56 protein-coding genes (1 of these 56 cut by a window edge) are annotated in these 56638 nt (G+C 48.1%); 34 read left to right on the forward strand and 22 right to left on the reverse strand.

Annotated elements, in window-relative coordinates:
- The 6 genes from ACH2BK_RS04110 to ACH2BK_RS04135 all read right to left on the reverse strand — a co-directional run.
- A partial coding sequence (locus ACH2BK_RS04110; protein WP_395002193.1) for an ATP-grasp fold amidoligase family protein occupies positions 1-916 on the reverse strand: 916 nt, incomplete at its 3' end.
- Between the two features lie 61 nt (positions 917-977).
- Positions 978-2327 carry an RNA polymerase factor sigma-54 gene (locus ACH2BK_RS04115; RefSeq protein WP_395002194.1) on the reverse strand — a complete coding sequence of 450 codons (1350 nt, stop codon included), beginning with the start codon at positions 2325-2327 and terminating at the stop codon, positions 978-980.
- The gene (lptB, locus tag ACH2BK_RS04120; protein ID WP_394996970.1) at positions 2324-3046 is read right to left on the reverse strand and encodes an LPS export ABC transporter ATP-binding protein; all 723 of its coding nucleotides are present in this window, start codon (positions 3044-3046) and stop codon (positions 2324-2326) included. Before lptB ends, ACH2BK_RS04115 begins: the two co-directional genes overlap by 4 nt.
- Positions 3039-3455 (reverse strand): tRNA (adenosine(37)-N6)-threonylcarbamoyltransferase complex ATPase subunit type 1 TsaE, encoded by a 417-nt coding sequence (gene tsaE, locus ACH2BK_RS04125; protein WP_395002195.1) that lies wholly within the window; start codon positions 3453-3455, stop codon positions 3039-3041. Before tsaE ends, lptB begins: the two co-directional genes overlap by 8 nt.
- A gap of 21 nt (positions 3456-3476) precedes the next feature.
- Positions 3477-5423 (reverse strand): DNA polymerase III subunit gamma/tau, encoded by a 1947-nt coding sequence (locus tag ACH2BK_RS04130; protein WP_395002196.1) that lies wholly within the window; start codon positions 5421-5423, stop codon positions 3477-3479.
- A gap of 11 nt (positions 5424-5434) precedes the next feature.
- A complete protein-coding gene (locus ACH2BK_RS04135) occupies positions 5435-6082 on the reverse strand; it encodes a trimeric intracellular cation channel family protein (RefSeq protein WP_395002197.1) in 648 nt (215 codons plus the stop codon).
- Between the two features lie 130 nt (positions 6083-6212).
- Between ACH2BK_RS04135 and flgG the strand changes: the two genes are divergently transcribed.
- The 4 genes from flgG to ACH2BK_RS04155 all read left to right on the forward strand — a co-directional run bounded on the left by flgG (position 6213) and on the right by ACH2BK_RS04155 (position 10458).
- Complete coding sequence (flgG, locus tag ACH2BK_RS04140; RefSeq protein ID WP_394996963.1) at positions 6213-7001, forward strand: flagellar basal-body rod protein FlgG; 789 nt, start codon at positions 6213-6215, stop codon at positions 6999-7001.
- Positions 7002-7077: 76 nt separating this feature from the next.
- A complete protein-coding gene (locus ACH2BK_RS04145; protein WP_395002198.1) occupies positions 7078-9471 on the forward strand; it encodes a molybdopterin-dependent oxidoreductase in 2394 nt (797 codons plus the stop codon).
- 3 nt (positions 9472-9474) lie between these two features.
- Positions 9475-10146 (forward strand): hypothetical protein, encoded by a 672-nt coding sequence (locus ACH2BK_RS04150; protein ID WP_395002199.1) that lies wholly within the window; start codon positions 9475-9477, stop codon positions 10144-10146.
- Between the two features lie 168 nt (positions 10147-10314).
- Positions 10315-10458, forward strand: coding sequence for a hypothetical protein (locus ACH2BK_RS04155; RefSeq protein WP_395002200.1), 144 nt, complete (start codon positions 10315-10317; stop codon positions 10456-10458).
- A gap of 336 nt (positions 10459-10794) precedes the next feature.
- Here ACH2BK_RS04155 and ACH2BK_RS04160 read toward each other — a convergent pair whose 3' ends face one another.
- Positions 10795-11073 (reverse strand): hypothetical protein, encoded by a 279-nt coding sequence (locus tag ACH2BK_RS04160; RefSeq protein WP_395002201.1) that lies wholly within the window; start codon positions 11071-11073, stop codon positions 10795-10797.
- 57 nt (positions 11074-11130) lie between these two features.
- Here ACH2BK_RS04160 and ACH2BK_RS04165 point away from each other — a divergent pair, with 57 nt between their 5' ends.
- On the forward strand, positions 11131-13386 hold the full coding sequence (locus ACH2BK_RS04165; protein WP_395002202.1) for a TonB-dependent receptor: 2256 nt from the start codon (positions 11131-11133) through the stop codon (positions 13384-13386).
- 478 nt (positions 13387-13864) lie between these two features.
- Here the strand turns inward: ACH2BK_RS04165 and ACH2BK_RS04170 are convergent, their stop codons facing one another.
- Complete coding sequence (locus tag ACH2BK_RS04170) at positions 13865-14239, reverse strand: hypothetical protein (protein ID WP_395002203.1); 375 nt, start codon at positions 14237-14239, stop codon at positions 13865-13867.
- 173 nt (positions 14240-14412) lie between these two features.
- On the opposite strand from ACH2BK_RS04170, the gene ACH2BK_RS04175 reads away from it, so the two are divergent.
- The 3 genes from ACH2BK_RS04175 to ACH2BK_RS04185 are packed head-to-tail and all read left to right on the forward strand — an operon-like array spanning position 14413 to position 17511.
- Positions 14413-15477, forward strand: coding sequence for an ABC transporter substrate-binding protein (locus ACH2BK_RS04175; RefSeq protein WP_395002204.1), 1065 nt, complete (start codon positions 14413-14415; stop codon positions 15475-15477).
- Positions 15474-16703 carry a FecCD family ABC transporter permease gene (locus tag ACH2BK_RS04180; RefSeq protein WP_395002205.1) on the forward strand — a complete coding sequence of 410 codons (1230 nt, stop codon included), beginning with the start codon at positions 15474-15476 and terminating at the stop codon, positions 16701-16703. The genes ACH2BK_RS04175 and ACH2BK_RS04180 overlap by 4 nt, the downstream gene beginning before the upstream one ends.
- Positions 16690-17511, forward strand: a complete 822-nt coding sequence (locus tag ACH2BK_RS04185; RefSeq protein WP_395002206.1) for an ABC transporter ATP-binding protein — start codon at positions 16690-16692, stop codon at positions 17509-17511. The genes ACH2BK_RS04180 and ACH2BK_RS04185 overlap by 14 nt, the downstream gene beginning before the upstream one ends.
- Positions 17512-17523: 12 nt before the next feature.
- Here the strand turns inward: ACH2BK_RS04185 and ACH2BK_RS04190 are convergent, their stop codons facing one another.
- Genes ACH2BK_RS04190 through ACH2BK_RS04200 form a run of 3 tightly spaced genes read right to left on the reverse strand, consistent with a single transcriptional unit; the run spans position 17524 to position 20001 of the window.
- Positions 17524-17961, reverse strand: a complete 438-nt coding sequence (locus tag ACH2BK_RS04190) for a hotdog domain-containing protein (protein WP_395002207.1) — start codon at positions 17959-17961, stop codon at positions 17524-17526.
- Between the two features lie 10 nt (positions 17962-17971).
- A complete protein-coding gene (gene cmoB / locus ACH2BK_RS04195) occupies positions 17972-18931 on the reverse strand; it encodes a tRNA 5-methoxyuridine(34)/uridine 5-oxyacetic acid(34) synthase CmoB (protein ID WP_394996945.1) in 960 nt (319 codons plus the stop codon).
- Positions 18928-20001 (reverse strand): hypothetical protein, encoded by a 1074-nt coding sequence (locus tag ACH2BK_RS04200; protein ID WP_395002208.1) that lies wholly within the window; start codon positions 19999-20001, stop codon positions 18928-18930. Before ACH2BK_RS04200 ends, cmoB begins: the two co-directional genes overlap by 4 nt.
- A 142-nt stretch (positions 20002-20143) precedes the next feature.
- Here ACH2BK_RS04200 and rnc point away from each other — a divergent pair, with 142 nt between their 5' ends.
- Genes rnc through ACH2BK_RS04245 form a run of 9 tightly spaced genes read left to right on the forward strand, consistent with a single transcriptional unit; the run spans position 20144 to position 28002 of the window.
- Positions 20144-20836 carry a ribonuclease III gene (gene rnc, locus ACH2BK_RS04205; protein ID WP_395002209.1) on the forward strand — a complete coding sequence of 231 codons (693 nt, stop codon included), beginning with the start codon at positions 20144-20146 and terminating at the stop codon, positions 20834-20836.
- Positions 20833-21927: a chorismate synthase gene (gene aroC, locus ACH2BK_RS04210; RefSeq protein WP_395002210.1), complete on the forward strand. Its 1095-nt coding sequence runs from the start codon at positions 20833-20835 to the stop codon at positions 21925-21927. The genes rnc and aroC overlap by 4 nt, the downstream gene beginning before the upstream one ends.
- A 15-nt stretch (positions 21928-21942) precedes the next feature.
- Positions 21943-23367 (forward strand): glutamate--tRNA ligase, encoded by a 1425-nt coding sequence (gene gltX / locus ACH2BK_RS04215; protein ID WP_395002211.1) that lies wholly within the window; start codon positions 21943-21945, stop codon positions 23365-23367.
- Positions 23358-23594, forward strand: a complete 237-nt coding sequence (locus ACH2BK_RS04220; protein WP_395002212.1) for a hypothetical protein — start codon at positions 23358-23360, stop codon at positions 23592-23594. Before gltX ends, ACH2BK_RS04220 begins: the two co-directional genes overlap by 10 nt.
- Positions 23595-23597: 3 nt before the next feature.
- Positions 23598-23960 (forward strand): 30S ribosome-binding factor RbfA, encoded by a 363-nt coding sequence (gene rbfA, locus ACH2BK_RS04225; protein WP_394996935.1) that lies wholly within the window; start codon positions 23598-23600, stop codon positions 23958-23960.
- A complete protein-coding gene (gene rimP, locus ACH2BK_RS04230; protein WP_395002213.1) occupies positions 23953-24432 on the forward strand; it encodes a ribosome maturation factor RimP in 480 nt (159 codons plus the stop codon). The genes rbfA and rimP overlap by 8 nt, the downstream gene beginning before the upstream one ends.
- Positions 24425-25582, forward strand: a complete 1158-nt coding sequence (ribD, locus tag ACH2BK_RS04235) for a bifunctional diaminohydroxyphosphoribosylaminopyrimidine deaminase/5-amino-6-(5-phosphoribosylamino)uracil reductase RibD (protein WP_395002214.1) — start codon at positions 24425-24427, stop codon at positions 25580-25582. Before rimP ends, ribD begins: the two co-directional genes overlap by 8 nt.
- Positions 25564-26304, forward strand: coding sequence for a tRNA1(Val) (adenine(37)-N6)-methyltransferase (locus ACH2BK_RS04240; RefSeq protein WP_395002215.1), 741 nt, complete (start codon positions 25564-25566; stop codon positions 26302-26304). Before ribD ends, ACH2BK_RS04240 begins: the two co-directional genes overlap by 19 nt.
- 9 nt (positions 26305-26313) lie before the next feature.
- Complete coding sequence (locus ACH2BK_RS04245; RefSeq protein WP_395002216.1) at positions 26314-28002, forward strand: cation:proton antiporter; 1689 nt, start codon at positions 26314-26316, stop codon at positions 28000-28002.
- Between the two features lie 21 nt (positions 28003-28023).
- On the opposite strand, the gene ACH2BK_RS04250 is transcribed toward ACH2BK_RS04245, so the two are convergent.
- A complete protein-coding gene (locus ACH2BK_RS04250; protein WP_395002217.1) occupies positions 28024-28245 on the reverse strand; it encodes a hypothetical protein in 222 nt (73 codons plus the stop codon).
- A gap of 237 nt (positions 28246-28482) precedes the next feature.
- Here ACH2BK_RS04250 and ACH2BK_RS04255 point away from each other — a divergent pair, with 237 nt between their 5' ends.
- On the forward strand, positions 28483-29451 hold the full coding sequence (locus tag ACH2BK_RS04255; protein WP_395002255.1) for a glycosyltransferase family 4 protein: 969 nt from the start codon (positions 28483-28485) through the stop codon (positions 29449-29451).
- A gap of 13 nt (positions 29452-29464) precedes the next feature.
- Positions 29465-29611, forward strand: a complete 147-nt coding sequence (locus ACH2BK_RS04260; RefSeq protein WP_395002218.1) for a hypothetical protein — start codon at positions 29465-29467, stop codon at positions 29609-29611.
- Here ACH2BK_RS04260 and ACH2BK_RS04265 read toward each other — a convergent pair.
- A complete protein-coding gene (locus ACH2BK_RS04265) occupies positions 29604-30446 on the reverse strand; it encodes a prephenate dehydrogenase (RefSeq protein WP_395002219.1) in 843 nt (280 codons plus the stop codon). The genes ACH2BK_RS04260 and ACH2BK_RS04265 overlap by 8 nt on opposite strands.
- Positions 30447-30524: 78 nt before the next feature.
- On the opposite strand from ACH2BK_RS04265, the gene ACH2BK_RS04270 reads away from it, so the two are divergent.
- From ACH2BK_RS04270 to ACH2BK_RS04290, 5 genes are all read left to right on the forward strand, one after another.
- Positions 30525-31205, forward strand: a complete 681-nt coding sequence (locus ACH2BK_RS04270; protein ID WP_395002220.1) for a class II aldolase and adducin N-terminal domain-containing protein — start codon at positions 30525-30527, stop codon at positions 31203-31205.
- 73 nt (positions 31206-31278) lie between these two features.
- A complete protein-coding gene (locus tag ACH2BK_RS04275; RefSeq protein WP_394980253.1) occupies positions 31279-31677 on the forward strand; it encodes a DoxX family protein in 399 nt (132 codons plus the stop codon).
- Positions 31678-31686: 9 nt separating this feature from the next.
- Positions 31687-32772, forward strand: a complete 1086-nt coding sequence (locus ACH2BK_RS04280) for a P-loop NTPase (RefSeq protein WP_395002221.1) — start codon at positions 31687-31689, stop codon at positions 32770-32772.
- A gap of 300 nt (positions 32773-33072) precedes the next feature.
- A complete protein-coding gene (locus tag ACH2BK_RS04285; RefSeq protein WP_395002222.1) occupies positions 33073-33387 on the forward strand; it encodes a YbjQ family protein in 315 nt (104 codons plus the stop codon).
- A 53-nt stretch (positions 33388-33440) separates the two neighbouring features.
- Entirely contained in the window at positions 33441-34301 is an 861-nt protein-coding gene (locus tag ACH2BK_RS04290) for an HDOD domain-containing protein (RefSeq protein WP_395002223.1), read from the forward strand.
- On the opposite strand, the gene ACH2BK_RS04295 is transcribed toward ACH2BK_RS04290, so the two are convergent.
- From ACH2BK_RS04295 to ACH2BK_RS04305, 3 genes are all read right to left on the reverse strand, one after another.
- Positions 34298-34612, reverse strand: a complete 315-nt coding sequence (locus ACH2BK_RS04295; RefSeq protein ID WP_395002224.1) for a hypothetical protein — start codon at positions 34610-34612, stop codon at positions 34298-34300. The genes ACH2BK_RS04290 and ACH2BK_RS04295 overlap by 4 nt on opposite strands.
- Before the next feature lie 61 nt (positions 34613-34673).
- Complete coding sequence (locus ACH2BK_RS04300; RefSeq protein ID WP_395002225.1) at positions 34674-37799, reverse strand: efflux RND transporter permease subunit; 3126 nt, start codon at positions 37797-37799, stop codon at positions 34674-34676.
- A gap of 10 nt (positions 37800-37809) precedes the next feature.
- Complete coding sequence (locus ACH2BK_RS04305; RefSeq protein ID WP_395002226.1) at positions 37810-38934, reverse strand: efflux RND transporter periplasmic adaptor subunit; 1125 nt, start codon at positions 38932-38934, stop codon at positions 37810-37812.
- Between the two features lie 306 nt (positions 38935-39240).
- On the opposite strand from ACH2BK_RS04305, the gene ACH2BK_RS04310 reads away from it, so the two are divergent.
- Together ACH2BK_RS04310 and ACH2BK_RS04315 are read left to right on the forward strand one after the other, a co-directional pair.
- Complete coding sequence (locus ACH2BK_RS04310) at positions 39241-40173, forward strand: transaldolase (RefSeq protein WP_395002227.1); 933 nt, start codon at positions 39241-39243, stop codon at positions 40171-40173.
- A gap of 3 nt (positions 40174-40176) precedes the next feature.
- Positions 40177-41352, forward strand: a complete 1176-nt coding sequence (locus ACH2BK_RS04315; protein ID WP_395002228.1) for a patatin-like phospholipase family protein — start codon at positions 40177-40179, stop codon at positions 41350-41352.
- Between the two features lie 6 nt (positions 41353-41358).
- Here the strand turns inward: ACH2BK_RS04315 and ACH2BK_RS04320 are convergent, their stop codons facing one another.
- From ACH2BK_RS04320 to ACH2BK_RS04330, 3 genes are all read right to left on the reverse strand, one after another.
- Positions 41359-43425, reverse strand: coding sequence for an ATP-dependent helicase (locus tag ACH2BK_RS04320; protein ID WP_395002229.1), 2067 nt, complete (start codon positions 43423-43425; stop codon positions 41359-41361).
- The gene (locus tag ACH2BK_RS04325; protein WP_395002230.1) at positions 43426-44661 is read right to left on the reverse strand and encodes an aspartate aminotransferase family protein; all 1236 of its coding nucleotides are present in this window, start codon (positions 44659-44661) and stop codon (positions 43426-43428) included. It lies immediately after the preceding gene.
- A 116-nt stretch (positions 44662-44777) separates the two neighbouring features.
- Entirely contained in the window at positions 44778-45995 is a 1218-nt protein-coding gene (locus tag ACH2BK_RS04330; protein WP_395002231.1) for an argininosuccinate synthase, read from the reverse strand.
- 122 nt (positions 45996-46117) lie between these two features.
- Here ACH2BK_RS04330 and ACH2BK_RS04335 point away from each other — a divergent pair, with 122 nt between their 5' ends.
- The 6 genes from ACH2BK_RS04335 to ACH2BK_RS04360 all read left to right on the forward strand — a co-directional run bounded on the left by ACH2BK_RS04335 (position 46118) and on the right by ACH2BK_RS04360 (position 53307).
- Positions 46118-46822, forward strand: coding sequence for a hypothetical protein (locus ACH2BK_RS04335; RefSeq protein WP_395002232.1), 705 nt, complete (start codon positions 46118-46120; stop codon positions 46820-46822).
- A 17-nt stretch (positions 46823-46839) separates the two neighbouring features.
- A complete protein-coding gene (locus ACH2BK_RS04340; RefSeq protein ID WP_395002233.1) occupies positions 46840-48273 on the forward strand; it encodes an aminotransferase class V-fold PLP-dependent enzyme in 1434 nt (477 codons plus the stop codon).
- A gap of 71 nt (positions 48274-48344) precedes the next feature.
- Complete coding sequence (locus ACH2BK_RS04345) at positions 48345-49391, forward strand: glycosyltransferase family 2 protein (protein ID WP_395002234.1); 1047 nt, start codon at positions 48345-48347, stop codon at positions 49389-49391.
- Positions 49391-51190 carry a glucosyltransferase domain-containing protein gene (locus ACH2BK_RS04350; RefSeq protein WP_395002235.1) on the forward strand — a complete coding sequence of 600 codons (1800 nt, stop codon included), beginning with the start codon at positions 49391-49393 and terminating at the stop codon, positions 51188-51190. The genes ACH2BK_RS04345 and ACH2BK_RS04350 overlap by 1 nt, the downstream gene beginning before the upstream one ends.
- A 9-nt stretch (positions 51191-51199) precedes the next feature.
- Entirely contained in the window at positions 51200-51601 is a 402-nt protein-coding gene (locus tag ACH2BK_RS04355) for a GtrA family protein (protein ID WP_395002236.1), read from the forward strand.
- Positions 51598-53307 (forward strand): hydrogenase small subunit, encoded by a 1710-nt coding sequence (locus tag ACH2BK_RS04360; protein ID WP_395002237.1) that lies wholly within the window; start codon positions 51598-51600, stop codon positions 53305-53307. Before ACH2BK_RS04355 ends, ACH2BK_RS04360 begins: the two co-directional genes overlap by 4 nt.
- 6 nt (positions 53308-53313) lie before the next feature.
- Here the strand turns inward: ACH2BK_RS04360 and ACH2BK_RS04365 are convergent, their stop codons facing one another.
- From ACH2BK_RS04365 to dcd, 3 genes are read right to left on the reverse strand one after another with little or no spacing between them, the layout of a single operon-like run.
- Complete coding sequence (locus ACH2BK_RS04365) at positions 53314-54234, reverse strand: glycosyltransferase family 2 protein (protein ID WP_395002238.1); 921 nt, start codon at positions 54232-54234, stop codon at positions 53314-53316.
- A 16-nt stretch (positions 54235-54250) separates the two neighbouring features.
- Positions 54251-54421: a hypothetical protein gene (locus ACH2BK_RS04370; RefSeq protein ID WP_395002239.1), complete on the reverse strand. Its 171-nt coding sequence runs from the start codon at positions 54419-54421 to the stop codon at positions 54251-54253.
- Positions 54422-54425: 4 nt separating this feature from the next.
- A complete protein-coding gene (dcd, locus tag ACH2BK_RS04375) occupies positions 54426-54992 on the reverse strand; it encodes a dCTP deaminase (RefSeq protein ID WP_394997578.1) in 567 nt (188 codons plus the stop codon).
- Between the two features lie 121 nt (positions 54993-55113).
- Here dcd and accB point away from each other — a divergent pair, with 121 nt between their 5' ends.
- Together accB and ACH2BK_RS04385 are read left to right on the forward strand one after the other, a co-directional pair.
- Positions 55114-55578 (forward strand): acetyl-CoA carboxylase biotin carboxyl carrier protein, encoded by a 465-nt coding sequence (accB, locus tag ACH2BK_RS04380; RefSeq protein ID WP_394997577.1) that lies wholly within the window; start codon positions 55114-55116, stop codon positions 55576-55578.
- Between the two features lie 9 nt (positions 55579-55587).
- Positions 55588-56638, forward strand: the 5' portion of a protein-coding gene (locus ACH2BK_RS04385; RefSeq protein WP_395002240.1) for an acetyl-CoA carboxylase biotin carboxylase subunit. 302 nt of this gene lie beyond the right edge of the window; only the first 1051 of its 1353 coding nucleotides appear in the window; its start codon is at positions 55588-55590; the stop codon falls past the right edge of the window.

A 56638-nucleotide genomic window follows, 5' to 3' on the forward strand; every position in this document is an offset into this window, starting at 1 on the left:
AATTTTGGGGGAGATTTGGGCTTAGATTCTGTGATAAAGCTTGTGAGTCATTTGGGCCTAGATTGCGTGGCAAAGATTTATGAAAATCGCTCTTTTCAATCTTTTTAGAATCTAAGCTTGGGTGTTGCGGGGTTTGTGTCCTCTCGCCTAGCAGCTCTTCGGCAAAGATTCTAGGCTCGATATCTTTGTAGTGGTATTCCCTATAAAGCGTGTAAAAATTGGTATTAAGGTGCTTTGTGAGCTTCGCCATAGCCTCGCCAAACTTCTTAGAATCTCCCAAAAACGCCTCCTTGTCCGGCACGATGACTACGCCACCACAATCGTGGTTAGTCTTTAGCACAAAGGATTGTGGTAGCGCGTCAAAGTCAATCTCCTCCACGCTTTTATAGATCCCATAGAGCTTGGGCAAAAAGGGGCAGATATTGGTCTCAAAGAGAAGTTTAGTCACGCTATCAATGGGCGCAAAAAGTGGCGAAGAGGACGCACTAGAATCTAAAAATGTCGGATCTTGTGCGAGGGCTTGGAATTTTTGGGCTAGTTTGTCTTGAGAATTTTGAGAGGACGCGGAGTCTCCTAGAGGCGCAGAATCTAAATGAGAGTCTTCTAAAGAGCTAAATTCCCCCCCCCCGAGAGCTAGATTCTGAAGTTTTGCCGTGATGTAGATTCTGGCTTTGAGCTTATCGGCAAGTGCGGTGTAAAGGGGGTTTCTATCATAGAGGATTCTATGCACGATTTTTTCGTTAAACGTTTGAGGATTTTTAAAGTCCGGCGTGTAGCCAAAGATTTTCTTATGCCTGCGCGTGAAATACGCCTCATCATCAAGTTTAGATTCTATATAAGCATTGTATTTTTGGCGCAGGGGCAGGATATAGTGCTGATACACGGGATTATTGCGGATAAGGGATTTAAGAGACATTATCACTCCTTTGGTGGGGCTTAATGCGCACAATTATGGCGCATATTGACTAAGTTTTGGCTTACACACTCATCTCATAGAGCTTCTTGCGCTCGCTTGAGCTGGCTATGTTTAGCTGCTGGCGGTATTTGGTTATCGTGCGGCGCACCATCTTAATCCCAAACTTCTCCTCCACGCTTTTTAGAATCTTTACATCGCTTAGGGGCTTTTTCTTGTTTTCGCTCTTTACAAGCTCGAGGATGAAGTCCTTAATCGAGGCGTTAGAAGTCTCGCCATCAATGGCAGCTGTAAAGAAACTTTTGATGGGGAAAATCCCCCTATCGCACTCTAGGTATTTGTTGGCAATAGCGCGTGAGATTGTGCTAGGCGCATAGCCTAGATCTTGGGCTATGTCCTTTAGCTTCATCGGGCGTATCTCCCCACCCATAAAAAAATCATACTGATTCTCACGCAGCGCAATGGCGATTTTTAAAATCGTAGCCTTGCGCATATCGAGCGCATCGATGAGATCCTTTGCTTCTTTAAGCTTAAGTTTGACAAAGTCTTGGGCTTGTTTTTGCGCTTCTTTTTGTGCCTCGCTTTGGGGCTTAGCATTTTTGCTCGCTAGCTCTTGGTGCTCGATGATAATTTTTGGATAATACATATCATTGACGCGCACTTCAAGCTCATAAGTGTGCTGGAGTGAATCCTCCTTGAGCCGCTCAAAAATAAAAATATCTGGAATCACCTCTGGGATCTTCACGCCAAAGTCGCACGCAGGAGGGTTTCTAAATCGCTTAATCGTGCGCATCACTTCTTCATAAAGCGGATTAGATTTGTGCGCGGCGTGGTTTTGGAGGTTTTGGATAATCTCTAGCCCTAGCTCAAAGGCTGCATTATCCAAATCACTCTCTTGGAGTTGGAAAAGCAAAGACTCTCGCATATCGCGCGCCCCTATGCCACAGGGCTCGAGATACACAAACCTTGAGCGCACGCGCTCAAACTCCTCCACGCTCACGCCCACTTCCGCCGCAAGCTCGGCTACTTCGCCATCCAAATACCCCTCGTCATTGAGGTTTTCTATAATGCTATGGGCGATGCGCTGGGAACTCTGACTAGGGAAAAGGCGCGGGGAGAGCTGGCTAAGCAAACTCTCATAGAGATCTTGGGTGCTAGTGCTTAGGGATTCTATCTTGTCGGTTATGGAGTTTTTTTGGATTTTGGGGCTAGGAGTGCTGGGTTTATGCGCTAGATTCTGTGTGCGTTGGCTCTCTATCTGCACATAGGGATTTTCTTGGGCAAACTCTTGCACGATCTCCTCGATACTATCTGCCCCGCTTTGCAGGATAGGCAGCCAGTTTTTGAGTGTCGCTGAAAGCTTTGGCTTAATCGCGATGTTGGCGCGTAGCCTCCCTCCTACTTTTGCGCTCATACTTTGAAATGCTCTCCTAAGTAGTATTTGCGCACAAGCGCGTTTTGGTAGATCTCTTCGGCATTGCCGCTAGCTAGCAGCGCGCCGCTTTTTATCACATAGCTTCTGTGGCACACAGATAGGGTTTCACGCACATTATGATCGGTGATGAGCACGCCGATGTCAAGCTCGATAAGCTTTAAGATGATGTTTTGTATATCCACCACCGCCTTGGGATCCACTCCCGCAAACGGCTCATCAAGCAGCACAAACTTGGGATTTTTGACTAACGCCCGTGCGATTTCTACTCGTCTGCGCTCCCCGCCGCTTAGGCTCACGCCCTTTCTAGCGCGGATTGGCTCGATGTTAAATTCCTCTAGCATTTTTTCTATGCGGATTTTGCGCTCCTTAGCACTTTTGATACTCGCCTCGGCGGCAAGTATGAGGTTTTGCTCCACGCTCAAATCCTTAAAAATACTCGATTCTTGTGGGAGGTAGCCTATGCCCATATTGGAGCGCGCGTGCAGGGGGAGCTTGGTAATGTCGTGTCCATTGAGATACACCGCGCCAGAGCTTGGGTGCAAAAGCCCGCATATCATATAAAAAGTCGTGGTTTTGCCCGCACCATTTGGTCCTAATAATCCCACGACTTCCTTGCTGCTGACTTCTAGCGAGATGTCATTGACGATTTTTGTTTTTTTGATTTGTTTGCTTAGGTTGCGCGCTTGTAGCTTATTCATCGCTGATTTGATACTCCCTTTGTGCAGAATCTAGCGGCGTGATATCCACGCGCACTATTGCAAATTGGCATTTTTTCAAAAGCTCCTTGATACCCACGCTTGCCCACTCGATAAAATGCACGCCCTCACGCTCAAAAAGCTCGATAAACCCGAGTTCTAGGAGGTGGTTGTATTCTTTTTGATAAAAATCGTAGTGAAAAATACCATCATAATCCTGTGAGAGGCTAAAGGTGGGCGAGCTCACCTCATCTCTGCCGCCCCTATAGCGCACAAACTCCCTCACAAGCGTGGTTTTGCCACTCCCCAAATCGCCATTTAGCAAAAAAAATATCCTCTCCTTCCCCTGCGTGAGCGAATGCAGATACTCACAAAGTGGCTCTAGCTGCTCTTGTGTTAGCGTAAATGTCATTTTGTCTCCTTTATATAGATTCTATGATTTGAAATAATCTTTAATCCCCAAATGCGCCTCAAGGCTTGCGACAATCTCTTTGTTGTGCTCCATAAACTCCCTATCTTGCTCCTTTTGGCTTTTTGGCAGACTTTGGGAATCTTGGGGCTCTTGAGAATCTTTGGCGTCGTGGGATTCTTTAGATTCTTGCAATGCTTGAGGATCTTTGGCACTCTCACGCCCTGTTTCACTCTCTGCTTCTTGTTCTACCGCCTGTGGGGCTTGTGCTTCTGATTGCCCTTTTGCTTGCGCCTCTTGTGGCGTTGGCTGTGGGGCTTGTGGTTTTTGCGCCTCCTGTGGTGGCGTGGCTTGTGAATCTAGCGCGCTAGATTCTGTAGATTCTGGGCTTGTCTGTGTGTTTTGTGAATCTAGAGAATCCGCCCGCGCCCCCATATCTCGCGCCATATCGTGCGTGGTTTCAATCTGCGCTCCCTGCGTGGCTTGCTCCTGTGCCATTTGCCCCTGTGCTGCCATATCCTGCGCCATTTGGGAGGATTGGAGCTGTGGCGTGGGCGGGAGCTTTTGAGCGCTGATTTTAGTCTGCGCGCCAAAGACTTGCGCCACAAAGACTTTGATAATCTCAAAATGCTTAGCTAGCCGCTCCCTATCCTCGCCCACCGCGCTTGAATGCCAAGTGAGTGTGTCGCCCTCAAAGCTCACAAAGCTCACGCACCGCGCAAAGCACTCGCCTAGCTCAAAATTCCTATCATAGAGCTTTTGGGTGAGAATCTCAAAAGGACTTTGAATCTTGGGGGCTTGCAAAGAGCTTTGAATGGGGGCTTGACTAGGAGTTTGGCTCGTGGCTTGTGCGGGAGATGGCGCGCTCGTGTGCGTGCTAGGAGTGCCCTGCTGTGGCTTTGGCGTGGCAAAAATCTGGGCTTCCAAATCCGCAATCATCGCATCGACTTCTTTTATCTTTAGGGCTTCTTGCATTTTTAGCAAAGTGAGCAAAAGCACGAAACTCCCATCGGTATTGTGTGTGAGCAGGATTTTAGAATCCACTAAGATTCTAAAAAACCTATCCAAAATAAGCGGGGGGAATGCCTTGTCGTTAGCCAAAAGACGATCTTTTAAAAAAAGCATCATCTCATCTAAAATCATCTCGCTTTCATACTCTTGCAACGCCCCCATACTCTCTTTGACGCGCTCAAAATTCTGCGCTAAAAGATCGCCAAAAAGCGTGCTAAAAATCTGGGGATCGACAATGCCTAGCATATCGGTTACGCCGCTTGTATCGATGTTGTTTTTGCAAAAAATAATCGCCTGATCGAGCAGTGTGAGTGTATCGCGCAAGCTCCCAGAGCCGCTGCGCGCGATGATCTCGAGAGCTTTTGTCTCATAGCGCACCTGCTCTTTGTCCAAAATATGCGCGATGTGCTCGACTACGAGGCGTTGGGGGATTTGCTTAAAGCGAAAATGCTGCGTGCGGCTCAAAATCGTGGGCGGGAGCTTGAGCGGATCGGTTGTAGCGAGGATAAATTTCACATACCCGGGCGGCTCCTCAAGCGTCTTTAGGAGCGCGTTAAACGCCTCGCGCGTGAGCATATGCACCTCATCGATGATAAAAATCTTATACCGCCCAAAGGCAGGGCGGTATTTTGTCTGCTCGATTAAGTCACGGATATCATCAATCTTGCGGCTAGAGGCAGCGTCCATCTCGATGATGTCTAAATGCCTGCCCTCCAGCGCGGCTTTGCAGTTTTGGCACTCGCCACAGGGCTTTGAAGTGGGTCCATTATCACACTGCAGAGAGCGCGAGAAAATCCGCGCCGAGCTTGTCTTGCCACTACCGCGCAAACCACTAAAAAGATAGGCGTGTGAGATATGTTTAGAATCTAGTGCGAGGGAGAGGGTTTGGGAGACGGCGTGCTGCCCGATTAAGTCTTCAAAAGTCGTGGGGCGGTATTTTAGAGCAAGGGCTAAGGACATAAATCACTCCATTATTGTTTGTGCGTATCATCATACGAGAATGTGGGGAGATTGAGCTTGTAGCGGATAGCAAAGAGGCGCAAAAGCGTGCCAAACACGAGCGTGATGAGCACGGCGATTAGTGAATCTACCCCCAATCCCACCACAAGCGTGTAATACAAAGTCGCTGCGATCATACTCACGCCCGCATAGAGTTCCTTTTGAAACACCAGCGGGATACGATTGCAAAATATATCGCGCAAAATCCCGCCAAAAATCCCCGTGATACACGCCGCGCTCACTGCGATGATAAGCCCGTGATCGTGCTTCATCGCCACCTGCGCCCCGATGATACTAAACACCACCAAACCAAGCGCATCAAGACTCAAAAAGAGCTTTTCAAAACGCACGAGTTTTTTGGGGATGAGAGTAGTGAGGATCGCACACACACAGATGATGATCACATACATCGGGTTTTCTACCCAAGTGAGCGGATAAGTCCCAAGTAGCACATCGCGGATAGATCCCCCGCCAATAGCGGTAACTAGCGCGATAAACATCACGCCAAAGAGATCCATTTTGTGCCTGCCTGCTGCGAGCGCACCTGTAACCGCCTCGACACTGATACCAATAACAAAAAGTGTGTGCAACAACGCAGTATCGCTGATAGGATAGGACATCTCACGCCTTTGGGAATTGTTAGGCGGGGATTATAATACATTTTCTCTTATGGGATATTAAAGGAATTACTTTTGCTTTTTAGATTCTGTATTTTGGGCACAATGCCATCACGCCTTATAAGGATTACCTATGATGAGATCTCTCTACACCGCCACCACGGGTATGCTAGGACAGCAGTTACAAATCGACACCACCTCAAACAACATCGCCAATGTCAATACCATAGGCTACAAAAAGCAGCGCGCGGAATTTGCGGATTTGTTTTATCAAGTGCTGCAATACGCTGGGACTTCCACAAGCGAGACGACTATCTCGCCAACGGGCATAGAAGTGGGGATTGGGGTGCGTCCCATCTCGGTGCAAAAACTCTTCTCACAAGGGCACCCAAAAGAGACAGAAAACAACCTAGATATTGCCATTACGGGCAATGGGTTTTTTCAGATTCAGCTCCCCGATGGCAATATCGCCTACACGCGCGCGGGGAGCTTCAAGCTCGATAGCGAGGGCAATGTCGTAACGCCCGATGGCTACCCGCTTATCCCAAATATCACAATCCCCGAGAACACCACACAGATTAACATAGGCACCGATGGCACGGTGAGCGTGATTGAGGGCAACCAAACAGAGATAAATGTGCTAGGGCAAATTGAGATTGTAAATTTTGTCAATCCCGCAGGCTTGCACGCACTAGGCGATAATCTGCTCATCAACACCAACGCTTCGGGCGAGCCAATCGCAGGCGTGCCGGGCTTAGATGGGTTTGGGCAGCTCCGACAGGGCTTTATCGAGCTAAGCAATGTCAAACTCGTAGAAGAGATGACGGACTTAATCACGGGACAGAGAGCCTATGAGGCAAATTCTAAGACGATACAAACTGCAGATTCTATGCTCCAAGTCGTCAATGGACTAAAACGCTAAATTTTTATATACCTTTACTTTTTTGCTAGACGCATTATAATGCCCCCCTTTACTTTCAAAAACAGGAGGGGTTAATATGACAAGACGCGATATGCTCAAAAACTCGGCGATGGTTTCTCTCGCTCTCTCGAGCTCTCTGTCTTCTCTCAAAGCAGCTGGTGCGATAAATGATATTCAGCTTATCCCGCACGCCACGCACTTTGGTCCATTTATCGCAAAGGTAAAAGATGGGAAGTTTGTCGAGGTGCTCAAAAGCCCACAGGACAAAAATCCAAGCGTGATGATAGAATCTATGATCGATAGAGTTTATACAGATTCACGCGTGAAGTATCCGTGCGTGCGCAAAGGATTTCTAGAGGGCAAAAACAATCCGCATATGCGCGGCAGGGAGCCCTTTGTGCGCGTGGATTGGGATACTGCCCTAGAGCTTGTGGCACAAAAGATAAAAGCCACGCCACGGGAGAATATCTACAACGCCGCCTATGGTGGCTGGGGGCACGTGGGGCGATTGCATAATGCTAATAGTGTGGCGGGGAGGTTTTTTAATATCGCGCTTGGTGGCGCGGTGGGCACGGATGGAGAGTATAGCAATGGTGCGGCAGGGCGCGTCAATAGCGATATCATCGGCGATATGGAAGTGTATTCGCAGCAAACCACCCACGAGCAAATCATCAAGCACACCAAAGTGTATGTGATGTGGGGCGCGGATCTCTTTAAATGCAATCGTATCGATTATGTCGTGCCAAACCATCTCAACGATACCTATTATCCGCAATACAAGCAAGCGGGGATTAGATTTATCTGTATCGATCCATACTACAATGAAAGCGCACAGATGTTTGATGCGCAGTGGATAAAAATCCGCCCAAATACCGATGTCGCGCTTATGCTTGGGTTGATGCACTATCTCTACACAAGCGGCAAATACGACAAGGCGTTTATAGAGACCTACACCGATGGGTTTGATAAATTCCTCCCTTATCTCCTAGGGCAGAGCGATGGCGTGGCAAAAGACATAGCGTGGGCGTCAAAGATCACCGAGCTTTCAGAATCTAGCATTAAAGATCTCGCGGATTTGTTTGTCTCACAACGCACCTTTATCGCGGGCAATTGGGCAATGCAGCGCGCACAATACGGCGAGCAGGCGGATTGGGGGCTTATCGCGCTTGCGAGTATGATAGGACAGATTGGCTTGCCCGGCGGGGGCGTTGGATTTTCTATGCATTATGCAGGGGGCGGGCAGGCAAATAGCGGCTACACGACGACTCCCGGACTTTCTCAAGGGCGCAATCGCGTGGGCTTCTCTATCCCTGCAAGTCGCATTAGCGAGTGTATCCTCAATCCGGGCAAGTCGATCAACTTCAAAGGGCGCGTGATCACATTCCCTGAGATTAAGATGATTTATTGCTGCGGCGCGACGCTACTTGGGCACCATCCTAATACCAACGAGCTTATCCGCGCCATTAGGAGTGTGGATACCGTAGTCGTGCATGAGCCGTGGTGGACACCGATGGCAAAGATGGCAGATGTCGTATTTCCTAGCACCTGCACGCTAGAGCGCGATGATATCACAAGCGGGGGGACTTACTCGCGCAATGTGATTTATGCGATGCGCAAGGTTATCGAGCCCACTTATGAGCATAGGGACGATTTTGAGATTTTTGCGGATTTGAGCAAAAAACTCGGTGGCGAGGAGCTCTACAATCGCTACACGGGCGGTATGAGCTATATGGAATGGATAGAAAAATTTTATAATAGCTCTAGCGGTGTAAATTTCAAGGATTTTGAAACTTTTTGGCGTGATGGTTTCGTGGAGTTTGATATCGATAAAGAGGCGTATGAATATGTGCGCCACGCGGACTTCAGAGCCGATCCTATAGCCAATAAACTCGCCACCCAAAGCGGCAAGATTCAGTTCTTTGTGGATAAATTCCAAAAGGCAGATTTGGTGGATTTCAAGGGGCATTTGATGTGGTTTGAACCAGAGGAATACCTAGGCAGCGCAGAATCTAAAGACTATCCCTTCCACCTGCTCACGCCCCACCCGCGCTATCGCGTGCATAGTCAGCTTGACAACACTTGGGTGCGCGGTATGTATAAAATCCAAGGGCGCGAGCCAGTAGTGATCAACACGCAAGATGCGGCAAGGCTTGGGATCAAGCACGGGGAAGTCGTGGAGGTGTATAACAAGCGCGGAGCGGTGCTTGCGGGGGCGTTTGTGACGGACTTTATCCGCGAGGGTGTCGTGCAGATTCAAGAGGGCGCGTGGTATGATCCACAAAATCCAGACGATGCACTACCCCGCTGCAACGCAGGATCGTGCAATGTGCTCACAAGCTCGCGTCCGACAAGTCGCTGGGCACAAGCCACATCGGTAAATACCTGCCTAGTGGGTATCAGAAAGCTTGGCAAAGACGAGGTGCTAGAGCCCTACAAGTCTTCATCAGCACCCCAAATCATAGGAGCGTAAGTTATGAAAAAAGGAGTAATTTTTGGGATTGTGGTGGTTGGAGTTGCGTGCGTGGCTGCGTTTGTGGCTCAATCCAAAAGTGGCGCGGGCGCGTTTGGTGGCAGTGCGTTTGCGGGCGTGGAAGATTCGTGCCATACTTGCTTTAGCCTAAAAGACACAGAGGCGCAAGCAGTGGCAAAGAAAGGTGATAATCACTTTTTTGCCAAAGAAGATGGCGTGAGGGTGTTTGATAGTGAAGGCAAAAACGCCATTGGCAGCACGATCAAGGGCTTTGGTGGCGAGGAGGTGCGACAAATGGGCGAGTATGTCGTGCTCAAAGTCAAGGGGTATAAAAAAGAGGGCGATTCCCAAGTGCTCTATGGGGATTTGGAGTTTATGCGCCCAGCGATCACATTCACTAGCGGCGGGGTGGATTCAGATACGCTAGAGGTGGCGCTGCTAAAGCAAGATGTGCTGCAAGATTCTAGTGCGCTTTGGAGTGAAAATGAGTTTGTGTATTACGACAATTGCTCGATGTGCCACGCAGCGCACGCCCCTAGCGAGCACACTATCCGAGAGTGGGAGGGGATCTATAGCACGATGCGCGCCTTTGCAATGCCCACAGAGGCTAATGATAAGCTGATTTGGGAGTATTTGCAGGCGCACGCGAAGGGGAGTTTTGCGGTGGAGGAGTGAGATATTTATAGATTCTAGTTTCTGTGTTTGTAGGCATTGCGCTTTTCTAAAGAAACTTCGTTTTGGCGATAAATGCGGGAGCGACACAAAAGTGCTTTGGTTACATACGCCTAGGTAGCTCCCTCCCACTTTTGCTTGCAACCCACATTTTTCATCGGAAATTTTAGAATGCCCAGCAAGCCAAGCGCGGAATGTAAGGAAAATACAGAATCTAACGCAGATTTAGAATCTAATCCAACAGAATCTAAAACAATCACACAATCCAAGTCCCAAAGAATCCACAACACAGAATCCAAGCGGTATAGAATCTAAAGTAGATTCACAATCTAGCCTAGTAATTTAGATTCAAACTTAGAATCTAGCCTCTTAGATTCACGCTCTCACGGATATTTTCTAGATTCTCAAAGTCGCTTGTTTGCGCAAAAAGAAAAGGGGTTTCCCCTCTCCCCGCTCTCCCCAGCCCCGAAAAAGATAAAGCGCCGCTTTTTTGCTGCGCTTCGCTTGCAACCCGTTGGGTCTTTTTGCGCAATCCGCAATCGGGGAGAGAGCCTCGCTGTATCCGCTTCTAGCGCGGTTGGTGCTATCGCACCTACACATTGATTTGATTTTTGCAGAGCAAAAATGGCAGAATCTAAAGATGTAGAATCTTTAGATTCTGCTTCGGCTTGCGCTACCGCGCACACTATTGATATTTGGCAAATCCTCGCACAAGTTTTTTGAAGTGGTGGATTCTGTAAGTCGCTTAGATTCTAAATCTGAATTGTTGAATCTAGAATCTAAATCCGCACTAGATTCTGAATTTGCCTTAGATTCCGCGCTTGGCTTGCCGGAAATTCTAGTATCTTGCGTAAGATTTGAATGTTGTGCAAGGCGAGACGAGGAAGCTACCTTAGGCGGTAGTGCCCGAAGTCGAGCCACCGCACTCATTCAAAGATTGCGTAAGAGACGAATTTCCAAAATTTTAGAATCTAAAAAGGAACACCTATGAACCATCATCTCCCTCTCCCCCTCCTCCTCCCCATCTACCTCCTAGCCGACACACTCCCCAACGCCCGCCCGCACTACCACAAGCTAGAATCTAGCATCGTTACCGCCACGCGTGTGGAAACCACGCTCGATGAGGCAGCGGGGAATGTGAGCGTGGTGAGCAAAAAGGACATTGAGCTGCGTCCCAATGCCAAGTTTAGCGACACGCTACGCGGGATAGAGGGCATAAGACAGAGCAAATCGCGCGGGCTAGATACCTTTGATACGCTCACTATCCGCGGGATTGCCAATGGCGCGGCGATAATGCTCGATGGCGTTATCCTCAATGATATGAACAACAACACCAAGATGATTGTCGCGATGAATCCCGCGGATTTGGAGCAAGTAGAAGTCATACGCGGTCCCTTTTCTAACCTCTATGGCTCGGGGGCTATCGGCGGGGCGATACACTTCGTAACCTCAATGCCAAAGGCATTTAGCGCAAATGGCTTTTTAGGCTATGGCAATGGCTTTGATAACGACACCGCCCCGCGCAACACCCTGCGTGGCTATCTCTCGGTGGGCGATGCGCTTTTACATAAGCGATTGCGCCTTAAGGCTAGCTATGGTTTTGCACGCTCTGGGGGCTATGCTGCCGATAGCGCGTGGGTGTATCCCGATGATACGCTCCTAAATGGCGTGAGCGGGGGCATTCCCTCAAGCACCACGAGCGGCGCGCCCATCACGCTAATCGGCGATATGGGGGCGCAGAGCTACCACACGCACGATGTGCGAGTGAGGGCAGAATACGACTTCACGCCCAATGCGACGCTAGATCTAGGCGGGAGTTTTAATAACTACACCTACGACCATCTAAACCAACGCAGTTTTTTGCGCGATAGCAGCGGCAATGTCGTGTGGGGCGATAACACAAACACAAGCAATACTGGCAACCGCCCTATGCCTATGTATGCCCTGCGCGGCATAGGCAAGGAGTTTTATAACCAAAGTATCGCCTATATCGGCTACAGGCAGTATTTTGACGAGACTCTGCTAAGCCTCAAATACTCGAGGATTGATGGCTTTGATACCTTTCATAATCCCGATGGCGGGGCGGATTCTAACAATGAATCTAGTGCCAACACAAGCGTATTTGGCGGGCAGGGCACGCGCACCTTTACGCGCAGTGGCATTGACAATCTCGATATTTTCACAAGCCTCCCCTTTGAGATTCCCCATACGCTAGAACAGAGCGTGCTAGTGGGGATACAGACGCGCCATATCGCCACAAGCATTAGTGAGAGCAATATCACAAATTGGCGCGACTTCTCTAGCCCCTCCCTAGGCACCAAGGCGCAAAGAAGCGCGAACTCGCTTAGCCTTGGGGGCTTTGTGGAATGGCGCAGCGTGTGGCTTAAGGGGCTTAGCACCTCGCTTGGCTTGCGCTATGATTATTGGCTAGGCTATGGCTATGAGAGCCTCTCTACTAGCGTGCCGCTGAGTGCCCCCACGGATTCTAACCACAAATCCAAGCTTAGCCCAAAGGCTAGCCTAAACTACCAATTCACCCCCACAAGCCTGCTTAAACTCTCCTTTGGGCAGGGCTTTCGCGCGCCTAATATGTCCCAACTCATCGCAAACTACAAATACTCCGATGGCACGCAGGTGCTGGGCAATCCCACCTTGCGCCCTGAAAGCGTAACGAGCTTTGATATAGGCATAGAGCAGAAAATCCCCGCGCATTATGAAGGGCTTATCAAAGCCTATTATTTCCACACCTACCTAGAGGATATCATCTATCGCGACAGCGCAAACCAATCCTATCTCAACGGCGGACTAGCCCTCATCAACGGCTTAGAGCTCTCTTATAGGCAAAATCTCCCGCTTTCTTTTGGGGTGCTATTTACCTACACTTTTACCAACTCACAAATGCTACAAAACCCCGCAAATCCCGCCACCATAGGCAAAAAACTCACAGGCATACCCACCCACCTTGCTTATGGGCAGATTTATTATGACGATAGCCGCTTTTTTGGGAGCTTTGGGGTGGAGTGTATGAGCAAGCCCTTTAGCAGGGAGGATAATAGCGACACCATAAGCGGCGTGTATGGGGCGATAGATTCTTATATTTTAGCTGATGTGCGGCTTGGCGTGCGCTTTGGTGGGCATTATGAAGTGAGCCTCAATGCTACCAATATCTTTAACCACAAATATTATAGCTACTATCGCGCGCCCGGCGCGGCGTTTTATGTGCAGATTGGGGGGAGGTTGTGAGGTTTTTAGATTCTATACATTGAGCTTGCACTCGGAAAAAGGGCTTTTGCTTGCTCTACGCTCTTAAGTCAGAGCGGGCAAGCCAAGCACGGAATGTAAGGAAAATACAGAATCTAAGGAAAGCTTAGAATCTAGTCTAACAGAATCTAATTTGACAGATTTGGAATCTAAAACACACACAGATTCTAAGATTTAATACTTCAGATTCAAATACAGAATCTAACTCCGCAGATTCTAAAGATTCACAAAAGCAAAATGTAGAATCTAGCCTCTTAGATTCTTTTTCTCACGGATATTTTCTAGCTTCTCATCATCACTTGTTTGCGCAAAAGAAAAAGGGGTGTTATCCCCTCCCCGCTCGTTAAAGCCCCGAAAAAGATAAAGCGCCGCTTTTTTGCTGTGGCTTGGCTTGCAACCCGTTGGCTCTTTTTGCGCAATCGGGGAGAGTGCCTCGCTGTATCCTTGTCTAGGCAAAAAATCAGCGGTGGCACTGCTGCCACCTTTTTCCTGATTTTTCTAAAGAAACTTCGTTTTGCCACACACGACAAGGGCGAGAGATGGTATGTGCTGCCGCGCTACATATTTTATTTGGCAAAGCCTTGTTAAGGTTTTTTGGTGTTGTGGATTCTGTAAGCTGTTTAGATTCTGAATCTGCTTGAGATTCTGTTAGGCTAGATTCTAAGCTTTCCTTAGATTCTGTATTTTCCTTACACTCCGTGCTTGGCTCTGCCTCGCTTGGTGTGGATTCTGTAGGGTTGCTATTGCAAGCAACAAAATTAGTATTTGCGGTGTGGCTGTGTAAGTTTTGAAAAATTTGGGGAAGGTTAGCGGACTTGGCGTCCGTGCCTTTCACAAAACAAAATTTCTTTAGAAATTTTTCAACCTTATCACATTGCATACCCGCTCTGCTGATGTGAGCGTAGCGAAACGAAAAAGAGCCATTTTCCCCCGAACACAAACCTAATACCTTAACACCCCCCAACACAACCTTATGCTATAATAACCACTTTTTCAAAGGATCCCATCGTGAAAGCACTCATACCAGCCCTTCTTAGCCTATGCTTTGCCTATGCCCTAGATTCTGCGCAATCTCCCCTCCCCCATAGCGCGCCACCTGCGCAATCCGCGCAATCCCCATCTTTCACGCGACTTCAAGCCGCGCTCACTTCCCCACACTTCCCCCTCACACTTAAAGACTTTTGGTTTGAAACCTCCTTTAGCAAGCCCGCTAAGAGCCATATTTTCCTAAGCTTTTGTGAGCAAATCGCTCTGCTTAATCTCTGGCAGGACGCATTGGGGCTCAGTCAGCACGTCTTTAGCGAGCCACTTTTGCGCCTAAGCAATCCGCGTATAGATTCTCTGCCTGCTGTGGGCGGGGGCAGTGGGAGCAGTATCAATCCCGAAACGCTAAAAACCCTCAATCCCGATGTAATCATCGTGTGGGCGGGGGATAAAAGGCTCGTGGAGTTTTCACGCAAGTTTGGAGTCCAAATCCTCGCCTTCTACCCACAAAGCATCGATGAGCTCTTTGTCAATATGGGGCAAATCGCGCAGGTTTTTGACAAGCAAGAGCTCTTTTTGCAAAAGGCAAAATACGCCCTCTCTCTGCTAGATTCACTCCCAAAGCCCCCAAAGGATTCTCAAAAAAGAGTAGTGTATGTCTGGGATAAACTCACGCGTATCGCGGGCAGCACGGGAATGGTGGGCGATATGCTAGCGCGCGTGGGCGTGCGGAGTATGGGCTCTAGTGTCGCGCTAGATTCTTATGAAGTGAGCTTAGAATCCCTGCTAGCGTTCAATCCCGAGGTAATTTTTATCTGGGGTGGCTCGCCGCTCACGCAACAATCCCTCTATGCCAATCCCCAACTACAAAACCTCGCAGCCATCAAGCAAAGGCAAGTCTATAAGCTCCCCAAATGGGATAATTGGGGCGTGCGCATCACCCAAACCGCCCTGCTCGTCTCCGCCCTAAGCTACCCGCAAATGTATGATTACAACGAGGTAAAGACACGGATTCAGAATCTAAACGCCACGCTCTTTGGCTTACAAGACTTCCCCACACATATTGAGCTCCTAGAGCGCGCGCAATGAGTGTCAAAAATCCCCCGCACCAAACAAGCGCGCATACGCTAAGCACGCCAAAGCCCTGCGCGCACGACACAAACGCACACAACAAGCGCGAGGCGCAGCAAACACAATCCACACAATCCACGCAAAGCGCGCCTACCAAATCCCCCGCGCACTCCTCCCTAAACCAACCCTCTACTAAGACAAAGCCCGCCTACACGCAATCCCCAAACAAAGACAACACAGATAGCACAAACACCACAGATACCGCAGGCACTGCACAATCCCCCGCTAAAAGCGCGCATTCTAAGCCCCACTCCCCCCACAAAGCCCTGCTCCTGTGCCTAGCTCTGCTCTTAGCTTGCGCTAGCATAAGCGCGCTTGTGGGCAATGGGAGCTTTGGCATTCCAAATACTAGCATTTTATTTGATATTCGCCTGCCGCGCATTCTTTTGGCTATCCTTGTGGGCTGCGTGCTGGCAGGGAGCGGGGCGGTTATGCAGGGTATGTTTAAAAACGCGCTTATCGATCCCTTTTTGCTTGGGATTTCATCGGGTGCTGCCTTTGGCTGTGCGCTGTGCATATGGCTACACGATAGCTCGCTGCTGCAAGTCTTTGCCTTTGGCTTTGGCTATCTCACGATTTTGGGCGTGGTGGGCGTATCCTATCTGTGCCAAAACTCGAGTATGTCGCTTATCCTCGCTGGCGTGGTTCTCTCGGCGTTTTTGGGAGCGATGAGTGGGTTTATCAAGTTTTTTGTCGAGCCTCAAAAGGCGCAGACTATCGTCGTGTGGCTACTAGGCAGTCTCAATACCGCGCAATGGGGCGATGTGTGGGTAGCACTGCTTGGCTTTTGTGTGGGGTTTCTCCCGCTTTTTTGTATGCGCTGGCGGCTAAATACCCTCTTACTAAGCGATGAGCAGGCTATTAGCTTTGGCGTGCCTATTGTGAGGCTACGCATTGCCACGCTTTTTTGCGTGAGCTTTGCAGTCGCGCTGTGTGTGAGCGTGAGCGGCGTGATTGGGTGGATTGGGCTTGTGATACCGCATATCGCGCGCTTTTTGTTTGGGGCAGATATGCGCTTTTTGCTCCCCGCAAGCCTGCTGCTTGGGGGGATTGGGCTCACTCTAGCCGATGGTATCGCGCGCAATGTGGCGTATTTTGATATACCTGTGGGGATTGTTACAAGCCTTTTGGGCGCGCCGTTTTTTCTCTTTTTGCTCGTGAGGTTTGGCTATGTCAGAGGCTAAAGCCCCCACAAGGCTTGTGGTGAGTAACCTCTGCTTTGCCTACAAGCACGCAAAAACAAAAATCTTTGAGAATCTAGCCCTTAGCGCGCAAGCTGGGGAAGTGTGTGCGATACTCGCTCCAAATGGTGCGGGCAAAAGCACGCTATTTAGAATCCTCCTAGGCATTATCGGTGAGCGTTGCGCGAGCATTGTGCTGCAAAACTACCGCCCCAAAGCCCACGACAAGACAAATCCCAAAAGCGCGCCAAAAGACACACTAAAGGACGCGCAAGAGATTTGCCTGCATACGCTAAGTGCGCACAAAAGGGCGCGCTATATCAGCTATATGCCCCAATTTGTGGAAAGCCCCTTTGGGTATTTGGTGCTCGATATGGTGCTGCTTGGGGCGCAAGTGCCTTTGTTTGGGCTGCCAGATTCTGCTATGAGAGATAAGGCTATGGGGCTTTTAGAAGAGCTTGGTATCGCACACCTTGCCTCTATGCCTATCACGCACCTAAGTGGCGGGCAGAGGCAGCTCGTGCTTCTCGCTCAAAGTCTTATGCAAGAGAGCCCAATCCTCCTGCTTGATGAGCCAAGCGCGCATTTAGATATCAAAAACAAATTTCTTTTGTTTGAAAAAATCACGGAGCAAACGCGCCAAAAGGGGCTTATCACGCTTGTAAATCTCCACGACATAGAGCTTATCGCGCGCTATGCAAACAAAGTCTATCTCATCGACAAAGGGTGCGTGTATGCGACAGGAAGCCCGAGTGAGATTCTCACAAAGCAGAGATTGGGGGAGTTTTTTGGCTTGCCAAATCTTATCTAAAGCCTATCTTATCTAAAGCCTATCTAGCGCGATACTAAAGGGAGGTTTGTCAAACACCGCGATATGGAAAAGCGAGTCAAAAATCTTAATATCAAGCAAAAAGCCCTCGACTTTCACCTCGCATTTTTTGGTATCCATCTGCGTCGCCACGGCTTTAAAGATCACTTCGTGCCCCAACTCGATAGGCGAGAGGAATTTCACATCGGCTGCTATCATCACACTATGGCGTTTATTGATCGCTGCCATCGCGGCATAAGAAGCGGCGTTAAAGATATATCCCGCGTGGATAAGGCTATTGTGCGCCTCCTCGTCCATCACCATAGACTCCTCTGGCACAAAGCGCACATTTGCCGCCCCCCGAGTGAGCGTGAGTATCTCGCCGCACGCGTGTAGTTTGGTGCAAATAGCAAGCGTGTCGTTGTCTATAGGTAAATGCTCTTGCTCGTCCATATCTTAATCCTTATGTTTTAATGAGTTTAAAATACCCTCGCAGTGGCGGCGGATAGCCCTCTATCGTCAAGCCATTGTTAGAATCTAAAAAGTCCTCTAGGCTTAGTGTGTCAATCCAAGGCGTCTTACGCTGCTCTTTGGTAGTCGTCTCCTGCATTCCTAGCACTTCAAAGCTCCCAAACCCCGCGCGCTCACACCAGCCCCTCAAAGCCTCAATGCTAGGGATAAAATACACATTACTCATTCTAGCATAGGATTTCTTAGGGCAGAGGCAAATCTCGTGGTTGGATTCTATAAGCAGACAATCTAAAATAAGCTCCCCGCCTTTTTTGAGCCCAAAGCTTAGATTCTTTAAAGTCGCGATTGGATCGCTGCGATGATAGAGCACCCCAAGGCATACGATACAATCAAACTTCTTCCCATACGCCACTCCAAAATCGCGCAAATCCTCAATCCCTAGCGGATAAAAATGTATGGGGGCTTTGGCGAGATGATTGATAAACTCAAATTGCGCTTTATAAACCGCGCTTGGATCAAAGCCATAGAGTGCCTTTGGACTAAAGCGCAGCATTTCAAAGAGATAATAGCCATTATTGCACCCCATATCGAGCACTTCCTTGCCCGCTAGGTTAAGATGAGGGGCGAGGAGGTTAAATTTCATAAAACTCTGCCATTCGGTATCAATGTGCAAAGTATCGATAAAAAATGGTCCCTTGCGCCAAGGTTTGAGTGCTAACGCGCTTTGGATTAGGAGCTCTCTCTCCCTAGGGTTTAGAGGCGCATTAGGCGTGAGCGTGATGCCATAGCTTGGCGTGTGGGTAGGGGGCAGAGTGAGGCTAAAGCTCATCTTAAGGACTTTGAGCCCCTCCACTACTTTGCTAAAAGCGATATAATCCCTGCGCGCTGCAAACTTTTGGCATTTTTGCTCTAGGGCGCGCTGCAGGGATTGTTTGGTGGGATTTTGGCTCATAGGATTCCATCAAAAAGCGTGGGTTGGCGCACTTCCTCGTGCGTGCGTAAAATCTCTAAGAGCTCGGCATCACTAATGCCCAAAATAAGCATAAAATGATACTGCTGATGGCGGATAAGTGAGGAAAGCTCGCTCTTATTTTTATACATAACAAACTCCCTAGATTCTGTGGATTTTCCCTTTTGGCTAGTTTGGCTAGATTCACTAGGGGGGGTAAAATCCGCAGATTCTAAGAGCACATAGACGCGCTTGCCCCACTTGGCATAGGTATCAAAATAGCGCATAAACTCTCGGAAATGCTCGCTCTCTTTTTGCGCGATAACGACTTTTTGGGTTTGTCCAAACTCGCGGATTCTGCCCTTTGTATCAACAAAATTTGGCTTTAAAAACTGCAGGCTTTCAAACTTATCGAGACTAAATTCTATCCCCTGTGCTTGACAAAACGCACACACCACGCTTAGCGCATCGACAAAGAGATAGGGGAGAGGGAGCAGATACTCCCTGCCTTGAGCGAGCACACGCACATCAAAGAGCGTGTAGGCAAGGAGCTCAAAGGGCGGACTAGGGGGCTTTAGCAGGCTTAGGATATTACTAGAGAGGAGCAAAATCTCTTGATTATCCGTGAGGACATAGCGGATTTTTGGCTGCAGAGATTCTAAGAGCTCTGGGAAGTCGCCCTGTGTGAGACACACGCGCTTATCGGTGATGATATTTGTGCTAAGCGCGTATTCTATGGCATTCACACTCACCATTTGGATATCCCACACAAGCATTTTGTAGTAGATGAGGCGTTTGATAGCCTCCTTTATATCCGCCACCTCAATCCACGCAATCTCTTGCCACAGCTCCTCGCTCCATCGCGCGTCCTCTTGCACGCACAAATCCTTGGGATACACGATCCCATATGCCCCTTGTGCGATAGCTTGAGGGATATTTTCAGGGCTCATCGCGACAAAAAGCCAGCCATTTTGGATTTTCTCCACCCTAGAGCTGATATTTTCAAACGCGCTGATACTTGGTGTGTTTTGCAAAAATCCCCGCACGATACTCACTACTTCTGAAAGTCGCATTGTGATAAATAAAACTCCTCTTTGTGTTGTGCTTGTGCTCAAACTTGCTATCGGATTCTAAGAGATTTTCTCAAACGCTTATAACTTTCTCTTAGCTCAAGTGTGCTACAATATCCCCAAAGTGCTAAAACAAAGGTAGCGTATGAGCAAATCCTCCAAGCCCTCAATGAGCGAGCTAGAACACAAACTCCAATACCACTTCAAAGACCAAAAACTCCTCGCCCAAGCCCTCACACATCGCAGTTGCAAAAGCAAGATTCATAATGAGCGATTAGAATTCTTAGGCGATGCGGTGCTTGATCTCATCGTGGGCGAGTATTTGTTTAAAAAATTCCCAAAGCTTAGCGAGGGCGATCTCTCTAAATTGCGCGCGTGTATCGTCAATGAGCAGGGGTTTAACAAACTCGCACTCGCGCTTGAGCTAGGCAAATACATCTTTATCTCCCCAAGTGAGGAGAGCAACAACGGACGCTCCAAGCCCTCAATCCTCTCTAACACCTTTGAAGCCCTCATCGGCGCAGTGTATTTAGAATCTGGCTTGCAAGAAGCCACGCGCATAACCCACGCGCTTTTAGAATCCAATTACAACAAAATCGATTTTGGGCTTGTGCGTGATTTTAAAACCTCGCTCCAAGAGCTCACGCAGGCGCGCTTTATGCAAATCCCGAGCTATGAGCTTATCAGTGAGAGCGGACCTGATCATCAGAAATCCTTTACCATAGCAATTTTTATCGATGGCAGAGAATACGCGCGCTGCAGCGGAAGCTCCAAGAAAAATGCCCAACAAAAATGCGCCCAAGTCGCCTATGAAATCCTGCAAAAAGAGTGCGTATGAATACCTTTGGCAATAGATTGCGTATAAGCACCTTTGGTGAATCCCACGGCAAGGGCGTGGGCTGTGTGATCGATGGTATCCCTGCTGGGCTTGTGATCGATGATGGCTTTATCGCAGAGGAGATGCGTCTGCGCCAAGGTGGCAGGACTCCCTATGCCACACAGCGCAAAGAGCCCGATGAGGTGGAGATTCTAAGTGGGGTGTTTGAGAGCAAGAGCACGGGCGCACCCATCGCGCTTTTTATCCCCAATCTGGCTAATAAATCTAGGGATTATGACAATATCAAAGACATTTTCCGCCCCTCTCACGCGGATTTTACCTACTTCCACAAATACGGCATACGCGACTATCGCGGCGGGGGCAGGAGCTCGGCGCGCGAGAGTGCAGCTAGAGTCGCTAGTGGGGCGATAGCCAAGCTTTTGCTTAGGGAGTTTGGTATCACGATAGGTGGCGGGATCATAGGCATAGGCGGGATAGAATCTACACGCACAGATTTTAGCCTGCTAGAGTGTCAAGCCGCGCGAGATTCTGAAATCTTTGCCCTAGATAGCACGCTAGAATCTGCACAAAAGCAAGCCATCACAGAGGCTAAAAACACTCACGATAGCATAGGTGGCGTGGCACTCATCAAGGCATTTGGCGTGAGAGTGGGGCTAGGCGAGCCGCTTTATGACAAGCTAGATTCACATATCGGGGCACAAATGCTAGGCTTAAATGGTGTCAAGGCTGTGGAAATCGGCGAGGGCTGCAATGCCTCCAAGCTCAAGGGCTCGCAAAACAATGATTGTATGGATTCTCAAGGCTTTGTGAGCAATCATAGCGGCGGTATGCTAGGGGGCATAAGCAATGGTGAAGAAATCGTGATAAAGGTGCATTTTAAGCCAACACCTAGCATCTTCCTCCCCCAAGATACCCAAGATGTGCAGGGCAATCTCGTGCGCTCTCTTATCAAAGGGCGGCACGATCCGTGTATCGCGGTGCGGGGCAGCGTGGTGGCACAGGCGCATCTGGCACTAATCCTCGCGGATATGCTCCTTGCTAATGCCACGAGCACGATGGCGCACCTACAAGCAATCTATCACAGAATCTAAACACTAAGGAAGACTATGGCACCAAAAATCATCACGCGTTTTGCGCCTTCCCCCACGGGCTATTTGCATATCGGGGGCTTGCGCACCGCACTCTTTAACTACCTCTATGCCAAAAGGCATAATGGCGAGTTTTTGCTGCGTATCGAGGATACCGATATGGCGCGCAACTCCAAAGATGCCGCCGAGGCGATTATAGAATCTTTTGAATGGGTGGGATTAGCCCACGATAGGGAGGTGTTTTATCAGAGCAAACGCCTCCCCCTCTATGCGCAATATATCCAAAAACTCCTAGATGAGGGTAAGGCGTATCACTGCTATATGAGTAAAGAAGAGCTAGAATCTAAGCGCGAGGAGGCGCAAAAACAAGGTAAAGTGTGGAAATACGACAATCGCTATCGGGATTTTAGCGGCACGCCGCCAGAGGGGATAAAGCCCGTGGTGCGTATCAAAGCCCCCCTTGAGGGCGTAATAGAATTCAAAGACGGCGTGAAGGGCACAATACGCGTCGATGCCAAGGAGCTCGATGACTTTGTTATCGCGAGGGCTGATGGCAGTCCGACTTACAACTTCGTGGTGGCGGTGGATGACGCGCTGATGGGCGTGAGCGATGTGATACGCGGCGACGATCACCTCAGCAACACGCCTAAGCAAATCATCATCTACCAAGCCCTAGGCTTTGCTATCCCTAAATTTTTTCACGTGCCTATGATCCTAAGCCCCGAGGGCAAAAAGCTAAGCAAGCGCGATGGGGCTATGGGCGTGATGGAGTACCAAAAGATGGGCTATCTCCCACAGGCTTTGCTAAATTTTCTCGTGCGCCTTGGGTGGAGCTATGGCGATGAGGAGATTTTCTCACTTAGGCAGCTTTTAGAGATTTTTGATCCCTATGCGTTAAATAGTGCGCCTTCAAGCTACAACCAAGAAAAGCTCCTATGGCTCAATCACCACTATATCAAGCAAACGCCAAATCGCGAGCTCTTAGAGCTTGTGAGGGAGTTTGGCGTGCAGGGGCTAGAGGAGTATGAGGGGATAAATGCGAGCGCAGAGGCGTTGGACGCGCTATTTGGCGAGCTAAAAGATCGCAGCAAGACTTTAGTCGAGTTTGCCACGCACTATAATGAAATCCTCCACGCCCCCACCACCTACGATCCTAAGCTGCTAAAAAGGCTAGATTCACAAGGAGCGGAGATACTAGGCAAACTTTGTGCGATTTTGCCAACACTCCCCACCACGAGCCCAAACGATATAGAATCCGCCCTAAGCGCATTTAGCGAGGCTAATGGGCTAAAAATGGGGCAGGTTATGCCGCTATTGCGACTAGGGATTTTGGGTAAAGGCGGAGGGATTGCTATGGGCGTAGCGATATTTGTGCTAGGCGCGAGAGAGTGTGAGCGACGCGTGCGCACCCTGCTAGATTCACAGGAGGGGAAATGCGAGTAAAAATACCCATACAAAAAATCCTACAATCCCACTCTAGATTCTATATGCACTCGCGTAGCAAAACTCGAGTGCATAGACAATGCACTACTCTAAATGGCATTCCTAGCGCGCTGATACCACATAGCTTTTTAGATTCTAAGCATTCTTTGTGTGCTTACGCAGCGGAGGCAATGGGGGCTTTGCTCATTGATAACAACACATTTTGCTATCGTAAAATTTGGAGTTAAATAATGGCTAAAAACATTAAAATCGAAAAAACCCAAGCGCTTTTAGAGGAGGTGCTAACCACCGCGCTAAGTGAGCTAGACGATCCGCTTTTGCGCTCACTAAGTATCACGCGAGTGCTCTGCTCTAGGGGCAAATACCACGCCAAGGTGTTTATAGAATCTAGCGCGATAAACAAGGAGCAACGCCCCAAAATCCTCTCTCACTTAAACAAAGCCAAGTCCCTCCTACGCGAGTATGTGCTAAGCGCAACGGGGTGGTTTAGGAGCCCTGATTTTAGCTTTGTCTTTGATGATGAGCTAAGGGCAAGTCAGAATCTTAATGCGATTTTTGAACAAATCAAAAACCAAAGGAGTGAGAATGATTGATCTAGCCTTAGAATCCCAAATCGCCAACCTTGCGGAGTCGATGGGCTTTGTGCTCTATGATATCGTGTGGGTAAAGGAAAATGAGCAAAATATCCTGCGCGTCTCGCTCACCAAGCCCCACAATGGCGATACAAATACGCCCCGAGATTCTATCACGCTTGATGAGTGCGCGCTCTTTAGCACTGCGCTCTCCCCACTCCTTGATGTCGCGCTCGAGCAATCCCACGCCTATCATCTTGAAGTGAGCTCGCCGGGACTAGAGCGCACGCTTAAAAAGCCTAAGCATTTTGCCCTAAGCCTCGGCGAGGAAGTGAGTGTGGTGCTCAAAGAAAAAAGCATGGAGGGCAAAAATGTGGCGATAGAGGGGGTTTTGTGTGCGTGCGATGAGGAGAGTATCACGCTAGAGGGGCATACGCCAATCCCTCTGGCACAGATTAAAAAAGCTAAGACGATTTTTAGATTCTATGCTTGATACCATACTGCTACAATGCGCCATCGCTAAGGCGTGGGAATACCAAACGCTCACACTCCCAAATCCTAGCGTGGGTGCGCTGCTCTACTCCCCACGATATGGAATCCTAAGCCTGCAAGCCCACCAAAAAGCCGGCGCGCCGCACGCCGAGGTGCTTGCCTTCGCCCACGCTGCGCGCAAAATCTATGAGAGAGAATCTAGGAGCGATAAGAAAGATGGTGGAGATTCACTCCTCGCAAGTGACAAGCTTGCCCCACAAACTTGCGATGAGATGATACAAGCCCTAGATTCTCTCCTCGCCCTGCCCCTTACAGAGCAAAGCGCGGCATTGCACGATTTTTTGATGCGCAATGCACGCGGATTGTTTGAGGACTGCACGCTGTATGTGAGCCTAGAGCCCTGCACGCATTTTGGCAGGACACCTCCCTGCGTGGAGCTCACCAAGGCTATGCGCCCAAAGCGCGTGGTTATAGGCACAACAGATCCGCACACAAAGGCTAGTGGCGGCGCGGAGATTCTCAAAAATAGTGGTATAGAAGTCGTGTGTGGAGTGTGTGAAGACGCCGCGCAGGCACTGCTCTATCCCTTTGTGTGCTATCAAGAGCGCGGGAGCTTTAGGCTCTTTAAGCTCGCTATGCGCCTAAATGGCGACTACAAAAGCGGGCAGATCTCACAACCCGCCACGCAGACTTTCACGCACAACCAACGCGCCGTGAGCGACACACTCATCGTATCAGGCGAGACTTTCCGCACCGATTTGCCCCGCTTAGATTCTCGGTTTGCCACGCCGCCCTATGACGCCACGCATTTGCCAAATATCGAGATTCTCACGCGCTCCACATTTGCCCCAAGCCTCAATCCACACTTTGCCACACGCCCCGCCACACTCTGCCATAGCCCACAATCCCTAAGCACGCATCAGGGCTTTTGTATCATCGAGGGGGGTTTTGGGCTTTTGGCAACACTCAAAAGCCAAGTCGATATGGTGCTCTTACATATCGCGCCTAATTTTTATCCAAGCCCAAATACTCTGCCACACGTGCCTATCTCCTCACTGGGTGATGAGGCGCACAAGGAGCTTTGTGCGCTCAAACTCCTACACACCACCTCGCACACGGGAGATATTAGCTTATGGTTCAAAAACCCCTAGCCATCTATCAGCTAAGCGATGGGTATTGCTACAACACCGATAGCCTCATTCTCGCGCATTTTGCTAAGGATTTTTTAAAATCTCGCAATCGGGTGCTAGATATCGGCGCGGGAAGTGGGATACTAGGCTTGCTCTGTGCGCGTGAAGTGCCCATATCGCTAGAGATGGTTGAGCTAGATTCAAAGGCTTGTGCGCTCGCGCGCCTCAATGCGCAAAACACGGACTTTGCCAAAAAAGCCATTATCCATAATCAAAATATCTTTGACTTCCAAACCCAAGGGCTTTTTGATGTGATACTCTCAAACCCGCCCTTTTATAACGCCAATATCCTAAAAAGCCCCAATGAGCGCAAAAATCTCGCGCGTATCCAAGATTCTATGCCACTTGATAGGCTCGCTAAATGCACCAAACGCCTCTTAAAGCCGCGTGGGAATCTACTGATGTGCTATGACGCGCGGGAATGCTATCGTTTCTTATTTGCGCTAAGAAGTGCGGGGATTTTTGTGCAAAATATGCGTTTTGTCTATCCACTGCGTGATAAATCCGCCACGCTTTTGCTCATACAGGCAAAAATCGACTACAAAGGCGATGTGAATGTCCTGCCACCGCTTTTTACGCACAACTCTCCCAATCAGCAAGACAACACTAAGGAATTACAAGCAATTTATCAGTGGGCAAAAACCTTTAGCATCAAGGTGCATAGCCACGATATACAACTCTAAAGGATCGCTATGGATTTACTCACCACCATCACACTCGCACTCGCGCTTAGCGTGGTGTTTGGCATTATTTTTAGCAAGCTAAAAATCCCCGTGCTCATTGGCTATATCGTTACAGGGGTAGTCGTCTCGCATTTCGTGCGGCTAAACTCCGAGGACGCGAGTCATTTGCGAGAGATCGCCGAGTATGGAATTGTGTTTTTGATGTTTCTCATCGGTGTGGAATTTAGCTTTAACAAAATGCGTAAGATGAAGCAAGAGGTAATGCTTTTTGGGAGTATGCAGCTTGGGCTTAGTATGCTGCTCTTTTTTGTCGGGGGGTATTATTTCTTTGGCTTTGGGCTTTATACCTCGCTTATCGTCGCAAGCGCGCTTAGTCTCTCTTCAACTGCTATCGTGCTCAAGCACCTCAAAGATTCTAGACAGATAGAAACCGGCTATGGCAAAAGCTCGGTGGGGATTTTGATAATGCAAGATATTGCAGTTATTCCCATTTTGCTAATGATTGCGATGATGAGCAATAAGGATCTTTTACTTAGCGATATGCTGCTAAAGACTTTTATCTCGATTGTGATTTTACTTTTTGTGCTGTTTTTTCCGGGCAAATACATTGCCAAAAAAATGCTGCGATTTACTGCCGGTATGAATACCGATGAGATTTTTGTCGCGGCGGTGCTGCTCATCGTGCTAGGCTCTTCGCTCATTAGTAGCCATTTTGGATTCTCTGCGTCGCTTGGGGCGTTTTTGGCAGGTATGATTATCTCTAACACCCCCTATCGCTATCAAGTAGAATCTGTGCTTATCAACTTCCGCGATATTTTGCTTGGCGTGTTTTTTATCACTATCGGTATGCAGGTTAAGCTAGGTTTTTTGGTGCATTATTTTGTGCCAATCACGATCCTTATCTGCTGCGCGATGCTTGGTAAGACGCTTGTTGTGTATGCGTTTTTGCGCTTTTTTTGTGGGGATAGGGTAGCACTCAAAACCGCGCTTTCTCTCTCACAGATTGGGGAATTTTCCTTTGCCATCTTTCTCATTGCAAGCGCACACCAAGTCCTAAACCTAAAGCCAAGCGGTGGGATTATCCAGCACATACTGCCACAGGGATTTTTTGAGAGTATCAGCACAGAGGAGATTTACCAATTCCTCACACTTATGGTAATATTTTCGATGATTGCCACGCCCTTTATCCTTGAAAAGCTCGAGCATATCACCAATTTCACACTCACAAAGCTCCATATCATCAAAGACAAATCGAGCACGCAGGATTTGCCCTCTAGCTCTCAATCTCTGCGCGATCACTACATCGTCTGTGGCTATGGCAATGTCGGCGCGGAAGTGATAAAAAAACTCCAAGAGAGAGGCAGGGAATATATCGCCATAGACAACAATCCCACCAATGTGCGCAGAGGGCTAGATAAGGGCGATAATGTGATTTTTGCAAACCTCATCTATGGCAATATCTTTCAACAAGTGGGCATACAAGAATGCGCGGGGGTTATCATCGCCATAGATTCTGTGTATGAGATGCGCAGTATCTATGACAAAATCCGCTCTATCGCGCCTTCGTGCAAGATTTTCACGCGTATGAACGCACAGGGCAAGAGGGAGGGAGTGGATTGGCTAGATTTTAGCGCGGTGGTTGATGAGAGCACAGAGATAGCCAACCTCCTCGTGCAAATCGCCCTCGCACAGGAATAAGGCTAAGCGATACGATGGTGGCTAGATTCTAAAAGCCCGATAGGCAAGTGTGTAGAGGAGGACAAAAGCTAGAGAAAATACGATAAGCAGCGCGGTGTGCTCATAGCAAAGCACGCTTAAGAGCATAAATGGCGCGTTAATAGCGATGATGAGCAGTGAGGTTTTGGCGTTTGCAGATGGCACCTTGCGCGCACTAAAACGCACAAAAATGAGAGTGTGCAAATGCAGTGAATCTGGCTGCATAGCGTGGGCTTTTTGTCTCTTCCGCCGAAAGATTGAAAAGAGTACTTTTCAATCTTTTTTCTCTAAAATCTTACCAAATGCCCTAACACACGATAATACAAGCCCACAAAGACAAAAAAAAAAAAACGCGCTTTTTGTTGTATAATAACAGCTTTTATACAATCTGTGGGGTGATATTTGGAAGCTTACGATAGTTTGTTTATTAGCGCACTCATAAGCTTTGCAGCAAGCTTAGGCGTGTGTTTGGGCATTATTGCTCTCTCCTCTCGTTTGCAGTGTTTTGTGGATTCTGCGACTTCAGATAAACCCCAGAGATTCCACACAGACAATACCTCTCGTGCCGGTGGCGTTGGGATTTTTATCGCGTGTGTGAGTGCCTGTGTCGTGTTCTTTGGCTTTGATAAGCCTATTTTGGGGCTTTTGTTTGGGAGTTTGATTATTTTTCTGAGCGGGTTAGCGGAGGATTTTAGCTCCGCGCTAAGCCCTAAGTTACGCCTACTTTTGCAGTGCTTTGGGGCGTTTCTAGCCTGCTATACGATGCACACTTATATCAGCGATCTCTCACTTGGCTTTACGTTTCCATATATGGCGGGAATGTTGTTTAGTATTTTCGCACTAGTGGGGGTTACAAACGCCACAAACATCATTGATGGATTCAATGGCTTGGCAAGTGGTGTGTGCTTGCTAATCTTCATCGCTATCGCGGTTGTCGCCTATGAGGTGCAGGATTGGGATATTTTCCAAATCGCAGTTTTGACTACAGCCGCCATTTTAGGCTTTTTTGTGCTAAACTTCCCGTATGGAAAAGTTTTTTTAGGAGATGGAGGAGCGTATTTTTTAGGATTTTTGGCGGGGTTTTTGCTCGTAGCCTTGACGCAAAACCCCTCAAATGGCGTAAGTGCTTGGTTTGGACTGAGCCTGATGATATATCCAGTATGGGAAGTACTCTTTTCAATCTTTCGTAAAAAAATCAAACGAGGCTTATCGCCAATGCAGCCTGATGGCGTGCATTTCCATATGCTTATTTACAAACGCCTCACTAAGGGCAATGCAAAAACTTCATTGTGGATTTTGGCATTGTATGTGCCTTTTGTGGTTTTGAGTGTGGTGTTTGCCCACCATAGCCTAGTGCTTATCCTCACTAGCCTCGCATTTGTCCTACTCTATCAGCTTATCTACAAACGCCTCGCGACTTTTAAACTCTAATGAGGATTTGCCTTTGAGAAACGCACGCCTATACGCGCTAAAAGCCTGCCCTCGCCCCGATTTGTGCTCATTATCCTTTAAGTCTATCAAGGCTGCTCTAAGATTTTATAATGCTAGCGCGGTGGCTACAGAATCTAAAACCACCAAAACCATCACATAAATTCTTGGAGCTTGTTTGCCTGCGCCATAAACGCCTCTAGCCCCTCCCAATCCCTAGATTCAAGCATATCCTTAGCTTTTTGTAGCTCCTCTTGGAAGCTCGTGATAGAATCTAGCACATTTTGTGTGTTTTGCTTAAAGATATCATTCCACATTTTTGGCGAGCTTTTTGAAAGTCTGCTCATCGAGCGAAACCCCCCGCCTATGAGGGCTAAAATCGTCTGTGGATCTTCTTGACTAAGCACTGCATTAGCAAGCGCGTAGCTGATGATATGAGGCATATGGCTAATGAGTGCGATATGCCTATCGTGCGCGTGCGCATCCATTTTGATAATCTTCATACCAATCCCCAAAAAAATCTCACGCGCCATCTGAATCTGTGCCTCACCACTCTCCTCTAGGTTTGTCAAAATCACAATGCTATCTTTAAACAAATGTGGCAGTGCCGCCTTAGGTCCATAAAACTCCGTGCCCGCCATAGGGTGCGCGGCGATGAAATTCTTGCGTATAGAATCTGGAATATGCGCAATGATTTGCTCTTTTGTCCCACCAAGATCGATGATAGTCGCGCTAGGCTTGATTGCCTTGAGCCTAGGCAACAGCGCGATGATGGATTCTACAGGGGTGGCGAGAAATAACACATCGCCTTGACTAATAAGCTCTTCTAAACTAATACACTCATCTACGAGTCCAAGTGAGAGGGCTTGCTGGGAATGCAAAGGATTGCTATCAAAGCCCGCGATACAGCCAAATCTCCCAAGCTCGCGCAATGCTAGCCCCATAGAGCCGCCAATAAGCCCTAGCCCGATAATCCCTGCGTTTAGTTTGTGCTCCATACCTGCTCCTTGCTACAGAATCTACTGATAGAATCTACGACAAAATCTTAAGAAGCACTATTGTAACGCAACTTTGCTATGAGTAAGCTATGGCAAAACCTCGCGCAAAATCGTGCTATAATGCCCCTTATGAATATACACATACGCGATATTAATAAAGAACTTATGCGTCAGATTCTAGGCGTGTCGGCGGTAATGTTTGAGAGGGGCTTTTTGGGGATTTTCTATGGCTCGCTCTCGGCGCGAATCTCCCAAGATAGGTTTATGATAAACAAAAGCGAAGCAGCTTTTGCCAATTTCATGGCAGAAAGCCTCATCGTGCTGGACAAAACGCACGATTATCGCTGGAATGAAGCAAGCAAAGATGCGCATATTCACGCCAATCTCTACGCAAACTTTAGCGAAGCGAAATTTATCAGCCACGCTATGCCGCCCTATATCACGGCATTTTCACTCAAAAACGCTACTTTTGAACCTAAAGACTATTTTGGCTATGAGTATTTGGGAGAGCGCATACCTATCTTTGATCCTAAGGATTTTGAGACTTGGTATGAGCGCGCTGATACCGATATCGTGCGTTATCTCAAGCAGAGCGGGCAGGAGTTTATCATCGTGCGTGGGTATGGTGTGTATGTGTATAGCAGAGATCTAGGAGAGATTGCCAAAAAACTTGATATCATCGAGCAAAGTGCCAAGATTCTCTCACTAAGCCAAGGTCTCGCGCTGAATCTTCAGGATAATACTTATTATGGAATCTAAATATCTACCAACACATTAAACAACATTCCCTATAATCTCGCGGTTTGAACTCTAACCTCTACAAAGGATTTGTATGATTAATCACGATTTGGGCAAGCTCATCTTGCGTCTGTGCGTGGGCGGACTTATGCTCTTTCATGGGATTTTTAAATTGCAGTATGGTATCGATGGTGTCAGCGGGCTTTTAGAATCTAAGGGCTTGCCGACTTTTATGGCGTATGGCGTGTATGTGGGTGAAGTCCTCGCGCCACTTTTAATCCTCATCGGCTACCAAGTGCGCCTAGCGGCACTTGTGGAGATTTTTACCATGCTTGTAGCGATTTATAGCTTGTTTGGATTCAGTATTTTTGGGCTTGATGACACAGGTGGCTGGATTATCGAGCATCAGTTATTGTATATTTTGCCCTGCCTTGCGCTTTTCTTTATGGGTGGCGGGCGATATGGCATAGGGCTTTTCCTCAAAAAATACTAAAGGATTGCAATGCAAGAAACTATCACCAACGCGCTTAAGGGCGTGATTTATCCTAATTTTCAAAAAGACATTGTGAGCTTTGGCTTTCTCAAAGGAGTGGATACGAGCTGCACACCTCCGCGCATAGATATCGCTATCCCCTCAAGCTCCGATGAGATTCTCGCCCAACTTGGCAATGCCGTGAAACTCGCGCTAAAAAACGCAGGCATAGAAGAGGTAAGCATCAATATCTCCACCCCTAAGCCTGCTCCCAAACCTACCCCTAAGACTAAAAATCTCGCACCCCAAATCAAGTCCTTTGTGATGGTGAGCTCGGGCAAAGGTGGCGTGGGCAAATCCACTACGAGCACCAACCTCGCTATCGCCCTAGCCCAAGAGGGCAAGCGCGTGGGACTACTAGATGCGGATATTTATGGACCAAATATCCCGCGTATGCTAGGACTACACGCCAACAAAGCGATGGTAGATGAATCTAAGAAAAAAGTAATCCCGCTCAAAGCCTATGGCGTGGAGATGATGAGCATAGGTGTGCTCTATGATGAGGGGCAGAGCCTCATATGGCGCGGTCCTATGGTAATGCGTGCGATTGAGCAAATGCTTACCGATGTGCTATGGAGTGAGCTTGATGTGCTCATCATCGATATGCCACCGGGCACGGGCGATGCGCAGCTCACGCTCGCCCAAAGCGTGCCTGTGAGTGCTGGAGTAGTCGTAACCACACCCCAAAAGGTGAGCCTTGATGATAGTGCGCGAAGCCTTGATATGTTTAGCAAGCTAAATATCCCAATCGCAGGGATTATTGAAAATATGAGTGGCTTTATCTGTCCGGGCTGTGGGCAGGAGTATGATATCTTTGGCAAAGGCACAAGCCAAGCTATCGCGACACAATACGCCACCACCACAATTGCCCATATCCCCTTAGAGCCAAAAGTGCGCGAGGGCGGGGATAGCGGCAAGCCCATCGTGTTTTTTGAACCCCAAAGCCAAAGTGCCAAAGCCTACCTACAAGCCGCACAATCGCTCATCGCATTTTTGGACAAAGTGCAGCGCGAGAATCTCGCAGACAATAAAGACATACAACCCATAAATCACTAACCCCTCATTATGTCAAGCACCATATGCGGAGCGGAGCCATTATTAACTGCAATTTGTCGAGGACAAATTGCTATCGCTCGCGAGCATACACTGCATTTTCTAGCAAGATTACAGAATCCTTTGGTGCAATCGCGTCAGGAACGCGATTTGGGCTAGCATCTTTTCTATAAACCCGACTAGATTCTACTTATTCTTGCAAATGGGTAATTTCGTGCTATCGCGCGCAAACAAGCGCGGTGTTTAAGCTTTTTAAAGCCCAAATCTTATAGAATCTAGGCTATTTCAAACGCAAGGAATGCAATGAAACTGTATAACATCGAGTATTTACCACAAATGCGCTATGAGGTGTTGGGGCTCGTCAAGGGCAATGTCGTGCGCTCCAAGCACATAGGGCGCGATATTATGGCAGCACTAAAAAACATCGTGGGAGGTGAGCTCGTGGGCTATACAGAGATGCTTAGTGAAGCAAGGGATATAGCCACGCAGAGAATGGCTGCCGAGGCACAAGCACTAGGGGCAAATGCTATCATAGGCATCAAATACACGACTTCTTCCATATCGCAGGGCACGACAGAGGTGCTAGTCTATGGAACTGCGGTTAAGATGGATATTTAAGCTTAGATAAGATTTTTCGATATTATAGAAACTCACTCACAAAGGCTATGACAATGGATAATGAAGTGCTACTCAAGACGATTGACAACCTCCCTCCACTCTCCACGACAGTGATAAAATTGCGTGATTATATAGATTCTGCCGGGGCGGATGTGAATATGCAAGAAGTCGTCAAGATTATCCAACAAGATCCATTGCTTACCGCAGAGCTTTTGCGCTTGGCAAACTCGCCATTTTATGGGTTTTCGCGTGAGATCTCCACAATCCAGCAAGTCGTCTCACTCCTAGGGATTAACAATGTCAAAAATGTGGCGATTGCAAACTCTATCAGAAGCACTTTTAAAGTCGATGTATCGCCCTATGGGCTCAACACGCAGGAGTTTTTGGGGAATTGTATCAAGGAGACAAACTTCATCTCTGATTGGCTCTCAAATGAGGACAAAAAGCTCTCCCAAATGCTCGTGCCCTGCTCTATGCTTTTGCGTTTGGGGATTATTTTGTTTTCTAATTCTTTGCGTGTGCTTGGCAAAGACAAGGAATTCCTAGCCGTGCTTAAAGAAAACCACTTCCACAACATAGGAATGATTGAAGAGGAGTTTTGCGGGACGGATTCACTCTCGTTTCTCGGGTTTTTGCTCAATCACTGGAAGTTTGATGAAGCTTTGATCGAGAGTATCTCCTATATCAATAGCCCGCACGCCGCACACGATAGTGCCAAAAAGGGATCGTATGCGCTAGCAATTGTGAATTGTTTGTTTGAACCCCATCAGGGCGGGAGCGTGTTTAATACCCACAAAGCCCTAGATTTGATACAAAAAGCCAATGAACAAGGCGTGAAATTTGCGCAAAGCAACTTCCTTGATAAGCTCCCTCCCGCAATGGCAGCCAACCTCAATAAGCCTCTTGATGATTAGAGGGTGCTAAGATTACAGAATCTAAGCCCACTAGCAACATTGTAGAATCTAGAGATACCAAGCGGAGAGGTTTTAGACTCTGTGCGCAGCGGAGCAAGCAGGGATTTATTCCCTGTGAGCGATACCAAGTTTTGCAGCGTAAAACTTGCAGTAAATAATAGGGCTCTAGGTGGGTTTATAGAATCTATGCAATTACTAAATCGCGTTCCTGACGCGCTTGCACCAAAAGATTCTATAATCTCGTAAAGATTGCAGTGTATGCTCGCATAAGCCAGAGCAAGCGGAGATTCACTCTCCGCGAGCGGTATCAAGTTTGCCCTAGCAAACTTGCATAAAACGATAGAATCTAATAAGCCCCCCAACCCAAAGGGATTATTTGCTTGAGAACTTGCGCTTTAAAAACTCGCTAAGTCGCGCAAAATATGTCCAAAACAGCGGGATAAAAAATGTCCCGATAAATGTCGTGGCAAGCACGCCGCCAATCACTCCCGTGCCTATGGCGTGCCGACTTGCCGCTCCCGCACCGCTACTTATTGCCAAAGGCAGCACCCCAATCCCAAAGGCTAGAGAAGTCATCACGATGGGGCGGAATCTAAGTCTAGCCGCCTCTATGGCAGATTCTATAATGCCTAAGCCCTCCTGCTCGCGCTTGTGCTGGGCAAACTCCACGATCAAAATCGCATTTTTAGCCGCTATAGCGATGAGTGTTACAAGCCCTATTTGGAAATAAATATCATTGCTTAATCCGCGTAGCAAAGTCGCCAATCCCGCACCAAACACCGCAAAGGGCACGGCAGAGAGCACCGCAAAGGGCATAAGCCATCGCTCATATTGCGCCGCTAGGATCAAAAACACAAACACCAAGCCTAGCACAAAGGCTAGCATACCCGTGCCGCTGCTTGCTTTTTCTTGATAAGATATGCCTGAATACGCGATTGTGTAGCCCTCTGGTAGGACTTCCTTTGCCACTTCTTCAATCGCCCTTAGCGCATCACCGCTCGAATACCCCTCGTTGGCGTCGCCCATAAGCTTGGCGGCGGGGAAGAGATTGAATCTATCGATAATATCGGTATTGACAATACGCTCAAAATCCACAAGCGAGCTGATAGGCACGAGACTGCCATCGCTTGATTTGACAAAGGCACGGCTAAAATCCTCGGGAGATTCTCTAAACTCACTCTGTGCCTGCACAAAGACTTTGTAAGTGCGTCCATAGAGGTTAAAGTCATTGACATAGTAGTTGCCAAAAGTGCTTTGTAGCACGGTAAAAACATCATTGACATTGACTTTAAACGCCTTTGCCTTTTCCCTATCAAGCGTTACATAATATTGTGGGATATTGGCATTTAGGAGGCTCCGCACGCCCTTGAGCTCTGGGCGTTTGCTCGCTTCTGCCACAAGCAAATTGGCGTAATTGTTCAAATCCGCTACACTGCCTCCGGTTCTATCTTGGAGATAGACTTCAAAGCCCCCCGCAAGCCCCATTCCCATAATCGCAGGGGGATTGATCACAAAGGCAGTGGCATCGACTTTTTGATTAAGCGCACCCGTGAGAGCCCCCGCCACACTAAAGGAATCTTCTCCCTTGCCCTTACGCTCGCTCCAATCTTTGAGATTCACAAACGCGGTGGTGGCGTGCGTCCTAGGCGCGCTCGCCATCATATCATAGCCTTGGATAAGCATAAAGGACTGCACATTTGGATTGTTTTTTAGCACATCAATCATCTTATCGCCCTCTGCAATATTGCGACTTAGCGAGCTCGCAGGCGGCAGGGACATAAAGGCAATAAGCATACCTTTATCCTCTGAAGGCACCAAGCCATTAGAGAGCTTGCTAAATATCCCAGCAGTGGCGAGCAAAAATGCCCCAAAAAGTAGCAAAAGCAACAAGCCACGACGGATAAATTTGCTCACGCTAAGCGTGAATTTTTCAGTCAGCCAATCAAAAAAGAGATTAAACTTGCGCACGACTAAAAAGGGTTTGGGCTCTTTCTTTTTGAGGATAGAGACACAGAGCGCGGGCGTGAGGGTGAGCGCGACAAACCCAGAGATGACTACTGAAATGACGATGGTTACGGCAAACTGCTTGTAAATCTCCCCAGCAAAGCCCCCGATAAATGCCACAGGGATAAACACTGAAGAGAGCACGAGCACAATCGCTATCACAGGGCTTTGCATCTCATGCATCGCCTCAATCGTCGCGTCTTTGACTGAAATCTCGGGGTGGCTATGCAAAATCCGCTCGACATTCTCAATCACGATAATTGCATCATCAACCACGATACCAATGGCAAGCACAAGCCCAAAGAGCGTGAGTAGATTTATGGAGAATCCTAGCGCATACATTCCCGCAAACGCCCCGATAATCGATACAGGAATAGCGATAACCGGAATAATCGTGGCGCGAAAATTTTGCAAGAAAAAATACATAATGATGATAACAAGCACGATGGCTTCTACAAAAGTCTTAATCACTTCTTTGATAGAGATAGCTACAAACTTTGTCGTATCATAGGCGATATCATAGTGCATACCTTGTGGGAAGTTTCCTGAAAGCTCTTGCATTTTTTTCTCGACATCGTGTGCGACTTGCAATGCATTAGCCCCGGGCTGCAAAAACACCCCAAAGCCCACCGCGTCCTTGCCATTAAACTTATTGCGGACAGTATAGGTTTCTGCGCCTAGCTCGATTGTGGCGACATCTCTTAGACGCAAGCTCGAGCCATCAGAATTGGAACGAATGATGATATTGCCAAATTCTTCAGGCTTGATAAGCCGCCCCTGCGTGTTGATAGAATAAGTAAAGACAATATCCTTGCGCATTGGCTCTTGTCCAAACTGCCCCACGGCAAACTGCGCATTTTGCTCTTGGATCACTTGCGCGACTTCAGAGGGCGTGAGGTTGTTTTGCGAGAGCTTGTCGAGATCAAGCCAGATTCTCATTGAGTAATCCCGCGATCCAAACGCAGAGGCATCGCCCACGCCGGGCACCCTCTTTAGCTCATCGGTGACATTAATCGTCGCGTAGTTTGCGATATAAATAGAATCGTGTGCGGGATTGTCTGAATACAGCGTATAAACCGAGAGGATAGTCGAGCTGCGTTTGCGCACGGTTACCCCCAGTCGCTGCACCTCTTGGGGGAGCTTGCTCATCACGGCTTGCACGCGGTTATTGACATTGACTGTCGCCATATCGGGATTGGTATCATTAGAAAAATACACGGTAATCGATACGCTGCCGCTTGAGGAAGAGGAGGATTTCATATACAGCATTCCCTCCACGCCATTAATGCTATTTTCTAGCACGCTTGCCACGGTGCTTGAGATAACCTCTGCGCTCGCACCGGTGTAGTTAGCCGAGACGACGACTTCCACAGGCGTTACTTGCGGGTATTCCTCTGCTGGGAGACTAATGATTGCTAGCGCACCCACAAGCGTGATGACAATCGACATCACGATAGCAAATACCGGACGATTGATAAAAAACTTAGAAAACATCTAATGCCTCCTAGTGCGCACTTTGGGGCATAGTTTGGGGTGCTATCTGTGGGCTGATTTCACTGCCTTGACGCAATTTTGTGAGGTTATTGGTGATGAGCATATCGCCATCTTGCAATCCACTTAGCACGATCACTTGCCCATTTTTTAGCATTTTGCCTAGGCTTAGGCGCGTCATCTGTGCTTGGTTGTTTTTAGCCACATACACATAGCTTCCTTGAGAATCTTGCAAAAGCGCGTTTTGTGGGATTGCGATACTTTTTTGTGCCTTGAAACCTTTGAGATTTACACGCACGATTTCATTGGGTAGCAGGATATAAGCATCGTTATTGACGATAGCCCTCGCCTTAATCGAGGCAGTTTGAGAATCTAGCACGCTATCGAGGAAGTCTAGCTTGCCGCGTTTGTCATAAAGCCTGTCATTGCCTAGGATAAACTCCACTACTACATTATCCTTGTCCAAATCACGCATATAATAAAAATCCGTGCTAGGGATAGAAAACTCCGCATAGATAGGCGTGAGCTGCGTGAGAGTCGTGAGATAGGTATCGCCCCCGCCGCCATTGCGCCCCACGAGATTGCCCACATCATAGCGCCTTATACCAACTCTGCCCGTAATATCTGCCGTGATATTAGTGTATTTGAGATCCACAAGCGCATCATCGAGCGAAGCCTTAGCACTATCGACATTTGCTTGGGCGGATTGGTAGTTATACATCGCGTTATCGTATTGATCGACGGTAAGCGCGCCCTGCTTATAGAGTCTCTCCGTCCTTGTCCAATCCTTGCTCGCTTTGGTGAGGTTAGCAAGGGCGGTGTTGTATTGGGCTTTTGCCATATTTACGCGGGCTTTGTAACGCGTGGATTCTATAGTAAAGAGCGTCTGTCCTGCTTGGACGATATCGCCCTCGGTGAAGTTTTGGGTGAGCAAAATCCCCTCAACCCGTGCATAAATATCCACGCTCTGCACGCTTTTAAGCCGCGCAGGATATTCAAAACTCAAATCGACATCTTGACTGATGATCGTCTGCACACTCACTGGCAATGCGCCTCTTTGGGGCTGCTGCTCTTGTGAATTACAGCCTAGCAGTAGCACCAAAAGCCCTATAAAGCCTATATATTTGTAACAACTCATAATATCCTCCATTTTATGCAAGTTTGTTTCACAAACTTGGTATCGGTAATGAGAGCAAAGCCCTCATTACCTCCGCTGCGCGAGCATACATAGAATCTAATGCGAGATTATAGAATCTTTGGTGCAAACGCGTCAGGAACGCGATTTGGCAATTGCGTAGATTCTATAACAGCCTTGAAAAAGAGGTGGGATTATAGCATAAAAATATTATTGTAAGTAAATATTACTATAAGAAAATCTTTGCATTGCTTTTGCTACAATGCCACAGAATCTAGGCGAGATTCTAAGGAATAATAAGGAGATTTAATGACGACAGAGCAGTTGCAAAAAATAGGTTTTAGCTTGTGGTGTGATTTTGTGCAGAGGGACTTTTTGGATCACGCATTTGGTGCGCTCCTTAGCCAAGGAGGTGGTTTGCTAAATGGCGCAACAAGCAATCCAAGCATCTTTGCCACTGCCTTGCAATCGCCCCATTACGCGCAGCAAAAGGCGAGTTTGCACGGGTTGGATTCTAAAAGCATTTATGAGCACCTCGCCTTTAGCGATATCGCCAAAGCCGCAGATATGCTCGCGCCACTGCGCCAAGCCGACGCGCGCCAGGGCTTTGTGAGCATTGAGATCGATCCATTTTTGTGCGATGACGCACCAAGGAGTATCGATGAGGGCGTGAGGATTTTTAAAACCCTAAATAAGCCTAATGTGATGATAAAAGTCCCAGCCACGCAGGCAGGCTATGAGGTGATGAACGCACTGCTAGCGCGCTCTATCCCGGTAAATGCCACGCTGATTTTCTCCCCTGCTCAAACCAAATCTTGTATGGAGGCTTTTGCCCTAGCGCGCAGAGATTCTCTAGCCCAAGCGGTGGTGAGTATTTTTGTCTCGCGCATCGATCGCGCCTATGGCAGCACCACTCTAGGCATAGCCAATGCCAAGGAATGCTATGCGTGCGTCCAAAGCTTTGAAGATCCTAACTCCCGTGCTCTGTTTGCCTCCACAGGCGTGAAGGGCGGGGATTTGCCACCGACTTATTATATAGATTCACTCCTACTGCCAAATGCCATCAACACCGCGCCCCTTGACGCGCTCAAGGCGTTTTTAGAAAAGTTGCGCACGGGCGATTGTGAGAGCGTGCAGCCCACTTGCACAGAGCTAAATCACACAATAGACTACGACAAACTCCTAGATGAGGGGCTTATGGCGTTTAAGCAAAGCTTTCACACTATGCTAGAGAGCCTCTAGCTAATGCTAAAGCGCGCGATTGTCCTAGGAGGTGGTGGCTCTAAGGGCGCGTATCAAATCGGCGCGTGGAGGGCACTGCGAGAGCTTGGGGTAGATTATCACATCATCACAGGCACGAGTATCGGGGCGTGCAATGGCGCGCTGATGGTGCAGGGGGATTATGAGCGCGCATTGGAGCTATGGCAGAGCATTGATATCGATAAAGTCGTGCTCAATGGGCTCAATCTGCGCGCGGACATTAGCTACTATATGGAGCATAGCGACAGGCTTTTTGGCTTTTTAAAGACTTATACGAGCAATAAGGGTATGGACACCACGCCGTTTGTGAATCTTTTGGGGCGTTTTATCGATACGGAGCGGTTTTTCGCCTCAAGGGTGGATTATGGGCTTGTGAGCGTGCGCTTCCCCTCTATGCAGCCCATTCTCAAATGCAAAGATTCACTCCCAAAAGCACAATTACGAGATTGGATTATGGCTTCCTGCTCGTGCTTCCCGGCGTTTCCTATCTATGAGATTGCGGGCGAGGGTTATATCGATGGCGGGTATTATGACAATCTGCCCATCTCGCTTGCCTTTAGGCTTGGTGCGCAGGAAGTCATCGCCATCGCGCTCAATCCCAAGCCCCACGCCTACACAAACCACCCCTTTGTGCGCTGTATCCAGCCTAGGGAGCGTTTGGGCGGTATGCTAGATTTTGATAGCGATATGATACACACACATATCGGGCTTGGGTATTTGGACACGCTTAAGAGCTTTGGGCGTTTGGTGGGGAGGGATTTTAGCTTTGTTGCGCAGGATTTGGGAGTGTTTGTCAGCGCGTTTGGGCGCGCTCTGGGGGAGATTCTCTCCTATGAGCTTAGAGCCCATACCCCACAAATGCTTGATAAACTCCTTACCCCCACGCCCTTGTATGAGAGAATCTTAGAGCTTTTGGGCGCGCGTGAAAACCACACCATCACCCTAGCACTTATAGAATCCCAAATGCACCTCCACCGCTACAATCTGCTAGAGACATACCACCTCGCAGAGATTCTAAGCACGCTTGCAGACAAAAGCAGGGCATACCTGCACGCGCGCGGCATACCACTTGAGAGCACTCTCACAAACACAGAAAGCCTTGATGATGAGGCGCTGCTAGCCCTTGTGTTTTGTGCCTTTATGAGGCAAGTAGCGATTTAGAGGCACTCAGAGCTTTTGCACAAAGCTCTGTAATATCACGCGTTCATTACCGCCAAAATTTATCTTTAACGCCACGCTTCCCCCGCTATCGCGCACCTCACACACGCGCCCAGTGCCAAAGACTTTGTGCAGCACCATATCATTGACTTTGATACTTTCATCTTGCTCGCCATCGTGGCGCGCTAGAGAGGAGGTGCTTTGGCTCCCAGATTCTGTCAAAAATCGTGAAGGGCGCAAAAATCGGCGCTTCCCATGGACAAATCTACTCTCCACACTGCACAAATAAAGCTTGCGCCGCGCCCTTGTAAAAGCCACATAGCCTAGCCTACGCTCCTCTTGGAGCTCATCGCCACCGCCATATAGTGGGAACATCTCCTCCTCAAGCCCTATCACAAAGACATTATCAAACTCCAAGCCCTTAGCACTATGTATGCTCATACAGCTCACACACTCCCCGCCCTGCTCATCGCTGCTTGAGCTAAGCGCGATGGTATTGAGAAAATCCTGCAAGCTCTCATCGGGATTTTGCACCACAAAATCGCGCAAAACCCCATAAAACTCCTCGATATTGGCTATCCTATCCACCGATTCTAGGGCATTAAACTCCTTGCTAAAATCTAACCACTCCTGCAGAGATTCTATAAATGCGAGTTTTTCAGAATCTGCTAGCTCCTTTAGCTCCGCAATTTTGGCAAAAAACCCTTCAAGTGTTTTGAAGTTTTTTTGCCCGAGGGCTTTTGCGCATTCTTCTTTATACGCGCTAAAAGTCTCTGCGATACTCATCTGCTTGGCTCTTGCGAGCGATTCTAGGTTTTCTTGGGATTTTTTGCCTATGCCGCGCCGAGGCGTGTTGATAATGCGCAAAAGCGAGTAATCATCGCTAAGATTATGCACAAGACGCACATAGCTTAGCAAATCCTTCACCTCCGCACGCTCATAAAAGCGCATAGCCCCGATGATTTGATAGGGGATTTTAGCCTTATTAAACGCCTCCTCTATGCCACGCGAGAGGGCATTTAGCCGAAAGAGCACAGCAAACTCTCGCGCTTTTTTGCCTTGAGTGAGTTCCTTAGCGATAATCGTAGCAATGGCACTTCCCTCTTGTGCCTCATCTTGGGAATGCAGGATTTCTACTGCTTGCCCGCTCTCCTTGGTGCTTTGGAGGTTTTTGCCCAAACGCCTTGTGTTGTGCGCGATGAGGGCGTTGGCTGCTTGCAAAATCTCTGGCGTGGAGCGGTAGTTTTGCTCGAGCTTGATGAGCGTGGCATTGCTAAATTGCTGCTCAAAGTTTAGGATATTGTTGATATCCGCACCGCGCCACCCATAGATACTCTGATCGTCATCGCCCACCACACAGAGATTAGTATGCGTGCTTGTGAGATAGGAGAGGAGTTTGTATTGAATCTCATTGGTATCTTGATACTCATCAACCATAATATATTGGTAATGCCTACTTGTCTCATCGCGCAAATCCTCGTGAGTGCGGAGAATCTCGCAAGTGAGATAGAGCAAATCATCAAAATCAAGCATATTTTTGCTACGCAAAAACTCCTCATACTCGACATACACGCGATGCAGGGCTTTATACTCTGGTGTGTGGGCATAGGCGGCGGCAGATTCTGGGCCAAGCGAGGCGTTTTTGCAGCTACTGATATAGCCTAGGATTCTCTGTGGCGTGAGATTGGGAGCAAGCTTTTTGGCAATGCGTTTGCAATCATCAGAATCTAAAAGCGTGAAGTTCGCACTACGCCCTAAGCGGTGTATGTGGAAGCGCAAAAAAAGCAAGCCAAATTTGTGAAAAGTGCAGAGCAAGGGCGGGGCTTGGGTGCTGGATTCTAAAAGTGCCATAGCGCGCTCGCGCATCTCCGTTGCGGCTTTGTTAGTAAAAGTGAGGGTAAGGGTGTGCTGGGCTGGCACGCCAATCTCTTCGATGAGATAGGCAAGGCGCGTGGTGAGCGTCTTTGTCTTGCCACTGCCCGCCCCCGCAAGGATAAGCAACGCCCCCTCGGTGTGCTCCACTGCTTGGCGTTGCTGGGGGTTTAGTGAATCTAGACTGCGCGAGAGTTTGCTCATTTAGGGATTCTTGGGTTTTTGAGAGTTTTTTAGCTCTTTTAGCGCGTGTGATAGCCTCACAAAGCCCTCATCAGTCTCGCTTTTTGTGATATTTAGCGGAGGCAAAAAGCGCAGCACATTGCTCCCTGAGCGCAGCACTAGCACGCGATTTTGCAAGCACGCGCCAACAATCTGTGTCAAAATCTCTCCATCACGCACTTGCAAGCCACACATAAGCCCCAATCCCACGCGTTTGCTAAAAATCTCGGGATAATGCTTTAACACAGAATCTAGCTTAGCGTGAAAGTATTTAATCACCACATCAAGCACCTTGTCTTTGCGCATTTTCTCTAGGGTTTTTAGCACCGCTAGTCCTGCATTTGTGCTCAAAAAATTCCCCCCAAAGGTGCTCCCGTGATCGCTAGGCTCAAACACATCCACAAGGCGTGTCATACACGCACCAATAGGCACGCCCCCAGCCAAGCCCTTTGCCATCGTGATGACATCGGGTTCTATGCCATACACCTTAGAGGCAAAAATCTCGCCACTGCGGTAAATCCCGCTCTGCACCTCATCGATGATGAGCAAAATATTTTGCTCTTTTAGAATCTTAGCGAGATTTTGGACTTGCTTTTTGTCTAGCGCGTTAATCCCACCCTCGCCCTGCACGAGCTCTAAGAGCACTGCTATGGTTTGAGAATCTATCTTATTTGGCACATCAGCGAGATCCTTAGCGCGCACAAACCCATCGGGGAATGGCGCGAAATGCTTGTGAAACTTATCCTGCCCCGTGGCTTTGAGCGTGGCGATCGTGCGCCCGTGGAAGCTAGAATCTAGCGTGATGATTTTATAACGCCCTGCACTCTGCCCGTATTTGCGCGCGATTTTGATAGCACACTCATTTGCCTCCGCTCCGGAATTGCCAAAAAACACGCGCCACTTGGATTTGTCGCCACTGCCTCGCTTGTAATACTCCACAAGTCGCGCAGCGAGCTTGGCTTGAGGCTCGATATAGTAGAGGTTGGAAGTGTGGATGAGGGTTTTTGCGCTTTTTTTGAGGGCTTTTTGCAGGGCTTTGGGGCTATGCCCTAGTGATGCCACGCCTATGCCACTGCCAAAGTCGATATAATCCCTATCTTGTGTATCTTGCAGCCTCGCGCCCTTGCCTTTGACAAACGCCACCTTTGCGCGCGTGTATGTGGGCAACACATAGGTTGTATCCAACGCCTCTATTGCCTTAAATCCGTGCTTTGCCATATATTCTCCTTGTAACGATTTGCTCAAAAAACTTAGGGATAAACCAAACAAAGCGGCGTTTGCGTGCTTTACGCCCCCTAGTCTCTCCCTATTTATTTTTGCCTCACTCCTTGTGCTTACCCCTTTGCTTTCCCGGCGATGATAAACCTTAGGGCGTTTAGCTTGATAAACCCTGCGGCGTCTTTTTGGTTATACACAGAGTCTTCTTCAAAAGTGCTATAAGCGGCATTAAAGAGGGAGTTTTTGGATTCTCTGCCTAGCACGGTTACATTGCCCTTGTAGAGCTCTAGCCGCACTGTGCCACTCACTTTCTGTTGAGTCTTATCGATGAGGGCTTGGAGTGCCTCTCGCTCTGGGCTAAACCAATAGCCATTATAGATGAGCTCGGCATACTTTGGCATAAGAGAATCTTTGAGGTGTGCCTCCTCTCTATCGAGGGTGAGAGATTCTATGGCTCGGTGGGCTTTGAGATAGATTGTCCCGCCGGGTGTCTCATAGCAGCCACGCGATTTCATACCCACATAGCGATTTTCGACTAAATCAAGCCGCCCGATACCATTTGCCCCACCTAGCTTATTGAGTGTATCCCAAAACGCTGCTGGGCTTAGCCGCTCTCCATTTATCGCCACGCCATCGCCCTTCTCAAAGCTAATGGTGATAATCGTGGGGCTATCTGGTGCGTTTTTGGGACTCACACTCCACCGCCACATATCCTCCTCGGGTGCAACATTAGGATCCTCTAGTATCTGCCCTTCATAGCTGATATGCAAGAGATTGGCATCCATAGAGTAGGGCGATTTGTTAGGCTTTTTGTCTATCTCTATGCCTGCAGATTCAGCATAGGCTAGGAGTTTCTCTCGGCTATTTAGCTCCCACTCACGCCACGGGGCGATGACTTTGATATCGGGATTTAGCGCATATGCCCCGATTTCAAATCGCACTTGATCATTCCCCTTGCCTGTCGCTCCGTGGGCTATGGCGTCCGCTCCCACTTCCCTAGCGATTTCCACTAGTCGCTTAGCGATTAATGGGCGTGCGATACTCGTGCCTAGCAGATACTCGCCCTCATAAATCGTATTTGCCCGAAACATCGGAAAGACAAAATCACGTATAAACTCCTCACGCAAATCCTCGATGAAAATATTTTGGGGCTTTATGCCTAGCTTAATCGCCTTTGCCCTTGCTGGCTCGACTTCCTCGCCCTGCCCAATATCTGCCGTGAAAGTAACCACCTCGCACCCATAGGTATCCCCAAGCCATTTTAAAATCACGCTCGTATCTAGCCCACCGCTATAGGCTAGCACGACTTTTTTGATAGGTTTTGTGTTTTGCATAACGCGCTCCTTAGTCAAAATATCGCGCCATTATACTCAAGGCTTTATTATGCTCGCTTTAGAATCTAAAAGAATCTCTGTGCTATAATTCCCGCCATTTTTTGTCTGTGAAAGGAAGAGAGATGAGAGCATTTATAACGCTTGTCGCTGCAATATGCGTGGCACTAGGTGCGCAAAACCCACAAGAGCGTATCCAATCCCTGCTAGATTCTAAAAAAATCCCCGCCAAAGTCGTGAGCACACAGGATTTGGGGCACAACTTGCGCGCAGTGGTTGTGGAGCATACCCAAAATGGTGAGCGTATTATGCTTTTTAGCTCGAGCGATGGCGCGGTGCTCTTTAATGTCGGTGAGCTTATGTGGAGCGAGGATAATGCGTTTTTGGGCAAGCTTGAGCGCATTAGCACGGAGTTTGAAAAAGCCCAAAAGGCTAGGGTGGATTCTGCAGCCCTTGAGCTTTTTAACACCCACAAAGATGCAGTGATGAGCTTCAAAGCCAAAAAGCCCACGACAAACACGCTTTATATCATCTCCGATCCGATGTGCCCCTACTGCCTCAAAGAGCTTGAAAATCTCCCCTCGCGTCTAGAATCTAGCAATGTCAAAATGCTTGTGGTGGGATTTTTGGGCGAAGATTCTCTGAAAAAAGCGAGTGAGATTCTCTCCCAAAAAAGCAGTGATGAGCGCAAAAACCTCGCATTGCTACAAAAAATCTATGACAAAAACTACAAGCCAAAAGATACCAAAAACCCAAAAGTGCTAGAGATTAGCCAAGCAGTGGCGCAAGCTGGCGTGCATAGCGTGCCCTATCTCATAGAATCTAAATAAAATCTCGCCCCACACAAATGACTGCGCAATCGCTCATACAAGAATTTTTCGCACCACTACTAAGCCGCGAGGATATGGGCTTTGATGAGATTTTGGAGGAATTGCGAGAACACACGATATTAGATTCACAAAGCCGATATTTTGACTGGACGGCTTCAGGGCTCGCCTATGAAATCATAGAATCCCGCATACGCAAAATCCTGCCCTTTTATGCCAACACGCATTCTTTCTCATCTACCCACGCGCGAGCGATGGGGGCGCTGTATGAGGAGGCGCGCTTTAGGCTAGCCAAAGCCCTAGAGCTTGATGAAGACTTTGTGCTTATAGGCTGCGGATCTGGCGCGAGTGGGGCGATTAAAAAATTCCAAGAGCTTGCTGGGATCTACCTCCCACCCGCTACAAGAGCGCGCTTTGGGCTAGATTCACTCCTAGATTCACTGCCTGCGCGCCCCAAGGTTTTTATCAGTGCCTATGAGCACCACTCTAATGAAATCAGCCTGCGCGAGGGCTTGTGCGAGGTGGAAAAAATCGCGCTAGATTCACGCGGGCGCTTTTGCCTCAACGACTTTAGCCACAAGCTCCAACAAAGTGCAAAAAATGAGAAAGCAAAAAACGAGGCTACAAATCAGATTCTAGCCTCTATCGCCCTAGCCTCCAATGTCAGCGGCATCATCTCGCCCTTTGTCGATATTGCCACGATTTTTAGGCAGCACGCCAGCGAGGGCATACTCGCCTTTGACGCGGCAAGCAGCTCGCCATATATGAATATCCCCTCGCGCTATTTTGACGCGCTTTTCCTCGCTCCTCACAAGCTCCTAGGTGGCGTACAGAGCTGCGGACTGCTCGCGGTGCGCAAATCCCTCTGTGCCAATCCAACACCAAGCTTTAGCGGTGGGGGCACGATAGAATACGCAAGCGATGATGGGCAGCTCTATGTGGAGAATCTCGCGCACAAAGAGGAAGCGGGCACGCCCTATATCATCGGGCTTTTGCGCGCAGCCCTCGCCTACCAACTCCGCAATGAAATCGGACTAGAGCGCATTAGGCGGCGCGAGCGTGTGCTAAGCCATATTTTTCTCAAAGAATTGCGCACTATCCCCGCGCTCACTTTGTATGGGGATTGGAGCGGTGCGGAGGAGAATCTAGGGATTTTTAGCTTTAATATCGCGTGTGTTTCGCCATTTGAGCTTAGTGGGCTCCTTAGTCAGAGATTTGGGATACAGACGCGGGCGGGGTGCAGCTGTGCTGGACCTTATGGGCATTATTTGATGGAGCTAGATTCACTAGCCTTTGATGATAGAGAATCTAAACGCGCTCTTTGTGACTTGCTCCAAAACCCTCACAAACGCCCCGGCTGGCTACGCATAAGCCTGCACTACACGCATAGCATTGAGGACATAGAATACCTCATAGAGTGCCTGCATAAGTGTGTGAAAATTTTACGCACTTAAAAAAAGGGTTAGCAAAAAAAGTATAGAATCTTAAAGTAATTTTATTTATCACATTTTGTATGGAGGCGTGAATGCAGGAGTTAGATCCTACACAAACCACACATATCTCTATCATCGTGCCTTGCTATAATGAAGAAGTCTCTCTCCCAAAATTTTTAGAAGAGATCACCCAAACAATGCGCGAGGTAAAAAGCCTTTTCTCCCAAAATTCCCAAAACAACTCGCCCTTTTATGAGCTCATCTTTGTCAATGACGGCAGCAGGGATAAAACCCTAGAGATTTTGCGCAATATGCAGGAGTGCCACGCAGATTCTGATTATGTGATCAATGTGTATTCTTTCTCGCGCAATTTTGGCAAGGAAGCCGCGATTTTGGCTGGATTGCAAAAAGCAAGGGGCGAGGGCGTAATACTGCTTGATGCGGATTTGCAAGATCCTCCAAGCCTCATACCGCGGATGATACGCATTTGGCTAGAATCTAAGCGCGAGATAAAAGTCGTGTATGCGCGCCGCACCACGCGCGCTGGGGAGAGCAAGATACGCGCGGCACTAAGCGAGATGTTTTATAAACTCTCTAACTTCATCTCGGAAGTAAAAATAGAATCTGGCGTGCGGGATTTTCGCCTTATGGATAGAGAGGTGATCGACGCGCTTTTGGAGATGAAGGAGTATCATAGATTCTCAAAAGCGATGTTTGCGTGGGTGGGCTTCAAGCGACAATGCCTAGAATATGAGTATATCCCGCACTTTAAGGGGGCTTCGAGCTGGAGCTTTTGGAAACTCTTTAAATACGCGATTGAAGGGATTGTGAGCTTTAGCACTATGCCACTTAGAATCGCCTTTGTGATTGGCTCGCTCATCAGCCTCTTTGCCTTTGGGTATGGAATCTACCGCTTTGTCTTCACGCTGCTCTATGGCAATCTCGTGCCGGGCTATCCGAGCCTTATCGTGCTTATTAGCTTTATCGGTGGGATTCAGCTTATGCTGCTAGGCGTGATTGGCGAGTATATCGCTAGAATCTATGAGCAAGTCAAAAGACGCCCCATCTATATCCTAGAGGATTTGAAAAACAACAACACAGAATCCAAAAAATCCACACAATCTACAAAGGAGTGCTAATGCGTAGGAATATCTTTTCGCGAGCGTTGAGGGAATTTGTCGTCGCCTCGTGGGCGTTTTTCCACACACAAGGATTTTGGAAATATGTGCTTATCGCATTTTGCTTGTATCTCGTGGGGATTATGACTATTATCCGTGCGGATGTGTATTATATCGATGATTGGAATCGTGCGGTTATTGGCTACAAAGAGTGGGAAAACTTCTCGCGCTATATCAGTTGGTTTCTCTCCACCTTTATGCATATGGATACCGTGCTTGCCGATGTCGCGCCGCTCACGCAGCTTGTGGCTATTGGGTTTTTGAGTTTTGCCTCGGCGATTTTGGTGTGGAGCATTCGCGAGGTGATCTGGAAAAAGGAGGATAGTCTTTGGGAATCTAGTGAAGTCCCACACAAAAAGCGTCTCACTGTGCTAGGCATCATCGCCTCGCTGCCTATTGGGCTCTCGCCCTACTTTTTAGAGGAGCTTTCGTTCCGCTACGATTCGCCATATATGGCACTCTCTGTGCTCTTTAGCGTGATACCATTTGTGTTTATCCACCATGTGCGCGCGTATATCCCTGTGGGGATTTTGTGCTCGCTAGGTATGTGTATGACTTATCAGGCAAGCAGTGGGATAGAGATTATTTTGGTGCTTTTCTTTGCGTTTTTAATGCTCAATCAAACTAATGCAGGCTTGAGAAAAACCATCATCTTTGTTGCGGTGTCTTTTACCAACTACCTCATTGCGCTTGGGATTTTTAAAGTCTTTATCATGCACCCTATGTCGCATGCTCAAGCGAGCACGAGTATGCTCCCCAAAGATGAGCTTATCAGCGGATTTATGCGCAACCTTGAGACTTATCTCGATTATTTGTGGCACGATTTTGGGTGGAGCGGGATTAAGATCTGCTTTTTGCTCCTTGTGGCGTTTTTCCTCCTCTCTGCGATGGTGCAGTCTAAAATCAACAAAGGCGTATCGCTACTCATCGCCCTCATCGCGCTTGTGCTAGGCGTGTGCCTATCCTATGGCACCTATCTCGTGCTTTCCCAACCCCTCACGCGTCCGCGGGCATTTATCGGCATAGGCGTTTTTACCGCGGCATTAGCCATCTATGTCGTGAGCGCGTGGCGCGGCTGGGCGTATAAAAAAGAGGACCAAAAGCGCACAAACTCCGAAAAACTCATACAAAGAAATAATAGGCAGCGAGTGTTTTTTGTCTTTTCTGCGATTGTGGTGGGCTTTTTCTCTTGGTCGCTTGTCGTGTTTGCCAACACCTATGGCAACGCACTTTCTAAACAAAACGAATACCAAAACTTCCGTATTACGATTTTGCTCAGTGATTTGGCAAACGCCGTCCCCAAGCAGGCTGCCTCTAAAGACTATCTTTTTAGGATCAAAGGTTGGATTACCTCCTCGCCCGTGCTAGAAAACTCTTCTAAGAGCAATCGCATTATGAAACGCCTTGTATTCCTCACTGATGGCAAATGGTGGATACGCACCGCGATGAAACACTATGGATGGGGCGATGTGCCAGAGGAACAACTGCAAGTAACCCCAGAATCTGAAGATTTTGATAAGCTCAAAGTCGATCCACGATGCAACCCACAAACCGCAGGCAAGCGACTAAAGCTCATCGATAACTTCTATCATAGGATTGAGACTTATCGTGCCTGCACCATCATCGAGTTTAAGGGCTCTGAGCGATATGTGCATAAAGAAAACGATGAGAGTGCAGAGGATTCTATGGAGGAAGATGTGCTAGAGGAGGTAGATTCACAAGACACTACCTCGCAAACACCACAGAATCTAAAATCCTAAGGAATCTGTGTGGGCAGGCTTAAGGCACTTCTTTCGCATTCCTTTGTGCTCTATATCCTCGTGGGTATGGCAAATACCTGCGTGGGGCTTGGCTGCGCCCTAGTCCTCACATACTTTGGCTTAGTAGTTGAAGCCTCCCAAACCATAGGCACGATTTTTGGAGTGCTCAACTCCTATGTGCTCAATAAAAAATTCACCTTTAAATCCCAAAATTCTCACAAACAAGACTTTGTGCGCTTTCTCATCGCTATGGGCATAGCCTATGGCGCGAGTATGCTCGCACTTAGCTTCACACACAGAATCTTAGGCATCGATAAATATCTCGCCTTGCTTATCGCGCAAGTAGCCTATACGCTTGTGGGCTATGTGGTAAGCCGTTTTTGGGCATTTAAACCGGAGGTTAGAGAATGAAAGCACCCACTTCACTACAAGTCCTTGAGCAAAAGCTCATACGCCGCCTAGATTCAGTGCGCCAAATACGCGCTAAGACAAACCTCGCGCACCTACACACTTGGGTGGGCGAGCACCTCGCCCTGCTTGGTATCCCCGCACAACACCTTGATATGTGCGTGGAGATACTCGAGCATATGAGCGATATGAAAATCATTTGGCTGCATTTGCAAGAATGCTCGGGCTGCACAGAGAGCCTGCTGCGCACACAAAATCCTAGCTTTGAGACGCTTATCTTTGATATTTTTCGCATTGAGTATCACGATACCTTGATGATGTCAAGCGGCTATCAAGCCACGCAAGTGCTAGAATCTGCGGTGCAAAATGAGTATTATATCCTGCTTGTAGAGGGCAGTGTGCCTATGGGAGACGCACAAAACTACCTCACCATAGGCGAGCGCAATGGCTATGAGGATCTCTGCCATATCGCCCAAAACGCCCAAGCAGTCTTTGCTATAGGCACTTGCTCAAGCTATGGTGGCGTGCAAAGTGCCGCGCCAAATCCTAGCCGCTCGCACGCTCTTTCTGAAGTGCTTAGCCGCGAGGTGATCCACATACCCGGCTGCCCGCCGAGCGATAAAAATATCATCGCCACTCTGCTGTATTATTACCTCTTTTTAGAATCTCCACCGCTAGATAGATTCCATAGACCGCTGTGGGCATATGGCAAAAGCGTGCATGATTTGTGCGAGCGCAAGGGAGCATTTCTCTCCGGGAAGTTTGCACAAGATTTCAACGATGAGGGTATGCAGGAGGGATACTGCCTGTATAAAGTGGGCTGCAAGGGACCCTATGCGTTTAACAACTGCCCCAAGGTGCAGTTCAATGCCAAGACAAGCTGGCCTGTGCGCGCAGGGCACGGCTGTATCGCGTGTAGCGAGCCAAATTTTTGGGATAATTTTGGTGCATTAGAATCTCCGATGAGCAAGCAGTCGTTTTTCACTTATCAAAGCAAATGTATGCCAAAGCCCAAAAACGCGCCCACTCCCCTGCCCCAAAGCCTAAGGGCACAGGAGGCAAAGCGAGAGTTTCTTATGCAACACAACCTTAGCAAATGCCTTTTTATAGAATCTAGCACAGAATCTAACGCAATGTATCTCTATACTGATGGTGCATTTACGCAGATTCTGACACTTAGCTTTGAGACAAATCCAAAGCTTCTCCTGCGCGCTATCCAATCCAAAAGCAAACAGGGGCAAAGCCTCTACCAAAACTACTGCAAGGCTTTTAAGGAGAATGCCGCGTGGATTGAGGCATTAGAAGAAAAAAGTGTGATAAGCACCAATCTCTATGACGCCTTCCAAACCGCCCTTAATCTCTTTGGGGTGCGCGAGGCTAGCGCGGTGGATTTGCTCACATTTGCTAAAGAGTGCAAATTCCCCTATGTCAGCCCCTTTGGGCTTAAGCTCAAGCAAGAATCTACCCAACAAGAGGGGCAAAGTGAGGCAATGGGCTATAATTGGAATTTTGCCAAAGCCCTTAGCGTCGCGCTCGCGTATTGTGTGGGTGGGCTTGATGTGTATGGGCTAAGCTATAGCCTAGCGCGTGAAGTGGTGGGTATGTTTGTAGAGGTTGCCAAGGAGCAGGATTGCGCGGTGGTGTTTGAGGGCGAGATTTTCACGCATTTTCTCATTGATGCGCCCTCTAAGAGCTATCTTATCAAATGAAGATAGCTAAAAATTTTTCTTTTTAATGAGATAATGTGGGCGATTTTTGGATTGTTCATAAATGCGAGCAATGTATTCCCCCACAATCCCCACAACCATTAGATTTAAGCCTCCCAGAAACAAAATAAGGCAAATAAGCGAGGCATATCCTTGCACAGGATTGCCATACAAAAAAGTATCAATCATAATGCAAATCCCATAGACAATAGCCCCGCCGCTTATGCAACCACCAACCAAAAGAGGAATGCGCAAAGGCAGGGTAGAAAAACCGATAATCCCATCTATGGCGTATTTGCTAAGCTTCCAGAGATTCCAGCTGCTTTTGCCCTCATCGCGTGGGATATAGCGATAGCACAGACATTTTTTCTCAAACCCCACCCACTCAAACAAGCCCTTGCAAAAACGATGCGTCTCATTGAGGGACAATACAGAATCTACCACCTTTCTACTCATCAGCCTAAAGTCACTCACACCACTCTCTAGCCCAACGCTACTAAGCAGCCCATAGACTTTATAAAACATCTTACTTAGCCAAGCCCGAATCCTACCCTCGCCATCTCTATTTATCCTCCTAGCATACACGACATCAATATGTTGTGTATAAAATGCCTCATACATAGGCCAAATAAGCTCTACAGGGTGTTGCAAATCCGCATCTATGAGCACCACACAATCTCCTCTACTCGCCCTCAGTCCCGCCAAAATGGCAGATTCTTTGCCAAAATTTCGAGAAAAGCTTAAGAATTTTACCCGCGTATCAGCACAAGATAAATCCTCTAAAATCCTCAATGTCTCATCACTGCTCCCATCATCAACAAAGATAAATTCACAAGCAATGCTAGGATTTAGGGTTTGGATTTTTGTGATTTGCTCTAGAGCTTTGGTGTAGAAAGTGTGGATATTGCGCGATTCATTATAGCAAGGCACGACGATAGAAAGTGTATTAGTAGAATTGCCCCCCCCCCAAATGTGGTTTGGAAGCTAATACAGAATCTACAATATGCCACGAAATATCTCTTTTGATGATGATAAACTCTCCATTGTGCCCTCTAGCGAGATACTGCTCATTGCCTAAGTCAGCAAGGACTTCATAGTGCTTATATTGATGGGACATTGTGTTAGCTCTTTAGAATCTTTGGCAGGGTGATACCCCTCTGCCCTTGGTATTTGCCGCCTCTGTCTTTATAGCTCACTTCACACACTTCATCGCCTTGTAAAAACAAAACTTGTGCAATGCCCTCATTGGCATAGATTTTTGCCGGGAGTGGTGTGGTGTTTGAAATCTCTATGGTGATATGCCCCTCAAACTCTGGCTCAAATGGCGTAACATTGACGATAATCCCACATCGTGCATAAGTGCTTTTGCCAAGGCAGATTGCAAGCGTATCACGAGGCATTTTAAAATACTCAATGCTATGAGCAAGCGCAAAGGAGTTTGGCGGGATAATGCAATAATCCTTAACACGCTTAACCACGACATTTTCTTCTTTGAAGTTTTTTGGATCCACAAGCGTGGCACCGATATTGCTAAAAATCATAAATTCCTCGCCCACGCGTATATCATAACCATAGCTAGAGAGCCCATAGCTAATCGTCTCCCTGCTGACTTGCTTTTCACAAAATGGCTCTATCATCGCATTTTGCAAGCTCATCTGCCGTATCCAACTATCTGACTTTAAACCCATAAACACTCCTGTTTGGTAGCAAACTTAAGAAACAACATTGCTTAATTAAACCTTGCTTTATCTGAAAATGTGGTATTATAGCAGATTAAATTTTGAAATTTAACGCAAAAGGTGGGTTATTATGAACTTACAAGAGATCAAAAAACTAATGGAGATTTTTGGAAATAGCCAAATAGCAAAGCTTAATCTTAAGGATGGCGAGTTTGAACTCAAGCTCGAAAAATACACAAGCTCCGCTCCGACAAGCGCACCGCAAGCCCCGATTGCCACTCCGCCACTCCCAGCCCAAACCCCACAAGCCACAACTCCCACAGAATCTCCCGCAAGCGCGCCACAAGCCCAAAGCGGGGACTTCATCACTTCCCCTATGGTTGGGACCTTTTATCGCTGCCCTAGCCCGGGCGCAGCACCATATATCAATGTCGGCGACACAATCAAAAAAGGGCAAACAATCGGTATCATTGAAGCGATGAAGATTATGAATGAAATTGAGGCAGAATGTGATTGTAAGATTCTCTCTATCGAGGTAGATGACGCTACGCCAGTGGAGTTTAGCACCAATCTCGTGCGTATCCAAAAGCTCTAAGGCAACACTATGAGTGCAAAAAAGCTACAAAAAATCCTAATAGCAAACCGCGGAGAGATTGCGCTAAGGGCTATTAGGACGATCCAAGAAATGGGCAAACAAGCCATTGCTATCTATTCCACCGCGGATAAAAACACGCATTATCTCGATGTCGCTGACGCCAAAGTCTGTGTGGGTGGGGATAAGTCAAGTCAGAGCTATCTCAATATCCCAGCGATTATGAGTGCGGCGGAGCTTTTTGATGCTGATGCGATTTTTCCGGGCTATGGGTTTTTGTCCGAAAACCAAAATTTTGTCGAGATTTGTGCCCACCACAATATCGAGTTTATCGGACCAAGCAGCGAAGTGATGGTGCTAATGAGCGATAAATCTAAGGCAAAAGATGTGATGAAAGAAGCGGGTGTGCCCGTGATTATGGGGAGTGATGGGGCACTCAAGGACTACAAAGAAGCCCAAAAAGTCGCCGAGGAGATAGGCTATCCTGTGATATTAAAAGCCGCTGCGGGGGGTGGCGGACGCGGTATGCGCGTGGTAGAAAAGCCAGAACTGCTCAAAAATCTCTATCTCGCTGCTGAATCTGAAGCAGTGAGTGCATTTGGCGATGGCACGATCTATATGGAAAAGTTTATCCGCAATCCAAAGCACATAGAAGTGCAGATTCTCGCTGATAAACACGGCAATGTTTTGCATATCGGCGAGCGGGATTGCTCGGCACAGAGACGCCAGCAAAAGCTCATCGAGGAAGCTCCCGCCGTCGTGCTCAAAGAGGAGGTGCGTCAAAGACTGCTAGAGACGGCAGTCAAAGCAGCCAAATACATCGGCTATGTGGGTGCGGGGACATTTGAATTTTTGCTCGATGCCAATTATGAGGATTTTTATTTTATGGAGATGAATACGCGCCTGCAAGTAGAACACACCGTGAGTGAGATGATAAGCGGACTAGATCTCATAGAATGGATGATACGCATCGCCGAGGGCGAAAAGCTCCCACCACAAGAAAGCATTAGCTTTAAGGGGCATAGTATAGAATGCCGCATCACTGCCGAAGATCCCGAGAAGT

This window comes from uncultured Helicobacter sp., from assembly GCF_949282165.1.
Lineage (GTDB): Bacteria > Campylobacterota > Campylobacteria > Campylobacterales > Helicobacteraceae > Helicobacter_F.

What these genes read in the sequence shown, in the direction of transcription:
- ACH2BK_RS04275 (WP_394980253.1), top strand. Translation starts at nt 31,279, where the DNA reads ATGATTAATCACGATTTGGGCAAGCTCATCTTGCGTCTGTGCGTGGGC.
- ACH2BK_RS04250 (WP_395002217.1), bottom strand. Translation starts at nt 28,245, where the DNA reads ATGCAGCCAGATTCACTGCATTTGCACACTCTCATTTTTGTGCGTTTT.
- ACH2BK_RS04325 (WP_395002230.1), bottom strand. Translation starts at nt 44,661, where the DNA reads ATGGCAAAGCACGGATTTAAGGCAATAGAGGCGTTGGATACAACCTAT.
- aroC (WP_395002210.1), top strand. Translation starts at nt 20,833, where the DNA reads ATGAATACCTTTGGCAATAGATTGCGTATAAGCACCTTTGGTGAATCC.
- ACH2BK_RS04330 (WP_395002231.1), bottom strand. Translation starts at nt 45,995, where the DNA reads ATGCAAAACACAAAACCTATCAAAAAAGTCGTGCTAGCCTATAGCGGT.
- ACH2BK_RS04285 (WP_395002222.1), top strand. Translation starts at nt 33,073, where the DNA reads ATGAAACTGTATAACATCGAGTATTTACCACAAATGCGCTATGAGGTG.
- ACH2BK_RS04130 (WP_395002196.1), bottom strand. Translation starts at nt 5,423, where the DNA reads ATGTCCTTAGCCCTTGCTCTAAAATACCGCCCCACGACTTTTGAAGAC.
- ACH2BK_RS04220 (WP_395002212.1), top strand. Translation starts at nt 23,358, where the DNA reads ATGCGAGTAAAAATACCCATACAAAAAATCCTACAATCCCACTCTAGA.
- ribD (WP_395002214.1), top strand. Translation starts at nt 24,425, where the DNA reads ATGCTTGATACCATACTGCTACAATGCGCCATCGCTAAGGCGTGGGAA.
- dcd (WP_394997578.1), bottom strand. Translation starts at nt 54,992, where the DNA reads ATGGGTTTAAAGTCAGATAGTTGGATACGGCAGATGAGCTTGCAAAAT.
- ACH2BK_RS04165 (WP_395002202.1), top strand. Translation starts at nt 11,131, where the DNA reads ATGAACCATCATCTCCCTCTCCCCCTCCTCCTCCCCATCTACCTCCTA.
- ACH2BK_RS04200 (WP_395002208.1), bottom strand. Translation starts at nt 20,001, where the DNA reads ATGCGACTTTCAGAAGTAGTGAGTATCGTGCGGGGATTTTTGCAAAAC.
- ACH2BK_RS04160 (WP_395002201.1), bottom strand. Translation starts at nt 11,073, where the DNA reads ATGAGTGCGGTGGCTCGACTTCGGGCACTACCGCCTAAGGTAGCTTCC.
- ACH2BK_RS04185 (WP_395002206.1), top strand. Translation starts at nt 16,690, where the DNA reads ATGTCAGAGGCTAAAGCCCCCACAAGGCTTGTGGTGAGTAACCTCTGC.
- lptB (WP_394996970.1), bottom strand. Translation starts at nt 3,046, where the DNA reads ATGAATAAGCTACAAGCGCGCAACCTAAGCAAACAAATCAAAAAAACA.
- ACH2BK_RS04245 (WP_395002216.1), top strand. Translation starts at nt 26,314, where the DNA reads ATGGATTTACTCACCACCATCACACTCGCACTCGCGCTTAGCGTGGTG.
- ACH2BK_RS04320 (WP_395002229.1), bottom strand. Translation starts at nt 43,425, where the DNA reads ATGAGCAAACTCTCGCGCAGTCTAGATTCACTAAACCCCCAGCAACGC.
- tsaE (WP_395002195.1), bottom strand. Translation starts at nt 3,455, where the DNA reads ATGACATTTACGCTAACACAAGAGCAGCTAGAGCCACTTTGTGAGTAT.
- ACH2BK_RS04310 (WP_395002227.1), top strand. Translation starts at nt 39,241, where the DNA reads ATGACGACAGAGCAGTTGCAAAAAATAGGTTTTAGCTTGTGGTGTGAT.
- ACH2BK_RS04350 (WP_395002235.1), top strand. Translation starts at nt 49,391, where the DNA reads ATGCGTAGGAATATCTTTTCGCGAGCGTTGAGGGAATTTGTCGTCGCC.
- ACH2BK_RS04360 (WP_395002237.1), top strand. Translation starts at nt 51,598, where the DNA reads ATGAAAGCACCCACTTCACTACAAGTCCTTGAGCAAAAGCTCATACGC.
- ACH2BK_RS04315 (WP_395002228.1), top strand. Translation starts at nt 40,177, where the DNA reads ATGCTAAAGCGCGCGATTGTCCTAGGAGGTGGTGGCTCTAAGGGCGCG.
- ACH2BK_RS04115 (WP_395002194.1), bottom strand. Translation starts at nt 2,327, where the DNA reads ATGAGCGCAAAAGTAGGAGGGAGGCTACGCGCCAACATCGCGATTAAG.
- ACH2BK_RS04135 (WP_395002197.1), bottom strand. Translation starts at nt 6,082, where the DNA reads ATGTCCTATCCTATCAGCGATACTGCGTTGTTGCACACACTTTTTGTT.
- ACH2BK_RS04280 (WP_395002221.1), top strand. Translation starts at nt 31,687, where the DNA reads ATGCAAGAAACTATCACCAACGCGCTTAAGGGCGTGATTTATCCTAAT.
- ACH2BK_RS04190 (WP_395002207.1), bottom strand. Translation starts at nt 17,961, where the DNA reads ATGGACGAGCAAGAGCATTTACCTATAGACAACGACACGCTTGCTATT.
- rnc (WP_395002209.1), top strand. Translation starts at nt 20,144, where the DNA reads ATGAGCAAATCCTCCAAGCCCTCAATGAGCGAGCTAGAACACAAACTC.
- ACH2BK_RS04340 (WP_395002233.1), top strand. Translation starts at nt 46,840, where the DNA reads ATGACTGCGCAATCGCTCATACAAGAATTTTTCGCACCACTACTAAGC.
- ACH2BK_RS04145 (WP_395002198.1), top strand. Translation starts at nt 7,078, where the DNA reads ATGACAAGACGCGATATGCTCAAAAACTCGGCGATGGTTTCTCTCGCT.
- ACH2BK_RS04180 (WP_395002205.1), top strand. Translation starts at nt 15,474, where the DNA reads ATGAGTGTCAAAAATCCCCCGCACCAAACAAGCGCGCATACGCTAAGC.
- rimP (WP_395002213.1), top strand. Translation starts at nt 23,953, where the DNA reads ATGATTGATCTAGCCTTAGAATCCCAAATCGCCAACCTTGCGGAGTCG.
- ACH2BK_RS04300 (WP_395002225.1), bottom strand. Translation starts at nt 37,799, where the DNA reads ATGTTTTCTAAGTTTTTTATCAATCGTCCGGTATTTGCTATCGTGATG.
- ACH2BK_RS04270 (WP_395002220.1), top strand. Translation starts at nt 30,525, where the DNA reads ATGAGTAAGCTATGGCAAAACCTCGCGCAAAATCGTGCTATAATGCCC.
- ACH2BK_RS04155 (WP_395002200.1), top strand. Translation starts at nt 10,315, where the DNA reads ATGCCCAGCAAGCCAAGCGCGGAATGTAAGGAAAATACAGAATCTAAC.
- accB (WP_394997577.1), top strand. Translation starts at nt 55,114, where the DNA reads ATGAACTTACAAGAGATCAAAAAACTAATGGAGATTTTTGGAAATAGC.
- ACH2BK_RS04240 (WP_395002215.1), top strand. Translation starts at nt 25,564, where the DNA reads ATGGTTCAAAAACCCCTAGCCATCTATCAGCTAAGCGATGGGTATTGC.
- flgG (WP_394996963.1), top strand. Translation starts at nt 6,213, where the DNA reads ATGATGAGATCTCTCTACACCGCCACCACGGGTATGCTAGGACAGCAG.
- ACH2BK_RS04370 (WP_395002239.1), bottom strand. Translation starts at nt 54,421, where the DNA reads ATGTCCCATCAATATAAGCACTATGAAGTCCTTGCTGACTTAGGCAAT.
- ACH2BK_RS04265 (WP_395002219.1), bottom strand. Translation starts at nt 30,446, where the DNA reads ATGGAGCACAAACTAAACGCAGGGATTATCGGGCTAGGGCTTATTGGC.
- ACH2BK_RS04345 (WP_395002234.1), top strand. Translation starts at nt 48,345, where the DNA reads ATGCAGGAGTTAGATCCTACACAAACCACACATATCTCTATCATCGTG.
- ACH2BK_RS04305 (WP_395002226.1), bottom strand. Translation starts at nt 38,934, where the DNA reads ATGAGTTGTTACAAATATATAGGCTTTATAGGGCTTTTGGTGCTACTG.
- rbfA (WP_394996935.1), top strand. Translation starts at nt 23,598, where the DNA reads ATGGCTAAAAACATTAAAATCGAAAAAACCCAAGCGCTTTTAGAGGAG.
- ACH2BK_RS04290 (WP_395002223.1), top strand. Translation starts at nt 33,441, where the DNA reads ATGGATAATGAAGTGCTACTCAAGACGATTGACAACCTCCCTCCACTC.
- gltX (WP_395002211.1), top strand. Translation starts at nt 21,943, where the DNA reads ATGGCACCAAAAATCATCACGCGTTTTGCGCCTTCCCCCACGGGCTAT.
- cmoB (WP_394996945.1), bottom strand. Translation starts at nt 18,931, where the DNA reads ATGAGCCAAAATCCCACCAAACAATCCCTGCAGCGCGCCCTAGAGCAA.
- ACH2BK_RS04150 (WP_395002199.1), top strand. Translation starts at nt 9,475, where the DNA reads ATGAAAAAAGGAGTAATTTTTGGGATTGTGGTGGTTGGAGTTGCGTGC.
- ACH2BK_RS04335 (WP_395002232.1), top strand. Translation starts at nt 46,118, where the DNA reads ATGAGAGCATTTATAACGCTTGTCGCTGCAATATGCGTGGCACTAGGT.